Source organism: Agromyces allii (assembly GCF_009749385.1).
GTDB classification, from domain to species: domain Bacteria; phylum Actinomycetota; class Actinomycetes; order Actinomycetales; family Microbacteriaceae; genus Agromyces; species Agromyces allii.
The window spans coordinates 55,981-113,257 of the sequence record NZ_WBIN01000014.1 but is presented as its reverse complement, the minus strand read 5'-3'; the positions used below and the strand labels follow the sequence as shown (position 1 = coordinate 113,257).

The following is a 57,277-nucleotide window of genomic DNA, read 5'->3' as shown; positions in this document are numbered from 1 at the left end:
GAGTACCGCATGTCCCTCCTTCGCTGGATCCCCACGTTTCTCGCCTTCCCGCTCGGCGGCCTGCTCGCGATGCTCGTCGTCGGCCCGGTCTCGGATCCGCTGACGGCGATCGCAGCCGGCGCGATCGCCGGTGCGGTCCTCGGCGCCGCGCAGTGGCTCGCGCTCGGCCGTGCCGTCGACTGGCGCTGGCTCGTTGCGACCTCGGTCGCCTTCGGTGTCGGTTCCGCTGCAGCGGTCGCGCTGTTCGGGCCGCCCGTCACTCCCGTGGCGGCTGCGCTCACGGGTCTCGTGACCGGCCTCGTGGTGGGTGCTGCGCAGGCGGCGGTCGTCGGCGCGCGCCGTGGTGGCGACGCAGGTGTCCGTGCCGGCCGTCTTCGCGTCGGCCTGGTCTGGGCTGCCGTCGTCGCGCTCGCATGGGCCGCCGCGTGGATCATCACGTCGTTCGTCATCATCGATCTCGACCGCGGGCACGTCGTCTTCGGTTCGAGCGGTGCGGTCGTCGCGACCGTCGTCACCGGCCTGGTGCTGCGGAGGATCCTCGGGCCGCGACCGAAGCAGCGTGATGTGCAGCGGCGCGAGGCGCAGGAGCCGGCGGGCGCGGCGCAGGCGTCGCGGCCCTCGCCCTCGCCTTCGGTCGAGCCCGCGACGACGGAGGCCTGACCGCCATGCGCGTCACCACCGGCATCCTGCTGATCGTGCTCCCGATCGCGTTCAACGTCGCGTTCGCGGCCCTCGCCGCGCGGTTCTCGTACCCCGACATCCTGCGCAGGCCCACGCGCGAGGTGCTCGAGCGTTTCCGGGCGGGCGGGTCGTCGCTCGTGCTCCTGTGGTGGTTCTTCGCGATGACGGCCGTGCTGCTCGCCCCGGCGGCGGTGCTCGTCGCCGGCACGCTGGTCGGGGCCGATGCGACGCTCGTCGCGACGGGCCTCGTCGTCGGGGTGCTCGCGGCGGCCGTGCAGTTCCTGGGGCTCGTGCGCTGGCCGTTCCTCGTGCCCTTCCTGGCGAGGGAGAGCGCCGACCCCGAGGCGTCGCCCGCGCGCCGCGAGGCGATCGAGATCGTGTTCCAGTCGTTCAACCGCTACCTCGGCGTCGCCGTCGGCGAGCACCTCGGCTACCTCTTCAGCGGCGCGTGGACGATCCTCGTCGGCGTCGCGATCATGCAGTCCGGCGCGGTGCCGTGGTGGATCGGACTCGCCGGCATCCTCGTCGGCGCCGTGCTGGCCCTCTGCTCGCTCGAGTTCGTCGGCGGCTTCGAGGAGCACGGCTGGCGGCTCGCGGGCGCGGTCACGCCGTTCGCCTACATCGCCTGGTCGCTCTGGCTCGTCGGCACGGGCATCGCCCTACTGTTCCCGCTCTGAGCCCGGAGGCCGTTCACGCCCTGCGATCCTGGACCTCCTGGACCTCCTGGACCTCCTGGACCTCCTGGACCTCCTGGACCTCCTGGACCTCCTCGACCTCCTCGACCCCGTCTGAGACGGAATGCCAGTTCCGCCTCATCGATTGAGGCGGAACTGGCATTCCGATTTCGGATCAGGTGAGCGCGAAGGCGGGCACTTCCGGCGGGTTGGGCGGGTTGGGCGGGGGCGGGGGCTGAGCGGGCTGGGCGGGCGCCGCGTCCGAACCGCGAGTCTGGCGGGCCCGTTCGACCGGCCTCAGCCGATCAGGCTCGGCTGCAGGTCGCGCAGCGTGCGGAAGTGCGTCATGCGGGTGACGCCGATCGCGGCGAGCACGAGCGCGCCGACCATCCAGATGAGCAGCACGAGCCCGTCGGACGCCGCCCGGCCGAGGTCGCCGCCGTACATGAACTGGCGCATCATGTCGACCACGTAGCCCATGGGCAGCACGTGGTGCAGTGCGGCGAGCGGTGCGGGCAGGGTCTGCCATGGGAAGGTTCCGCCGGCGGTCACGAGCTGCAGCACCATGAGCACGAGCCCGAGGAACTGCCCGACCGAGCCGAGCCACACGTTCAGCGCGAGGATGATCGCCGCGTACGTCGCCGAGGCGAGCACCATGACGCCGAGCGTGCCGAGCGGATGCGTCATCGGGAACCCGAGCGTCACCGCGAGCACCGTGAACAGGCCGATCATCTGCACCGCGCCCAGGATGCCGGGGGTCAGCCAGCCGGCGAGGGTCACCCGGATCGGCGAGTGCAGCGCCGTGATCGCGCGTCGCGAGATGGGCTTCACGATGAGGAAGAGCGCGTAGATGCCGATCCACCCGGCGAGGGCCGCGAAGAACGGCGCGAGCCCGGCGCCGTAGTTGCCGGCCTCGGTGAGCGCGTCGGTCTCGAGCGAGACGGGGTCGGCGATGGTCTTCGCCTGCGCGTCGCGCGTGGCCTGGTCGGAGTCGGGGATCTCGGCGGCGCCGTCGGCGAGGCCGGAGCGCAGCGTCTCGGTGCCGTCGGCGAGCTCGCCGAGCCCGTCGCCGAGCGTGCCGATGCCGTCGCGGAGAGTGGCGGCTCCGGAGGCCGCGGCGGACGCTCCGGCGGCGGCGGACTGCGCACCGGCGGCCAGCGTCGACGACCCGCTCGCGACCTGGGCGCTGCCGGCGGCGAGGCTCGACGAGCCGGCCGCGACCTGGGCGCTGCCGGCGGCGAGCTGGTCGATCTGCCCGACGACCTCCTGCACGCGGTCGTTGCCGGCGGAGATGTCGTCGGCGAGGGGATCGAGTCTGGCCAGCACCTCGTCGATGGTCGCCTGGTCGACGCCCGCGGCCGCGAGCCGTGCCGCGATGTCGGCGCGGGCCTCGGGCACGGCGGCGGCCGCCTGGCCCACGGCCGAGCCGACCCGATCGGCCGAGGCTGCGAGCTGCGCGTTGCCGTCGGCGACCTGCTGGGCGCCGTCGGCGAGCGTCGCGCTGCCGTCGGCCACCTGCTGGGCGCCGTCGGCGAGCGTCGCGCTGCCCTCGGCGAGCTGTTGCGTACCGGTCGCGAGCGCCGCGTTGCCGTCGGCCAGGGCGGATGCCCCGTCGCCGAGCTTCGTCGTGCCGTCGATCGCGGTGCCGGTGCCGTCGACGAGCTGCTGGGCGCCGTCGGCGGCCTCGACGATCTTGCCGCGGATCGTCGAGATCGAGTCGAGCAGCAGGGAGGCGGCCTCGCGGCCCACCTGTTCGGCGACGGTCGTGCGGATCGTCTTCACCGCCTGCTCGCCGATCGTGCCGGCGAGGTAGCTGTTCGCATCGCTCGTCTCGAGGATGATCTCGGCCTGCCGCGGTTCGTCGGTCTGGATCGACGCGAGCGCGTCGCTGAAGTCGGCGGGAAGCGTGATGACGAAGTCGTACGTGGAGTCGGCGAGGCCGTCGGCGGCCTGCTCGGCGGTGACCTCGTGCCAGTCGAAGGCGCCGTCGGCGATGAGCTCGTCGGCGACCTCGTCGCCCACGTTGCGCGCGGGGGAGTCGTCGGTGGCGGGCGAGCCCTCGTCGGCGACGACGAGCGCGACCGGCACCTCGTTGAGCTTCGCGTACGGGTCTTGGTTGGCCCAGAGGTAGAGCCCGCCGTAGAGCACGGGCACGGCGACGAGCGCGATGAGGGCGATCACCGACATGCGCGTCGAGAACAGGCGCCGGAACTCGGCGGCGATCATCTGCGGAACCTTCACGCGAGGCCTCCCTCGGCGATGACGTCGTGTTCGACCGACTCGTCGGGCTCGTCGCCCTGCATGCGCGCGAGCATGGTGTTGGCCGCGAGCGCGGCGGCCGAGGCGTCGCCCGCGATGACGAGCACTGCGAATCCGCGATCGGCGAGCGAACGGGCGAGATCCCACCATTCGACGGGGTCGCCGCCGTGCCGGTCGGGCGAGACGAGCACGAGTCCCTCGATGCCGTCGCGGAGGATCGCGAGCTCGGTCAGCAGGTGCAGGCGATCGCGCGGGTCGACGTTCGAGATGGGGATGCGCGCGACATCCGAGAGCCCCAGGTCGTTCAGCCAGTTCGCCACCGCGATCGGGTGCGACGGGATGCCGGCGAACATGAGCTCCTCGGCGGTGACCCCCGCGACGGTGATGTCGGGCGCGGGGTCGCTGACGCTCGGCGCGTCGACGAGGGCGATGCGGCGGCGGATCGCCGCGGCATCCGTTCGGCCGTCGATGAGCACAGAGCCCGACTCGGGTCGCATGCGCCCAGCGGCGATGAGCCCGAGCACGGAGGGCCGCTGCTCGGTCTCGGCGCGCGCGAGCGTGACCCGGCCCGATTCGTACGAGACGGTCGTGGTCGGCAGCACATGGGCGCGACGGCCCTTGGCGACGGCCTGCAGGTCGATCCTCATGCGAGGGCCTCCATGGCGAGTTCGGGGGTGGAGTCGATGAGTGCGGCGGCTTCGCGCCAGCCGAGGCCGGCCGTGCCGAGCACCGAGACCATGACGAGGCGGTGCCCTTCGGCGTCGCTGAGTTCGGTGACGGATGCCTCGAGCAGCACGGCGATGGCCGAGCGCTCGATGAGCCTGGCGAGCGTCTCGGGTGCGATGTCGGGCCGGATGCCGCCTTCGACGACGCCGCGCGCGACGATCGCGTCGAGGCGTTCGCGCACGGGGGCGAGCGCGGCGGCGACCCGCTCGACATGCGGTTCGCGCACGGCCATCGCGGCGAGCAGGCGAACGTGGCCGAGCGCATGCCAGAGGCGGGCGCCGAGCATCGCGAGCGCGGTCGGGGCGTCGGCGTGGTCGGTCTGGGTCGCGACGAGGTTGAGCCGCGTCGCGCCCGAGTCGATGAGCGCGGCCACGAGTTCGTCGCGGCCGGTGAAGTGGCCGTAGAGCGCACGGCGCGTGAGGCCCGCGGCGCTCGCGATGGCCTCGAGCGGGGCGTCGGGGTTCTCGCCCAGGGCTTCGGCGGCGGCGGTCAGCAGGGCCTGGCGGTTCGCGGCGGCATCCCGACGGGGAGCACGGCGAACCTCGTCGGTGATGGTCGGCATCTCCTCATCGTACAACAAACGTGCACACGCATGTGCAACTTATTCGAGGTGGGTCTCGAGACGCTTCGCTCCTCGACCGGCGACCTCGCGCACACCCGCCGGTCGAGGAGCGACGAAGGAGCGTCTCGAGACCAGCGCCCCCGCACGAGCTCTACTGCAGCGCCGACGTGAGCCGCGCGACCCCGTCGAAGAACGTCCGCGACAACGGCTCGCGGTTCCACTCCTCGAGCGTGAGCTCGCGCCCGGCGTCGCGGTAGCCCTGCTCGACCTCGCGCATGTCGGCCACGAACGAGGCGCTCCGCACCATGAGCGACACCTCGTAGTTGAGGTTGAACGAGCGGATGTCCATGTTGCTCGACCCGATGACCGCGACGTCGTCGTCGATCGAGAGGTGCTTGGCGTGCAGGATGTACGGCGCCGGATACAGCCAGATGCGCACGCCCGCCCGCAGCAGCGCGCCGTAGTACGAGCGCTGCGCGTGCCACACCGAGCCCTGGTCGCCGAGCTCCGAGACGAACAGCTGCACGTCGAGTCCGCGCAGCTTCGCCGACGTGATCGCGTACATCATCGCCTCGTCGGGCACGAAGTAGGGGCTCGTGATGATCACGCGCTCCTGCGCCGACGCGACGAGCGAGAGGAACAGCCGCAGGTTGTTCTCGTCGTCGTAGGCCGGCCCGCTCGGCACCACCTGGCACACGAGCGGGGCGGATGCCGCGGGCGCGCCGCCGTCTGCGGGCGCCGTCGTCGAGACGGGCACCGGGGCTCCGCCTCCCGCGCCGACCGTGCCGACCGCGCCGGCGTCCGCGTCCGCGTCCGCGCCCGCGCCCGAGCCCGAGCCGCCGACGACCGCCGCCTCGTCGAGTAGCTCGTCGGTCTCGGCGTACCAGTCGGAGCGGAACACCGCGTCGACCGACCGCACGACGGGCCCGGTGAGGCGAACGACGAGCTCCTGCCACATGAGCCCGCGCTTCTGGTTCTTCGGCGAGTCGTAGTCGCGCGAGATGAGATTCTGCGATCCCGTGTACGCGACGCGCCCGTCGACCACGACGAGCTTGCGGTGGTTGCGCAGGTCGGGGCGCTCGTAGTTGCCCTTGAACGGCTGGAAGGGCAGCAGGAAGTGCCACTGCACGCCGATGCGGTCGAGCTCGGCGAAGGTGGCCTCGTGCACGCTCACGCGGCGCGACGCGACGTGGTCGAGCAGCAGGCGCACGGTCACGCCGCGCGCCACTGCACGCTCCATGGCCGCGAAGAAGTCCCTCGTCACGTCGTCGAACGCGACGATGTAGAACTCCACGTGCGCGTACCGCTCGGCGGTGTCGATGTCGGCGGTCATCGCCGCGATCGAGGCTGCGTAGTCGCCGATGAGCTCGGCCGACTCGCCGGCCACGGCGGGCAGGGCGCCCAGACGGCGGTTCTGCTCGACGGTCGTCGCGAACCAGGCCGGCCACGCGGCATCCGGTTCGGGGGCGAGCACGGACGCACGCTCGTCGAGCACGCGGTTGATCTCGGCCTGCTTCGCCCGCCGTCGCTTCGAGAGCTTCACGTTGCCGATGAGCAGGAACAGCACGATGCCGACGAACGGGATGAGGAAGATCGCGAGCAGCCACGCCATGGCGGCGGTCGGCTTGCGGTCGCGCGGCACGATGATGAGCGCCGCGATGCGGATGCCGAGGTCGAGCAGCACGAGGAGGACGCCGATGAGGGTCGCGAGCTCGGTGCTCATCAGGCGTTCTCCGTCGCGATCGAGGCGGGTGCGGTCATCGTGACTCCTCGGAGATCGGGCCGGGGCGCGGCTCGGAGCGGCGCTCGGCGGGCGATGCACCGAGTATGGCACCGCAGCACCCGACGAGGGGCGGATGCCGCGGCATCCGCCCCTCGTCGTGTCGCCCTTGCGACAGGCGAAACGTGCACGGGTCGGCCCTCCAATTGGGGGTGGGTGAGAGGTGCCGGATGCCGGCCGAGCCCTGTCTGCCTCGCTGCGAGAGGAGTTGGATGGGGCGCAGAACTGAGAGGAGTTCATCATGCAGGCATCGAAGCGCAGGATCACGGCGATCCTGGCGGCAGTCCCGTTCGTTGCTCTGAGCGTGTTGGGCGGCGCCGCTGCCGCCAACGCGACCCAGGATCCGCCCGGTGACGACCACAAGGTCGCCTTCTGCCACGCCACGCACAGCGAGAAGAACCCGTACGTGTACATCGAGACCGACAACATCGCGGTCGTGCGCGCGCACTTCAAGCACCAGGACCAGGAGGACGTCTGGCCCGCCTTCACGTACAGCTGGAAGGGCGAGGTCGTCTCCTACGCCGGATCGGGCAACGACGCCTTCATCGAGCGCGGCTGCCGGTCGGGCGGCATCGGCTGACCTGCGGAGTTCGTCGAACGAGCAGAGACGAGTGGGGCCCGTTCCGATCGGAACGGGCCCCACTCGTATGCCGGATCACCCGACAGGTGCGGTGACTCAGTCGGTGCCGAGGTCGAACGCCGAAGCCTCGTTCGCGGCATCCGTCGCGGCCTCGAGGTCGGTCTCGCCCGAGCCCGCGAGGATCTGCGCCGCATCGCCGACCGTGAGGTCGCCGACGAGGGCCGCGGTCGCGCCGCCCACGAGGTTGAGGCGGGCGTACTGCTCGAGACGCGCGCGCGAGTCGGCGATGTCGAGGTTGCGCATCGTGAGCTGGCCGATGCGGTCTTCGGGGCCGAAGGCCTGGTCGCCGACGCGCTCCATCGAGAGCTTCTCGGGCTGGTAGCTGAGCGAGGGGCCCGTCGTGTTCATGATCGTGTAGTCGTCGCCGCGGCGCAGGCGCACCGTGACCTCGCCCGTGACGGCCGAGGCGACCCAGCGCACGATCGACTCGCGCAGCATGAGCGACTGCGGGTCGAGCCAGCGGCCCTCGTACATGAGGCGGCCGAGGCGGCGACCCTCGTTGTGGTAGTTCGCGATCGTGTCCTCGTTGTGGATCGCGTTGACGAGGCGCTCGTAGGCGAGGTGCAGCAGCGCCATGCCCGGAGCCTCGTAGATGCCGCGCGACTTCGCCTCGATGATGCGGTTCTCGATCTGGTCGCTCATGCCGAGCCCGTGACGGCCGCCGATGGCGTTCGCCTCGAGCACGAGCTCGACCGCGTCGTCGAAGCGCACGCCGTTGAGCGCGACCGGACGGCCCTGCTCGAACGTGATCGTGACGTCTTCGGCCGGGATCTCGACGGACTCGTCCCAGAACTTGACGCCCATGATCGGCTCGACCGTGGTGATGCCCTCGCTGAGCTCTTCGAGCACCTTGGCCTCGTGCGTCGCGCCCCAGATGTTCGCGTCGGTCGAGTACGCCTTCTCGGCGGAGGCGCGGTACGGCAGGTCGCGCTGCTGCAGCCACTCGCTCATCTCGGCGCGGCCGCCCAGCTCGGTGACGAAGTCGGCGTCGAGCCACGGCTTGTAGATGCGCAGGCGCGGGTTGGCCATCAGGCCGTAGCGGTAGAACCGCTCGATGTCGTTGCCCTTGTAGGTCGACCCGTCGCCCCAGATGTCGACGCCGTCTTCGAGCATCGCGCGCACGAGCAGCGTGCCCGTGACCGCGCGGCCGAGCGGGGTCGTGTTGAAGTACGCCTTGCCGCCCGAACGGATGTGGAACGCACCGCACTGCAGGGCGACGAGGCCCTCTTCGACGAGCGCGGCACGGCAGTCGACGAGTCGCGACAGCTCGGCGCCGTACTCGATGGCGCGCCCGGGAACCGCCTCGACGTCGGGCTCGTCGGGCTGGCCGAGGTCTGCCGTGTACGTGCAGGGGATCGCGCCCTTCTCGCGCATCCACGCGACCGCGACGGAGGTGTCGAGGCCGCCCGAGAAGGCGATGCCGACGCGTTCGCCGACGGGAAGACTGGAGAGGACTTTCGACATGCCCTCCAGCCTACCGGCGCGGGCGATTCCGCTCTGCCGGGGCGGATGCCGGTGGCGGGCGCCGTGAACCCGCTCAGGCGGGTGCCGTGAAGCCGCGTTGCGGCCTCGCGGGCGTCTGTAACCCCTCGCGATAAGGTTGAGTGTGACTGCAGACGAAACAGCACCAGAGCGCGAGACGGGTCTCGTCGACGAACCCGAGGTTCGGGAGGCGCTCGCCACCGCCGATCGCGGGTCCCTCGCCGCGGTGGTCTCGGAGCATCCGTCCTCGCCGCTCGCGTGGGCCGAGCTCGCCGATCTCGCCGACTCCGAGGGCAACGCCATCGCGTCGTTCGCCTATGCGAGCGTCGCCGTCGATCTCGCAGAGGAGCAGCTCGCGGCATCCGGATGGGAGCCCGGCGCAGCCGTGCCCTGGTCCGACGAGCCGAACCGCGCCTACCTGCGCGCCCTCGACGCCAAGCGTCGCGCCGCCTCGCAGCTCGGCCTCGAGCAGCACGTCGTCACGCGTCTCGCCGACGAGCTCGCGAGCGCCGACGCCGAGGCCCCCGGCCGCATCGCGTCGGAGTTCACGCCCACCCAGGTCATCACCATCGTGACCCCCGACCTGCTCTTCGCGCAGGCCGAGGCCACGGCAACAACCGGCGACCAGGTCGCCGAACCCGTCGCGCTCGACGCGGCCGGAGAGGACTGAAATGCCCGCAGCCGTCCTGATCGGTGCACAGTGGGGCGACGAGGGGAAGGGCAAGGCGACCGACCTGCTCGGCTCCCGCCTCGACTACGTCGTCAAGTTCAACGGCGGCAACAACGCCGGGCACACCGTGGTCGTGGGTGACGAGAAGTACGCCCTGCACCTGCTGCCCTCCGGCATCCTCACGCCTGGCGTGACCCCGGTCATCGGCAACGGCGTGGTCGTCGACGTCGAGGTGCTCTTCGAGGAGCTCGAGGGCCTCGCCAGTCGTGGGGTGGATGTCTCGCGGCTGAAGATCTCGGCCAACGCGCACCTCATCACGCAGTATCACCGCACGCTCGACAAGGTCACCGAGCGCTTCCTCGGCAAGCGCCAGATCGGCACGACCGGTCGCGGCATCGGCCCGGCCTACGCCGACAAGATCAACCGGGTCGGCCTGCGCATGCAAGACCTGTTCGACGAGAACATCCTGCGCCAGAAGGTCGAGGGCGCCCTCGACCAGAAGAACCACCTGCTCGTCAAGGTCTACAACCGTCGCGCGATCGCCGTCGACGAGATCGTCGAGGAGCTGCTCGGCTACGTCGACCGCCTGCGCCCCATGGTCACCGACACCGCGCTGCTGCTGCACCAGGCGCTCGAGCGCAACGAGACCGTGCTCTTCGAGGGCGGTCAGGCGACCATGCTCGACGTCGACCACGGCACGTACCCCTTCGTCACGTCGTCGAACGCGACGAGCGGCGGCGCCGTCACCGGTTCGGGCATCGCGCCCAACAAGATCGACCGGGTCATCGCGGTCATCAAGGCCTACACGACACGCGTCGGCGCGGGCCCGTTCCCGACCGAGCTGTTCGACGAGTGGGGCGAGTTCCTCAGCGAGAAGGGGCACGAGTTCGGCACGACCACCGGTCGCCGTCGTCGCACCGGATGGTACGACGCGCCCATCGCCCGCTACACCTCGCGCATCAACGGCGTCACCGACTTCGTGCTCACCAAGCTCGACGTGCTCACGGGCATCGAGAAGATCCCCGTCGCGGTCGCCTACGACGTCGACGGCCAGCGCTTCGACGAGGTGCCGGTCTCGCAGTCCGACTTCCACCATGCGACGCCCGTCTACGAGGAGTTCCCCGGCTGGACCGAAGACATCACGGGCGCGCGCGAGTTCTCCGACCTGCCCGCGAACGCGCAGTCCTACGTCCGCGAGCTCGAGGCCCGGTCCGGGTCGCGCATCTCGGCGATCGGCGTCGGCCCCGGCCGCGACGAGATCATCCAGCTGCACGACCTGCTCGCCTGAACGACTGACCCCATGCCGGAGCCCGGCGTCGTGACCACGACGCCGGGCTCCGGCATCCGTCCGTCGGGAGAGGCCGGCGAAGCCGCTCCCAACGGCTAGTTGGACCCGCTGAGCCCGTGGAGCATCTTCGCGAGCTGCTCCTGCACCTGCGCGTCGTCGACCTCGAAGATGGCGTAGCTGATGCCCGCGGTCTGGATCGGCCGGTTCGGATACTGCTTATAGCTGGGGAGGACGCTGAGGAGGCGGGCGGCCATCTGCGGCAGCTGCCAGGTCTTCTCGGCATAGCTCGTCATGAAGATGTCGTAGCGCTCCTGCGGGTCCTGCCAGAGGTCGAAGAGCTTCGGCACGATCGCCGTGTACGAGCTCGGCCCGCGCCATCCGTCGCGGACGTTCCACACGGCCTTCCACTTGCCGAGCCGGATCGCGCCCGGGATCATCTCGGTCTCGGTCATGTAGAACCAGTGGTCGCGGGTCGACGGACCCTCTCCCCGGAGGAGCGCGCTCTGGTCGTAGCTGTCGAAGATGGTCGGCTCGCCGTCGCGGTCTTCGGTCGGGAGGTCGACCCCGGCGATGCTCGCGAACGTCGCCATGAGATCGAGCGAACCGACGATCTCGGAGTTGCGACGGCCGGCCTCGATGGTGCCGGGCCACCAGGCGATGGCCGGCACGCGGCTGCCGCCTTCGTAGTCGGTGCCCTTCGTGCCGCGGTACGGCGTGTAGCCGCAGTCGGGGTAGACGTCCTGCCACGCGCCGTTGTCGGTCGTCCAGACGATGAGCGTGTCCTCGGCGATGCCAAGCTCCCGCACCTTGTCGACCACCTGACCGACCCGATGGTCCAGCTCGACGAGCGAGTCGAGGTACTTCGACTTCGCGAGGGACGCACCCTCGAAGTCGGGGTGGGGCAGGTTCGGCTGGTGCAGCTTGGCGGTGTTCAGGTACAGGAAGAACGGGTTCTCGCCGTTCGCATGGTCGTCGAGGTACTTCAGGGCGATGTCCGTCGACTTCTCGTCGATGAACGGGATGTTGGAGGAATCGATCTTCTCGACCTCGTGCGCCTTCTCGCCGGCCTTGCCCTCGAGCGCGCCGATGACGTTGCCCCACATCTTCATGGTCGCCTCGTCGTCGAACGGGAAATCGGGGTTGTACGCCTTGTCGGTGTACGTGTACGCGTTGAGGTGGTACAGCGTCGTGTTGTACATCTCGTCGAAGCCGTGCGCGATCGGCATCGCGTAGTCCGCCTCGCCGACATGCCACTTGCCGATCTGGCAGGTGTCGTAGTCGGCCTTCTTGAGTACGCTCGCGAGGGTCCACTCGGCTGCGGGCAGGCCGCCGCCCTCTCCGGGAAATGCGACGGTGGTCATGCCGCTGCGGATCGGCAGACGGCCCGTGAGGGCCGCAGCGCGCCCGGGCGTGCAACTGGGCTGCCCGTAGAACGACATGAACTGCAGGCCCTCGGCCGCGAGCCGATCGAGGTTCGGTGTCGGGGCGCCGCGATTCTCCCCGCCGCCGTAACACCCGAGGTCACCCCAACCCACGTCATCCGACATGAACAGGATGATGTTCGGCTTACCAGTCATCTTCTGCGTCTCCCCCGCGTGACGAACAACCGTTCCGTTCGGACGCTATCAGGGCGAGGGCGACGAAGTCACCCCCCTTGGGGTTGCGTGGACGGAGACGGTGTCGCCGCCCGAACGGAGCACGGTGAGCGGGTACGCAACGGTTTCCCCCGATCGCCCGCTGAATCCGCGTATCCCCGCACGAGACGATCGTCCGGTGCGACCCTGCCTTCACCGGGCTCTTCCATCGCGCCGTCCCCCCTCGATAGGGTCGGAGCACGGGCGCTTCACCTACCGTGCGTCCGCGGCAGCTCTGGGGCTGTGGGGGCTGGGGGAAGTGATGTCGGTCGTTCGACGCGTGCTCGCCGGGGTCGGCGCGATCATCCTGACGGCGGCACTGGCGACGCCGGCGGCCCTGCCGGCCGTCGCGGCTCCGGATGATGCCGAGTTCACCACGTTCTCGAAGGTGGTCACACCGCCGAACAATTCGCCGTACGCAGCGGGCGAGCAGTTCAGCTACACCATCACGATGACCTGCAACAGCCCCATCGTCGACATCTGCGTCGCCGCGCACGTCTCCGACACGCTGCCGGCGCCGCTGGTGTTCGACCCGACCGTGCCGAATCCGGTCGTCGTCTCCGGGGCCGGAACCCCCGCGCCGACCGTCACGATCGGTGACGGCGACTTCGACGTCGCGTTCAACCAGAACGGCACCGCCGGCACCGGCCTCGTCACGGGCCAGCAGGTGAGCATCACGGTCTTCGTGCAGGTGCCCGATGACGCGAGCGCCGACTACGACGGCCCCATCACGAACACCGCTACGGCGGCGGCCGACAACGCCCTGCCGAAGGATGCCCCGGCGACGACCGACCTCGACATCCCCGAGGTGCTCGACTCCGACGTGACCAAGACGGTCGACGACCACGTGGCCGACGGGCAGTCCATCCCCGCCCTGCCCGATCAACCGGTCGACTACACGATCGGCGGCGGCAACGCCTCGAACCGGTCCGTCGACGAGATCGTCGTGCAGGACCCGGCCGACGGGGTCGCGAGCCCGTTCGACAGCTACCTCGACTTCACCGGCATCACCTCGATCACGCCGCCCGCCGGTGCCGACCAGGTGCAGATCGAGTACCTCGACGCCGACGGCAACTGGGTCACGACCTACCCCACCGGACCGATCCCGACCGACTTCACGAACATCCCGGATGTCCCGGACGACCAGGTGCACGGTCTCAGGTTCACGTTCTCGTCGTCGACCGGCCAGCTGCCTCCGACCCCGGACGACCAGCAGGCTGCGATCGGCATCTCGAGCGAGACGAACGACGAGGTGCTCGACATCCCGCTCGACCAGTCGGTGACGGTGCCGAACACGGCGTCGTCCAACGTCGTGGTCGACGACCGCACGAACACGCCGAAGACCGCCGACGGCACGGTCGACATCAGCAACACCGGCCCGACCGTCGACACCGAGAAGTCGTTCGCCGACCCGACGCTGCTCGGCGGCGCCACCACCACGGCGACGATCGAATCGACGAACGGCCCTCGGCCGGTCACGTCGATGACCATCGACGAGCCGTCCGCCGGGCAGCCGAACCTCGCCGACCAGGGCCTCGTCTTCGGCGGGTTCGCCGCCGGAGTCGAATGGCCGCCGAACGCCGACGCCGTCGCCGTCACCTACACCTACGCCGACGGCACGACCGAGACGCTCGACGGCACCACCCCGAACGAGATCCCCGACCCGACCGGTGACCCGGCCGACGTCGTCGGATTCTCGGTGACCTTCACCGGACCGATCCAACAGAACGCGATCGCCGAGATCCCGTTCGACGTCACCGCCGATCCGGTCGACGGGCAGCTCGATGTCGTGAGCACCAACCAGACGACGACCACGGTCACCGATGCGACCGGTCAGGACGGCGAGGACACGGATGCCGCGGACATCACGCGGCAGCCGGCGCGCGTCTCGACCAACGTGACCAAGCAGATCGTGCAGGACGAGGTCTGGGATATCCCGGGCAGCACGACCGACGTGACCCTGTTCGCGGACGTCAACGCGGACGGCGACAACGCTTCGACGGTCGGCGCCGACTCGCTCGTGATCAGCGACCCCGACGACCCGCAGCCGGGCGATCCGGTCTCCCCGTTCTGGAACACGTTCGACGCGAAGCAGCTGTCGGCCGGTGTGCCCGCGGACGCCAACCTGACCGTGCAGTACTGGGACGGGACCGAGTGGGTGACGTTCCCGGGAGCGGAGCTGATCGAGGGCCAGACCACCTGGAACTACTCGGTGCCCGCCGACCTCCAGGACGACGTGCAGGGCATTCGCTTCGTCTACACGCCGAAGCCCGGCCAGACGCTGCCGCCCGGGTTCCAGGTGACGCCGACGATCCAGGTCGCCACGCGCGCGGACTTCCGCGACGGCTCGGGCAGCGTGCACGACGCGGCCGAGGCCGCCGACCCGCTCAACGTGCCGAACACGGCCTCGTCGGATGTCACCAACCCCGACGACACCTCGCCCGACGACAACCACGCGACCGACGGCGACGACATCGACGTGAACCCGTGGCCGCCGGACGGCCCGGGCGTCGACCTGATCGACAAGGTGTGGCTCGAGGAGGACGTGCCGGCGTTCACCGACGAACAGCGCACCGCCCGCATCAGCTGGTCGACGCAGGGCGTGCCGTTCGACTCGGTGCAGATCACCGACGACCCGACCGCCGGTGCCGACTTCTCGAACATCGCGGCATCCGCCTACGACGCCTGGGACCTCGCCGCGATCGAGGCGATCGATGCGTCGCTCGACCCGTTGATCGTCTACGACCGCATCGAGACGGTCGAGCTGTACGACGACACGGCGGATGCCTGGGTCGACGTGACGGCGGCGGCGTGCGGCGCGGCCGACACCACGGGTACCGCCTGCGACGGGGGGTTCCCGCGCTTCGAGCTCTCGGAGGCGCAGCGCGCATCGACGCTCGGCGTGCGTCTCACCTATGTCGAGGGTTCGAACCGCGGAGCGGGTACCGGCCCGGCGCCCGGTTCGGGGGTGGCGTCTTCGACCGGGAACGGGCGGGGGCTCGACCTCACGTTCCAGCTTCGGCAGGAGAAGCGCTCCGACGGCGGACCGGTGGTCGGCACGCTCCACGATGAGACCTACAACTCCGGCCTGAACGGCGTCGTGACCAACACGGTCGGCATCGAGGGATTCGGGCCGGCTCCCGTCGACCCCCAGACCGATGTCGACGACATCACGATCACCGACACGACCGTGAACGTCTCGGTCTCGAAGACGTTCGACCAGGACACGATCCCGATCCCGCCCGCGAACGCGCCGCAGGGGGACTACCCGCTGGTGACCGCGACCGTCACGGCGCGCAACGAGACCGAGGCGAACATCGCCGAGCTCGTCGTGTCGGATCCCGCCACCCCGCCCGCGGCCGCGACAGACACCTACAACGTGTTCAACCTGTACGCGATCGGCACGATCAGCGTGCCCGCCGAGGCGACCGAGACGATCGTGACGCTGACCCGTGAGGGCGGCGGCACCGACGAGTACTCGATCGCGGAGGCGCAGGCGCTCACGCCCACCGACCTCCTCGACGTGATCGGTGTCAGCGTGCTGCACCACGACCCCGATCGCGTCGCCATTCTCACCACCGAGCAGACGAGCGTCGTGCTGACCTACCAGCTGCGCGAATTCCTCCGCGACGATCCCTCCGCACGACCCGAGCAAGGCGCAGTCGTCACGAACGTCGCGTCGGCCGACGCGACCCGCCCGGGCGGTGCAGCCACCGACGAAGCGCACGGCACCGACGATGACAACATCCAGTTCGTGCCGGCGACCTACGGGGTGCTCGCAGGCAAGAACATCTCGCCCGCGTCGCGCTACGAGGACGAGTCGCCCGACGGGTACACCATCAGGATCGGCGGGCAGCCCACGGGCAACGTGCGCACGACCGTGCTCACCATCACCGACGACCAACCGACGTTCTGGAACGCGTTCGAGTTCGCCTCGTTCCCGGTCGCGACCATGCCGGCCAACCTGGATCAGATCCGGGTCTCGGCCCTCGTCGGCGTCGACTACGCCGTCGACGGAGGAACGGGCGAGCTCGTGCAGACCTGTGGCGGCGACACCGACCTCACCGCGTGCTGGGTCGTGGGCACGTGGCAGGACGTCGCGGCGGACAACACGGTGACGCCGTCGCTGCCGACCGGCGTCGACGAAGCGTCCGTCCGTGGAATCCGATTCGACGTGCGCCAAGACGAAGACGAGACCAACTGGGAGAACCCGCGCAACCCGATCGTCGCCTTCTCGTTCACGGCCGACCGGCTCGAGAACCTGCACGCCGGCCCGAACGGCGAGGTCGACTCGTACCCCGTGCCATCGACCCTTCCCGGCCTCGAGACCGCGCCCGGTGAGACCGTGCAGGGCACGACGACCGACGTCGTCGACGTGCACGGCAGCGGTTCCTGGGACACGCCGGAGGGAGTGACCTGGGAAGCCGATGCCGACGCGCAGGACACCACGCAGCTGCTGCACCGGCCGAACGCGATCAGCGTGGCGAAGTCGCCGGGCAACGGGCAGGACGGTGCCGATTCGCAGCAGTTCCCCCCGGCGGCCGAGATCCCCTACGTGATGACGATCACGAACACGGGTGACTGGCAGATGACGGGGCTCGAGCTCACCGACACCATCGCCTCGGACGCGTCCGGCTCGTTCCTCGTGCCGGTGCCCGGGGCCGATCCCGTGTTCGAGTTCGCGCTGACCGACGCCGACGGCAACACGCTGCCGGCCGACGGCTTCAGCGGGTCGCTCGACACGTCGACGGGCGTCGTGACCATCACCGTGCCCGACGACTTCGTGTTCGCGCCGGGCGACGTGCTCGTCATCGCCGCGCACCTGCAGTTCCGTGACGGGCTCGCTCCCGGCACCCCCGTCTCGAACTCGATCACGGCGACGAGCGATCGCGACTTCGAGACCTGCGACTACACCCACCTCAACCAGCAGAGCCCCGAACCGCTCTCCGACACCCCGTCCTGCACCGCGGACACCACGGTCACCCCCCAGCCGGCGGCGCCGATCTCGCTGCGCAAGTCGGTCAAGGGCGTCGGCGCGGGCGTACCCGGCGCGGCCCCTGGTGACCCGAACTACGACGACCTCGGCGTGCTCGCGGTTAACGGCGACGCCGATTCCTGCGCCGAGCCGAACGCCGCCAACGGCTACTACGTCAACAACTGCGTGCCGATCACGCGGCCCGGAGGGGTCGAGGAATGGCAGATCGAGTTCACCAACCAAGGCAACGTGCCGGCGGATGCGATCGGCGGCATCGACGTGCTGCCTGCGGTCGGCGACACCGGCGTCGTCGTGGGGTCGCCCCGAGGGTCGCAGTGGGCGCCCGTCTACATCGGCAACATCGGGATCCGGTCTGCTCCGGGCGTCTTCGCCTACTACATGACCAGCGTGCCGAATCAGGCCTGCAATGCGGCGGACATCCAGTACAGCATCCTGAGTGCACCGATCCCCGATACCGATCCGTGTGCAGCCGACGTGAACTCGCGCGCGTGGATCCCCTACGACGCCTCGACGCCTCCTGAGGAGCTCGCGACCGCGCGCGCCACGAAGCTCGTGATCGACTACCCCGAGGGAGCGGCCCTGCAGCCCGGAGCGAGCGGGTCCATCACGTTCCAGACGCAGACCCCCGCATGGATCCCGGATGCCTACGACACCGATCTGCCGATCGCGTGGAACACCCTCGCCGCAGGCTCGCGGGCCACCTTCCAAGGCGCCGAGTACTACCAGGGACCGGTCGAGCCGGTGCGAGCGGGCGTCGCGTTCCCGGTGGGCGAGATCGACCTGCAGAAGTCGCAGGTGGCGCCCGAGTCGTTCCCGTTCCCGCTGCCGGACTCGTACGACTTCGACGTGCAGTGCAACTCGCTGGGCGAAGACGTGGACCTCGTCGACGACGCGGGCGCACCCGTCTCGCCGGTGGCGGTGCCCGCCGACGGCACGCTCGTCGAGGTGGGGTCCGGGACCACGCTTCCGCTCTATGCCGACTGCTCCGTCGCCGAGCTTCCTGCACAGGGCTCGACGGTGACCTACGACCCGACCGGGGTCAACGGCAGGTCCGGCCCCGTCGTCGCCCGAAGCGACTTCAGCGACCGCACCGACATCGACCACCCGTTCCCGGCCGAGCCGGTCGAGGACGCCACGGTCACGGTCACGAACACCTATGAGATTGGCGGCTTCACGATCTCGAAGGACGTCGTCGAGAGCGACGCGGTCGACCAGGACGGCGACCCGATCGCCGCCGACCCGGAGTTCGGCTTCACCGCGAGTTGCGAGTGGCTCGGCGTCGACGTGGTGCTGCCGGACGACCGCACGTTCACGCTGCACGACGGGGAGAGCAAGGAATTCGCGCCGCTCCCGGTGGGTGCGAACTGCACCGTCACCGAGACGGATGCCGCGGGCGCGACGAGCACGAGCATCGTGCTCACCGAGGACGGCGCCGACACAGATCTCGGCGAGACGGCGAGCGCCGACTTCACGATCCTCCCCGACGCGGAGGACGGCACCCACCTGACGGCGCTCGCCGTGACGAACGAGTACACGTCGGGGTCGCTGTCGATCGCGAAGGACGTGACCGGCACCGGCGCCGACGCGTGGGCGCCCGACGAGTTCACCGTGCACCTCGTCTGCACGTGGGACCAAGCGACCGAGAACCCGGTCTACGAGGACGACCTGGTCATCCCGGCGAACGATGCCGTGACGGTCGGCCCGCTCCCGACCGGTGCGGACTGCGTCGTGACCGAGCCCGATGACGGCGGAGCCACCGGTGCACCGACGATCGAGCCGGCATCCGTCACGATCGGGGTCGAGGGCGACGACGGCGACCCGGTCACCGTCACCGTGACGAACGACTTCCGCACCGGCGGGTTCGTGATCGAGAAGAGCATTGCGGGTTCGGGCCTCGAGTACAGCGAAGACGTCGAGTTCGACTTCGAGTACACGTGCACCTACGAGGGTGCACCCGTCGACGAGGGCACCCTCACGATCACGGGCGACGGCACGGCCGGTCCGCTGACCTCGCAACAGGTCACGGGCCTGCCGGTGGGCACGGACTGCACCGTCACCGAGACCGGCAACGGCGGGGCCGACTTCACGCCGCCGCCCGTGAACGTCACGATCCCCGACCAGACGACCGCGGGCGTGGAGACGATCGCGACCGCGCCGATCGAGAACCGGTTCACCGCGGCATCCGTCGCCGTGACGAAGGTCGTCACGGGAGACGCCGGCGAGATCCCCGAGATCGCGGGCGCGACGTACACGGTGCACGTGACGTGCTCGCTGACGGACGGCGGCACCCCGTCGTTCGACGGCGACGTGCAGGTCACGGGCGGCACGTCGACGACGATCACCGATCCGGCGACGGGCGACCCGCTGCTGCTGCCCGTCGGCACGCACTGCTGGGGCGATGAGACCGATGACGGCGGCGCGACGGATGCCTCGGTCGACTTCGATTCGTTCGACAACGCGGTCATCGTCGATGTCAACGACGGCGACGAGCCCGAGACGCTCGCGATCACGGCGACGAACACGTTCGACGTCGGTGAGATCACGGTGGCGAAGGACCTCGCCGGCAACCCCGACCACGCCGAGGGCTTCACCTTCGAGATACTCGTGACCTGTACATTCGACCGCGGCGACGGCAACGCACCGATCGTGGTCTACGACCAGGAGCCGGTCGAACTCGAGGGCGGCGAGTCCGTCACCCTCACCGACATCCCGATCGGCTCGGAGTGCTATGCCGAGGAGCCCGATCAGCAGGGTGCGACCGACGTGCAGATCAGCGCGACGATCGACGATCCGGTCGAAGTGGTCGCGGGTGCCGACATCGAGATCACGGTGACCAACGAGTACCTCGATGCCGGGTTCACGGTCGCGAAGTCGGTCGACGAGGGTGGGGCCATCGACCACGACGGCGTCCCGATCGCCTACGACTCCGTGTTCGCCTTCACCGCGGTCTGCACCTTCGAGGGCGGGACCGTGCTCGACGAGACGTTCGAGCTGTCCGACGGCGACGAGCGGACCTTCGGGACCTTGCCGGCCGGCGCAGAGTGCACCGTCACCGAGACCGATGCGGCCGGAGCGCCGTCGACCGCTATGACGTTGACCGTCGACGGCGTCGACACCGATCTCGGGGACACCACGAGCGCGACGTTCACGCTGTTCCCCGATGTCGAAGGCGAAGAGGTGATCTCGCTCGAGGTGACGAACGTCTACACGGTCGGCTCGCTCACCATCGCGAAGAACGTGACGGGCACCGGCGAGGAGGCGTGGGCTCCCGACGAGTTCACGGTGCACCTCGTCTGCACGCTCGCCGCCGCCGACCCCGACACGGTCTACGACGCCGACGTCGTCGTGCCCGCCGACGGATCCACGACGGTCGGCACGCTCCCGACCGGCGCGGACTGCGTCGTGACCGAGCCCGACGATGCGGGCGCCACGGGCGACCCGGTGATCGCCCCGGCATCCGTGACGATCGGCACCGAGGGTGATGCGGGCGACCCGGTCACGGTCACGGTCACGAACGACTACCGCACCGGCGGGTTCGTGGTCGAGAAGACCATCACGGGCTCGGGCATCGGATTCACCGAGGACGTCGAGTTCGACTTCGAGTACACCTGCGTCTACGAGGGGCAGACCGTCGACGAGGGCGACCTCACGATCTCGGGCGACGGTACCGCCGGACCGCTGGCGTCCGCCACGGTCACCGGTCTCCCGGTGGGCAGCGAGTGCGACATCACCGAGACGGGCGACGGAGGGGCGGATGCCGTTCCGGCTCCCGTGACCGTCACGATCGCCGACCAGCAGACGGCCGGCGTCGAGGAGGTCGCGACCGCGGCGTTCGAGAACCGCTTCACCGCGGGCACGATCGCCGTGACGAAGGACGTCACCGGAACCGGTGCCGGTCTGCCGGGCATCGCCGACGCCACGTTCACGGTGCACGTGACCTGTTCGCTCACCGACGGCGGAACCCCGCTGTTCGACGGCGACGTGCAGGTGACCGGCGGCGAGACGGTGACCGTGCTCGACCCCGCCACCGGCCAGCCGCTGCTGCTGCCGCTCGGCACGCACTGCTGGGGCGACGAGACCGACGACGCGGGCGCGACGGACGCCTCGGTCGACTTCGGCTCCTTCGACGACGCGGTGATCGTCGTGGCATCCGACTCGGACGAGCCCGAGGCGCTCGGACTGACCGCGACGAACCGGTACGACCTGGCCGAACTCTCGATCGAGAAGGACGTCACGGGCAACCCCGACCACGCCGAGGGCTTCACGTTCGAGATCCTCGTGACCTGCACCTTCGATCGTGGGCCGGGCAACCCTCCGCTCGTGATCTACGACCAGGAGCCGGTCGAACTGCAGGGCGGCGAGGTCGTGACCCTGTTCGAGATCCCGATCGGATCCGAATGCTACGCCGAGGAGCCCGACCAGCAGGGTGCGTGGGATGTCGACATCAGCGCGACCGAAGACGACCCGATCGTCGTCGGCACGCAGGAGGACATCACCGTCACCGTCACGAACGACTACCCCGACGCCGGATTCACGGTGAGCAAGACGGTCGCGACCGATGCGGTCGATCAAGACGGGAACCCGATCTCGACGCAGCTGCTCTTCGACTTCTCGGCGACCTGCACGTTCGAGGGCGAGACGGTGCTCGACGAGGACTTCGCACTCCGAACGGGCGAGGAGCAGTCGTTCAGCGAGCTCCCGGCCGGTGCGGAGTGCACGGTGTCCGAGACGGCGCGGCCCGGGGCCCAGACCTCACTGGTGCTGACGCAGGGCGATTCCGACGCAGGGACGACCGTGTCCGGAAACGACGTCGACTTCACCCTGCTGCCCGATGATGACGAGGGCGAGGCCGTGACGCTCGTCGCGTACACCAACACGTTCCCGGTCGGGTCGATCGAGATCACGAAGGCGGTCACCGGAACGGGGGCGGATGCCTGGGGCGGCACCTTCGGCGACTTCGAGGTGCGGTTGGTCTGCGTCAACCTCAACGCGGATCCGCGGGTCGTGTACCTCGACACGCACACCCTCACGAAGGACGCCCCCGGCAACGTCTGGACGGTTCCGAACATCCCGACGGGCACGGACTGCCGGGTCACGGAGCTCGACGACGGCGGGGCCACCGAGGCGACCGTCGATCCTGAAGAGGTCAGGATCCTGGACGACGAGACGGCCGAACCGGTGCAGGTCACGATCACGAACGACTTCCGAACCGGTGGCCTCGACGTGCTGAAGGCCATGATCGGCCCCGGCACCGAGGCCTTCTCGCCCGGGACGTACGTGTTCGGCGTCGAGTGCACCTACGAGGGGCAGACGGTCGTCGACGACGAGTTGACGGTCGAAGCCGACGGCACGCACGGGCCCTTCCGCAGCGACACGATCACCGGCATCCCGGTCGGCGCGGAGTGCGTCGTCACCGAGACGGATTCGGGATCCGCCGACGAGACGCCGCCCCCGACGACCGTCACGATCCCCGACCAGGAGACCGACGGCATCGAGTCGGTCGTGAACGCTGGTTTCGTGAACGGGTTCTCGCTCGGCACGGTCGAGGTCACGAAGGACGTCGACGGTGACGGTGCCGACGCGTCGTACGCGACCGACGCCGTCTACACCGTGCAGGTCACCTGCCAGGTGGAGGTCGCCGACGTGCTCGTCACGGTCTTCGACGGTCCGGTCGAGGTCACCTCCGGCACCACGACGGTGGTCGTCGACGCCGACGGCGAGCCCGTGAAGCTGCCGTTCGGTGCGCACTGCTACGGCGAGGAGACGGACGCCGCGGGCGCGACGCGCTCGAGCGTCGACTTCGACTCGTACGACAACGCCCAGGTCATCGAGTCGGCCGAGCGTGCGCAGGTGCTCACGATCACCGCGACGAACACCTTCGACACCGGAGTGCTCGAGCTGCAGAAGACGGTGAGCGGTGCGACCGACCAGGCGGACGGCAAGACCTTCACGGTCGCGCTGACCTGCACCTTCGATCAGGGTGACGTCAACGACGTCTACACGCTGTTCGATGCCGAGCCCGTGCTCATCACGGCGGGCGAGACGGTCTCGGTCGTCGACCTCCCGATCGGCACCGAGTGCTGGGCCGAGGAGACCGACGCCGGCGGTGCGGTCGAGGTGGTGATCAGCGCCACCGAGGCCGACCCGGCGATCGTCGGCGCCGACGGGCCCGTGACGCTCACGGTCGACAACCGCTTCGATCCGCCGCTGCCCTCGACGGGGGTCGACGGCGAGGCCATGACGATCGCCCTGCTGGCGGCGGTCGGCCTGCTCGGCGGCGGGCTCGGCATCCTCGCAGTGGTGATCGTGCGGCGACGCCGCCGGCTCGGCTGAGCCGCGACGGCCGCCGCCGCGGCCTGCATGACAGAGGGCGGGCGCCACGCGGCATCCGCCCTCGGTCGTGCGTGAGATCGCGGTCTACTGGTTGCCCACCGACTTGTCGATGTTGGCCTTGATGTCGTCGATCATGCCGTCGTGCTCGTCGGGCGCGACCTTCTTGACCGCCTCGCCGATTCCGTCGAGGACCTTGTCGCTGATGTCCTCGGCCTGTTCGCTCTTCAGAACCTCCTGGATCTTGTCCTTGTTCTGTTCGATGAATTCCCCGGCCTGCTTGGCGAGGTCGTCGAATCCGGCCATGCTGTTCCCCCATATCTGCGGCGTCGTCGCCGGTCGAGACCAGCCTACGTTCACGCCCCACGCGCGAGAAAGGGCTCTGGAACGCACCTGGAACGTTTCGACGCGTCGGGAAGGTGCGCGCTCAGATCCTCACGGGGAAGGTCAACAGGATAGCCAGGCCGACGACCGCCACGACGATCGCGAGTCCGAGCAGGGTGCGCACCACCCACGGCTGCAGCTCGCGCTGCGACATCGCGGTCAGGAAGAGCACGAGGGCGAACAGCACGGTCAGGATCGAGTAGTCGTCGCCGCGCTGGTTGTTCTCGAGCGCGGCGGCGAACTTCTCGTCGGCGCGATCGTTGAACTCGGCTGCTTCGGCGGTTCCCGGTGGGACGTAGGCGTCGAGCGCGAAGGGGCCCCGCGCTTCGCGCCCGCCGGCATCCCAGGCATCGAACGCGATGCGGAACTCGGGCGTGAATCGTTCCTCGATGTACGTCGCGAGCTGCGCGTCACCCTGTGCGGTCGCGAGCACCCACTGCACCCAGATCGATTGGTCGCTCGCCCTCGCATCGCGCGCCTCGCTCGAATAGTCGGTCGCCTGCACTCGCGCGCTCGAAGCCTGGCTGAACGCGATCGACATCTCGCCGCCCCACTTCGAGGACTGGAAGCCGCACCAGGCGGTCAGCACCGCGACGGCGGAGAGCAGGAACACCGCGACGGCGTCGATCACTCGCTTACGGACGACGTCGCTGCGACGGGCGGCCAACCCGGGCGCCGGTTCGAGCGGACCGGAACCGGGCTGGACGGGATCGCTGGGCGTCGGCTCGCTCATCTGCTGATTCTGCATCACCTCCCATGAGAAGCGTTCGAGCGCGCGGGCCTGTCGGCGGACGGGTTCACGGGTGCGGCCCGGCTCTGCACGGTGAGGCCGTCGCACACGCGGGAACCGTCGGAGCATGACGGCCATCGCCGGTGTGCGAGACTCGTGCGGTGACTGCCCGGATCCCCGCTGCCGAGCCGCTCGTCGGCCGATTCATCCGTCTCACGCCGTTCGTGCCCGACGACGTGCCCGAGCTCGCGAAGGCCCTGCGCAAGCCGGCGGTGTTCGCGGGCGGCTACGGGGGAGGCCCGGCCGGTCTCCCGGCCGACGACGCCGCGTTCGAGCGGTTCGCGCTCTCGTACTACGCGGGCGGCCCGCTCGCGCTGCCCTGGACGGTTCGACTGCAGGGCGGCGACCACGACGGCCGCGTCGTCGGCGCGACCAAGTTCGCCGACCTCGACCTGACGAACGAGTCCGCCCACATCGGCTGGACCGCGTACGACCCGCGCGTCTGGGCGGGCGGAGTGAACGTCGAGGCGAAGCTGCTGCTGCTCGGCATGGCGTTCGACCACGGCTTCGGCCGGGTGAAGCTGCAGGCCGACAGCCGCAACGAGCGTTCGCGCGCCGCGATCCTGCGGTTGGGTGCGACGTTCGAGGGCATCGCGCGTCGCCACAAGATCCGCGCCGACGGCAGCTGGCGCGACTCGGCGGTCTACTCGATCCTCGTCGACGAGTGGCCCGAGGTGCGGGCGGGGCTCGAGGCGCGGCTGGTGGCGCGCGGCGACGACCCGGTGCAGCTGGTCGGCGCGTAGCCGCGCTTCAGAACCAGAGCTCGATCGCGCCGTCGATCAGGGCCGCGGTGCCGCCGGCGTAGGCGATCGCGATCACGGCGATGCGCGCCGCATGGTGCGGGATGCGCCGGTGCAGCAGCTCTCCCGCGACGAGTCCGGCGAGCAGGGCGCCGATGACGATGGGCCACGAGCCCGGTGCCAGCTCGGGGATCGCCCAGCCGGTCTGCGCGAGCTTCAGCACGAGCGAGGCGGTGCCGATGACCACGAAGTAGGGCTGCAGGGTCGCGGCGAAGCGCGCCTGCGGCCACCTCGTCGCGACGGCGTAGACGCTGAGGGCCGGCCCGCCGACGCCGGCCGCGGCGTTCATGATGCCGGATGCCGCACCCGCCGCGAGTGCCGGTGGCAGGCCGTGCACGACGTGCTCGGCGCGCGTCACGAGCAGCGTGGCGGTGAGGGCGACGATGACGAGCGCGCCGATGATCACCTGCAGGGGAGCACCCGGAACGTGCGCTGCGATGACCGCGCCGACCGCCGTGCCCACGAGGGCCGGAACGACGAGCATCGCGAACCGGCGCCACTCCACGAACCGCCACACCCTCGGCAGGATGATGAGCGACGAGACGATGGCGCAGAGGTTCACGACGATCACGCCGTCGAACGGGCCGAGCAGGATGACGAGGGCGGGCGACGCGACGAGCGCGAAGCCCATGCCGGTGACGCGCTGTGCGAAGGCGCCCACGAGTACGGAGAGGGCGACGGCGACGAGCACCGCAGTATCCTACGTGCGCTGGTCGTGGCCGCCGGCCGCCGCCGTGACGAGCGCGGTCGCCAGGGCTGTACACCGCGTCTGCCCGCCCCACCTCGCCGGTCGAGGAGCGAAGCGTCTCGAGACCAGCGCCGCCCGCCCCCGTTCGCCTCAGCGCACCCGCTCTGGCGTATGCAGCCGCGCCAGGAACGCATCCGTCCCGCGCGGTCGCCGCCGTCGGTCGACCCGCGACACGAGCACCGTCACGAGCAGCGCGAGCGGCACGGTCCATGCGGCGGGCTGCTCCAGGAACGGGCGGATGCCGGGCGCCGCCGCCGCGATCGCCCCGCCGCCGAGGATCGCCGCCCCCGAGAGCACGGCGCCCGTGAGCATGCCCGAGACGGCGCCGCGCGGCGTGAGTCCCCGCCACCAGATGCCGAGCAGCAGCATCGGGCAGAGGGTCGAGGCGGTGAAGGCGAACACGAGTCCGACGCTGCCGGCGAGCCCGGTCGACTCGGTCGCGAGGGCGACGATGAGCGGCACGAACGACGACAACACGGCGGCGATGCGGAATCCGCGCACGCTGCCGCCGAGCAGGTCCTGGCTGATGACGCCCGCGAGCGACACGACGAGGCCCGACGAGGTCGAGAGGAACGCCGCGAACGCGCCCGCGATCACGAGGGCGGTGAGCACGTCGCCGCCCCATCCGGGGAGGAGCCGGTCGGGCAGCACGAGCACGAGTGCATCGGCGTCGCCCGAGGCGACGAGGTCGGGCGCGAACGCCCGGCCGAGCAGGCCGAAGATCGTCGGGAACAGGTAGAAGACCGAGAGCAGCACGAGCACGATGACGGTCGTGCGCCGCGCGGCGTCGCCGTCGGGGTTCGTGTAGAAGCGCACGAGCACGTGCGGCAGGCCGAGGGTTCCGAGCAGCAGCGCGACCATGAGCGAGACCGTGCGGTACGGGTCGAGGTCGCCCGGGCCGGCCGTCGGCGGGAACGCGTCCGCCGCCTCGAGCGAGGGCTCGACGCCGCCGACGAGGATGAGTAGCACGATCACGGGTACGGCGATCGCGGTGAGCTTCAGCCAGAACTGGAACGCCTGCACGAACGTGATCGAGCGCATGCCGCCGGCGGCGACGACCACGGCGACGATCACCGCGACGGCGAGCGAACCGGCCCACGAGGGGAGTCCGGTCGTGATGCGTACGGCGAGGGCCGCGCCCTGCAGCTGCGGCACGATGTAGAACCAGCCGATGACGATCACGAGCGTGCTCGTCACGAGCCTGGCGGTGCGCGACTCGAGCCGGGCCTCGGTGAAGTCGGGGATCGTGTAGGCGCCCGAGCGGCGGAGCGGTGCCGCGACGAACAGCAGCAGCATGAGGTATCCGGCCGTGTAGCCGATCGGGAACCAGAGCCCGCCCGCGCCCGACGTGAGGATGAGCCCGGCGATGCCGAGGAAGCTCGCGGCCGAGAGGTACTCCCCGCCGATGGCCGACGCGTTCCACCACGGGCGCACGGTGCGCGAGGCGACGTAGAAGTCGCTCGTCGTGCGCGAGACGCGTAGGCCGTAGAACCCGATGAGGGCCGAGGCGAGCGCGACGGCCGCGATCGCCGCATAGCTGATCGCGGCGTTCACTCGGCCTCCGTGAGCGCTCGGTACCGCTCCTCGTTGCGCGCGGCGGCGCGCGCGTAGAGCACCGCCACGGTGATCGCGAGCGGATACACGCCCACCGCGAGCAGCAGCCACGACAGCGGCACGCCGAACACGAACGACGCGTCGAGCACGGGCGAGAGCACGATCGCGAGCACGAACAGCGCCGTCGCGACCACGAAGCCGGCGGCGTACGTGATGCCGAGCCGCAGCTGCGAGCGGATCAGCGACCGCACGTAGACGCTCTCGGGCTCGCTGCCCTTGGCGGCGTCACCCGTGGTCGACGGTCGGGCGGATGCCGCGGCCGCACCGGTGCTCGGAGCCGTCACCCGCACCCGGGCGGGCGGCGTCGCCCCACTCGCCGGTCGAGGAGGGCGCGCCGCGCCCGTCTCGAGACCAGCGCGGGCGCGAGGTCCGCTGGTCTCGATGCGGTCCTTCGGCCCTCCTCGACCGGCGTCAGGTTCGCGCTCGTCGCTCATGGCCGCGGCCGCAGGGTCGCCGCCTCGAGCCGCTCGCGCAGCGCGGGCAGCAGGCGGCGGCTCACCGGCAGCTCGGCTCCGGCGATCGTGACGCTCGGGTGGTCGGTGCCGAGGCGGATCCGCGTGAGGTGCGCGAGCGAGACGAGGTACGACCGATGAACGCGCACGAAACCGGCATCCGCCCACTGCCGTTCGAGGTCGGCCATCGGCACGCGCACGAGATAGCTGGCCTCATCGGTGTGCAGGCGCGCGTAGTCGCCCTGCGCCTGCACGTAGCGCACCTCGTCGCGGCGGAGCATGCGCGTCGTGCCGCCGAGCGTCACGGCGATCATCTCTGGCGCGGTCACGGTCGGGATGCCGCCGGTCGGCGTCGTGGCTCCGGCCTTCAGCACCTCGACGATGCGCCCGATCGAGCGCTGCAGGCGCTCGGTGCGTACGGGCTTCAGCAGGTAGTCGACGGCCGCGAGGTCGAACGCCTCGAGCGCGCCCTCCTCGTCGGCCGTGACGAATACGAGTGCCGGCCGGTGCTCGAAGCGCTGCAGGGCGCGGGCGAGGTCGAACCCCGTGAGCCCGGGCATGTGGATGTCGAGGAACGCCGCGTCGACCGGCTCGCGCGTGAGCAGGCGGATCGCCTCCGACCCCGACGAGGCCTGGTGCACCGTGCCGATGCGGGGATCCTGCCTGAGCAGGAACGCGAGCTCGTCGATCGCGGGCTGTTCGTCGTCGGCGATGAGCACGGAGATCATCTGGCGGGGCTCCCGTCTCTCGAAGCGGTGATCGGTGGGTGCTGGTTGGGGCCGGCGGTCGAGTTCGGCTGCGACTTCGGCACCCGCATGCGCACGAGCGTTCCGGCGCCGAGGTTCGTCTCGACGACGAGCCCGTGCTCCTCGCCGTACACCTGCCGCAGCCGCGCGTCGACGTTGCGCAGTCCCACGTGCTCGCCGGGCGAGCCGCCCGCGAGCACCTCCTCGAGCACGACGGGATCGATGCCCACGCCGTCGTCCTCGACGCTGATCTCGGCGAACGCACCGGAGTCGGCCGCCGTGATCGTGATGCGCCCGCCGCCCTCCTTCGCCTCGAGGCCGTGCCGCACGGCATTCTCGACGAGCGGCTGGATCGAGAGGAACGGCACCACCGTCGAGAGCACCTCGGGCGCGACCTGCAGCGTGACCCGCAGGCGCTCGCCGAAGCGTGCGCGTTCGAGCTCGAGGTAGCTGTCGATCGATCGCAGCTCCTCGGCGACCGTCGTGAAGTCGCCGTGGCGGCGGAACGAGTACCGCGTGAAGTCGGCGAACTCGAGCACGAGCTCGCGCGCCTTCGCCGGGTCGGTGTTGATGAACGACGCGATCGCGTTCAGCGCGTTGTAGATGAAGTGCGGGCTGATCTGCGCACGCAGGGCGCGCACCTCGGCCTCGGCGAGCGCGGCCCGCGAGGCGTCGAGCTCTCCGAGCTCGACCTGCGAGGCCACCCAGCTCGCGACCTCGCCCGTGGCGCGCACGAGGCCCGCACGAACGGGCGAGGCGAAGGCCACGATCGCGCCGGCCGAACGGTCGCCGACGAGGATCGGCGCGGCCACGGCATCCGTCTCACGACCGTTGATCGCGATGCGCCGCTGCACGTGCGGTTTGCCCGACGACCGCGCGGCGAGGGCCAGCCCGGTCGCGACCTCGCGCAGCTCGTCGGCGCTGTCGCCATCGACGGTGACGAGACCCGCCGGATCGATGAGGGCGAGACTCTCGCAGCCGAGCATCGTGCGCAGGGAACGGCCGGCGCGCGCGGCATCCGCCCCGTCGAACCCGCCGCGAACGTGCGCGGCCGCCCGGCTCGCGAGGTGCAGCGTCTGGTACGTCGCCTGCTCGGCATCGGTGCCGAGCTCGCGCTGGGCCACCACCAGGCGGCGCAGCAGCAGCACCACGCCGACCGCCAGGGCGCCGGCGACGACACCGGCACTCGCGGCGAGCAGCATCGACTCGGGCATGCTCGAAAGCGTAGCCGTCGTTCATCGGCGCCTCCGAACCGTTCGTCGCACGAGCGGTGCCGTTCACCGACGACGAACGGCGAAGCGGCCACGCCCGCCCGGGCACGCGGCAGCATGGGGCCACTGCTCGCCTGCCACCGGCATCCGCCGACCAGATGTGCGCAGTGGGCGCGGACCTTCCCCCGTGCCGGACCCCCTCGAAGGAGAGACGCCATGGGCAACGACGCCCTGAGCGCGGAGACGACGCAACCCGACGTCGATTTCACCGCGGTGCAAGCATCACCCCGATTCCAGGAGCTGCGCGGTCGCCACCGCAGGTTCGTGTTCCCCGTGCTCGCCGCGTGCCTGGTCTGGTACCTGGCGTACGTGCTGCTGGCCGTCTACGCGCACGACTTCATGTCGACGCGCGTGTTCGGCAGCGTCAACCTCGCGATGGTGCTCGGCCTCGCCCAGGTCGTCACGACCTTCGCCGTGACCATGTGGTACGTCAGCTACGCCAACCGCCGCCTCGACCCGATCGCGGCCGAGATCCGCGACGAGATCGAGTCCGGCGCCGAGTTCGACACCCAGGCGGTGGCCCGATGAGCGCGCTCCTCGGTGCGGCCACGGGCCTCGACACCGCGCGCGTCGCCGCCGAGGCGGCCTCGACCTCGCCCGGCGACCCCTGGCTGAACATCGCCATCTTCGGCGCCTTCGTCGCGATCACGATGGTCATCGTGTTCCGCGCCAGCCGCAACAACAAGACGGCGGCCGACTACTACGCGGCCGGACGCTCGTTCACCGGCGGCCAGAACGGCTCGGCGATCGCGGGCGACTACCTCTCGGCGGCGTCGTTCCTCGGCATCGTCGGCGCGATCGCGATCACCGGCTACGACGGGTTCCTCTACTCGATCGGCTTCCTCGTCGCGTGGCTCGTCGCCCTGCTGCTCGTCGCCGAGCTGCTGCGCAACACCGGGCGCTACACGATGGCCGACGTGCTCTCGTTCCGCCTCAAGCAGCGGCCCGTGCGCATCGCCGCGGCGATCACGACGCTCGTGGTCTGCTTCTTCTACCTGCTCGCGCAGATGGCGGGAGCCGGCGGGCTGGTCTCGCTGCTGCTCGGCATCACCGACACGCTCGGCCAGTCGCTGGTCATCACCGTCGTCGGCGGCCTCATGATCCTCTACGTGCTCATCGGCGGCATGAAGGGCACCACCTGGGTGCAGATCATCAAGGCGGTGCTGCTCATCGCGGGCGCCGGTGTGATGACCGTGTGGGTGCTCGCGCTCAACGGCTTCAACTTCAGCACGCTGCTCGAGAACGCCGTCGAGGTCACCGGCAACCCCGCGATCCTCGACCCCGGACTCAAGTACGGCGTCTCCGACATCTCGAAGATCGACTTCGTCTCGCTCGGCCTGGCCCTCGTGCTCGGCACCGCGGCCCTGCCGCACGTGCTCATGCGCTTCTACACGGTGCCCACCGCGAAGGAGGCCCGCAAGTCGGTCGTCTGGGCGATCTGGCTCATCGGCATCTTCTACGTGTTCACGCTCGTGCTGGGCTACGGCGCTGCGGCGCTCGTCGGCCCCGAGACGATCGCGGCGGCACCCGGCGGCGCGAACTCGGCGGCCCCGCTGCTCGCCTTCGCCCTCGGCGGACCGTTCCTGCTCGGCCTCATCTCGGCGATCGCGTTCGCGACGATCCTCGCGGTGGTCGCCGGACTCACGATCACGGCCGCGGCGTCGTTCGCGCACGACATCTACGCGAGCGTCATCAAGAAGGGCAAGCCCGCCGCGGGCGCCGAGGTCAAGGTGGCCCGGCGCACGGTCATCGTCATCGGCGTCGTCGCCATCCTCGGCGGCATCGGCGCGAACGGGCAGAACGTGGCGTTCCTCGTCGCGCTGGCCTTCGCGGTGGCCGCCTCGGCGAACCTGCCGACGATCATCTACTCGCTGTTCTGGAAGCGCTTCACCACCAAGGGCGCCCTCTGGAGCATGTACGGCGGCCTCATCTCGGCCATCGTGCTCATCATCTTCTCGCCGGTGGTCTCGGGCTCCGAGACGTCGATGCTGAAGACGGCCGAGATCAACTTCGCGATCTTCCCGCTCTCGAACCCCGGCATCGTCTCGATCCCGCTGGCGTTCCTGCTCGGCTGGATCGTGACGATCCTCGACAAGACCAAGGAGGACCCGAAGAAGCAGTCCGAGATGGAGGTGCGTTCGCTGACCGGCGTCGGAGCCGAGAAGGCGACCCAGCACTAACGAACCGACCGGCGGTGGGGGCCGCCGGTCGATCAGGGTTCCGGTGGCGGGGCGGGGGAACGCACCGCCACTGGGGCGGAGCTTCGACGCGGCGGGAATGCCTGCCCAAGTCGCGTCGAACGAACAAGCGGGGCGGATGCCGCGGCCACACGGCCGTGACATCCGCCCCGCTTCTCGTGCCGGCGTTGCCGCACTCGCCGGTCGAGGAGCGCAGCGTCTCGAGACCAGCCGGGCCGCCGGCCCGCCGGCCGAACTCCGGAGTCCGACCCAGGCTGCACGCGTGTCGCGCCGGGCCGCACGGCGTGTCGCCGCTCGGCTCCGGAGTTGCGCCGGCGCTCGAACGCGGCGACGCCCTACGACTTGGAGCTGCGCCGCCGCCGCGCGACGCCCCAGCCGATCAGGGCGAGCCCGACGACCGCGACGATGGGCCCGACGATGGCCCAGAGCGTCTCGCCGCTCATGGCCGAGCCGCCCAAGATGCCGACGCCCTGGAGTGTCCAGACCGCGCCCGAGAGCGTCAGCAGGGCTCCGAGCACGATGAGTGCGAAGTTCATGGGATCCACCCTTCTCCGAGGCATCCGCCTCGCGTTCGGATTGGCACTACATGTTGATCATGTGCCCAGTGAGGCCGTGGAACGCCTCCTGCAGCGCCTCCGACAGGGTCGGGTGCGTGTGCACGTTGCGCGCGAGCTCGAGGGCGCCGAGGTCCCACTTCTGGGCGAGCGTGAGTTCGGGCATCAGCTCCGAGACATCCGGACCGACCATGTGGCCGCCGAGGAGCTCGAGGTATTTCGCGTCGGCGACGAGCTTGACGAAGCCCACGGGCTCGCCGAGGCCGTTCGCCTTGCCGTTGGCGCTGAACGGGAACTTCGAGACGACCACGTCGTAGCCCTCGTCGCGCGCCTGCTGCTCGGTCAGGCCGAACGAGGCGACCTGCGGCGAGCAGAAGGTGGCGCGCGGCATCATGCGGTAGTCGCCGAGTTCCATGGTCTCGGCGTCGCCGATGGTCTCGGCGGCCACGACGCCCTGCGCCTCGGCGACGTGCGCGAGCATGAGCTTCGCGGTGACGTCGCCGATGGCGTAGATGTGCGGCACGTTCGTGCGCATGCGCTCGTCGATCGCGATGGCGCCGCGCTCGGTCAGCTGCACTCCGGCGGCCTCGAGTCCGAAGCCCTCGACGTTCGGCGCGAAGCCGACCGAGATGAGCGCGCGGTCGACCTGCAGGCTGCCGGCGTCGCCGTTCGCGGCGGTGTACGAGACGGTGACCGATGCGCCGTCGTCGACGACCGACTCGACCTTCGTCGACGTCAGGATCGGCACGCCGAGGTTGCGGTACTGGCGCGTGATCTCCTTCGAGACCTCGATGTCTTCGTTGGGCAGCGCCCGGTCGAGGAACTCGATGACCGTGACGTCGACGCCGTAGTTCTTCAGCACGTAGGCGAACTCCATGCCGATCGCGCCCGCGCCGACGATCGCGATCGAGCGCGGCAGGTCGCGCGTCAGGATCTGCGACTCGTACGTGACGACGTTCTGCGAGAGCTGCACACCGGGCAGCAGGCGCACGCGCGAGCCGGTCGCGATGATCGCGTTCGCGAACGTGAGCTGCTCGGTCGTGCCGTCGGCCTTGGCGACGTCGATCGCGTTCGGTCCGGTGAACGACCCGCGCCCGTCGAACTCGGTGATGCCGTTCTTCTTCATGAGGAAGTGCACGCCCTTGACGTGCTTGTCGGACACCTGTCGGCTGCGGTCGAACGCGACGCCGAAGTCGAAGTGCGCGTCGCCCGAGATGCCGAACGTCGCCGCCTGGTCGTGGAAGATGTGCGCGAGCTCGGCGTTGCGCAGCAGCGCCTTCGAGGGGATGCAGCCCACGTTGAGGCACACGCCGCCCCAGTACTTCTCCTCGATCACGGCGACCTTCTGGCCGAGCTGCGCGGCACGGATGGCGGCCACGTAGCCGCCGGGGCCCGCGCCGAGGACGATGACGTCGAAGTGGTTGGTCATGCGACCAGCCTAGGCACTCGGATGCCGGGCCAGAAAGGCCCCGCTGCACGACCGTTGCTCAGGGCAGCAGCGCGATGACCTCGGCCGTGGTGCCCGTCTCGCCGACGCCCGGGAAGACCGTGTCGATGCTGTGGCGGTGCGCCGCGAGGTCGTCATCGGTCATCGCGTCGGTCGCGAAGGTCACGTGGTAGCCGTGCTCGAGGGCCGCGCGGCCCGTCGACTCGACGCCCTTCGTCGTGGCGATGCCCGCGAGCACGATCTGCGTGACGCCGGCCGCCTGCAGCTGCTCGTGCAGGTCGGTCCCGTGGAACGCGCCCCAGGTGCGCTTCGTGATGCGGATGCCGCTGCCCTCGAGTTCGGCCACGATCTCCATCGCCTCGGGCGGCAGGGTCGCGGATGCGGCGGGCGTCGTTCCCGATGCGGATGCCGCGGCCGACGCTGCGGCGGCCGCGGCTGCCCGTGCGGCGCCCTGCTCGGTGCGCCCGGGCGCCTGGCCGACGGCGCGTACGAGCACGACGGGGAGCCCGCGCTCGCGGAACGCGTCGGCCAGCTCGGCGGCCTTCGCGACGGCGGCGGCCGAGCCGTGCTCGGCGTAGCGGGCGACGATGAGGTGCTGCAGGTCGATGACGACGAGCGCGGTGGTGGGGTCGATGGTGCTGAGGGTCATGGGGTTCCTTCGAGAGGGGGCGGTTCGGGTCGAGGCGGCCGGGATTCAGGGGCGCAGAGGCGGATCGCGCGGGGTCAGGGCGCGAGCAGCCGGTCGAACAGCTGGGCGGCCTCGGCGAGGGTTCGCTGCTCGGCGGGGGAGAGTCGTTCGCGCATGGCGTTCAAGAACCAGCCGGTCTTGTTGGCACGGGCTCGCTGGATCGCGGACTGGGCCGCATCAGTGAGGAACACGAGTTGCGCGCGACCGTCGGTCGGGTCGGGGCGGCGGTCGACGATGCCGGCGTCGCGGAGCTCGGCGACGGTCGCACTCATCGACTGCGGGCGTACGTTCTCGAGTCGGGCGAGCTCGGCGATCGTCGCGCCGCCGCCGTCGGTCTCACTGAGCAGGCGCACGACCGCCGTCTGGCTCGGCGTGAACTCCTGCATGCCGCCCTCGTTGCGCACCCTGCGAGCGAGTCGCGCGATCGTCACGCGCAGCGCGTCGGCGGTGGCTTCGAGGTCTGGGGCGTTCGCGGGCATGCAACGACCGTAGCAGATACACAGGCAAACTGTGCAGTTCGTCTGTCTATATCCGATCGATGAGCGTTCCGGCGAGCAGCAGCACCGCGGCGGCCATCGCGAGCACCTGGGCGCGCCCGACCCGGTCGTGCACGCGAGCGACGGCGTACACGGTCAGCACGCCGTAGGCGACGGCGGCCAGCGAGGCGATCGCGGCGATCGGAAGGGGCCCGATCGCGCCGGCATGCCCGTGCGCACCGGACGGCACGTCGGCGGGCGGGGAGCCGGCGATGCTCGCGAACTCGAGCGCCGCCATGAGCAGCATGCCGAGCATCGCGTGCCTCGACACGAGGGCCGGCTCGCCCGTCAGCCGGCGAGGGCCCCGCCGTCGGCGGATGCCGGCCAGGGCCATGGCTCCCGCGAGCAGCAGCACCGCCCAGGCAAGTGGCGACAGCCCGCCGGGCATGGCCGTGTCGAGGAGGGCGGCGACAGCGAGCGCGAGCCCGGCGAGCTCGGGAACGCGGCGGGCGAGCCCGACCGGCCCAGAACCGCGCCCGGCTCCGGGGTCGCCCGCAGGGCCGCCCGCGGGTTCGCCCTCGTGCGGAGCGGGCTCGGCGCTCAGCGCGCCCCCTCGGCGACGGGGTCGACCGCATCGGGCGAGGCATCCGACCCGGCCTCGGGCGCGGGCCGTCGGCGCACGGCGATCGAGAGCACCGCGGCGATGATGCAGAGCGCGGCGCCGCCCCACCAGGCGTACGTGTACGTGCCGAAGGAGTCCCGGATGACGCCGGCGCCGAGGGCCGCGGCCGCAGCGCCCAGCTGGTGCGCGGCGAAGACCCAGCCGAAGACGATGGTTCCGCGGTCGCCGAAGATCTCGCGGCAGAGCGCGGCCGTCGGCGGAACGGTCGCGACCCAGTCGAGGCCGTAGATGACCACGAACAGCACCATGCTCGGGTGCACGACGTCCGAGAGCAACGACGGAAGGAGCACGAGCCCGACGCCGCGGAAGCCGTAGTACGCGACGAGCAGGATCCTCGGGTCGAACTTGTCGGTGAGCCAGCCGGATGCCACGGTCCCGACGATGTCGAAGATGCCCACCACCGCGAGCAGCGCTGCGGCGGTGGTCGTGGCCATCCCGTGGTCGTGCGCGGACGGGATGAAGTGGATGCCGATGAGCCCGTTCGTGGTCGCGCCGCAGATGGCGAAGGCGATCGCCAGGGCCCAGAACGATCGCCGCCGCGACGCGAAGGCGAGTCCGTCGATCGCGCGTCGGGCGGCGTTGCCGGTCGGGCGTGCGGGCGCGACGTAGGTCGCGGGGTCGGCGCCGTACGGCAGCACGCCGCGGTCCTCCGGCCGGTCGCGCAGCACGAGCCAGACGACGGGCACCGCCGCGAGGGCGACGGCCGCGACGAGGAGGGAGGCGGCGCGCCAGCCCGCCGACTCGGCGAGCTGGGCGACGGGTGGCAGGAAGATCAGCTGTCCGGTGGCGGATCCGGCGGTCAGGATGCCCATGACGAGCCCTCGGCGCCGCGCGAACCATCGGTTCGCGACGGTGGCGGCGAAGACCAGGGCCATCGAGCCCGTGCCGAGGCCGATGAGCACGCCCCAGAAGACGAGCAGCTGCCACGAGGCGGTCATGAGCACGCTTCCGCCGGCGCCGAGCGCGACGAGCGTGAGCGCGACCGCGACGACCTGGCGGATGCCGAAGCGATCCATGAGTGCGGCGGCGAACGGCGCCGTCAGTCCGTAGAGGAGCAGGTTGACGCTCACGGCGAGCGACATGACGGTCGTCGACCAGCCGAACTCCTCGTGCAGGGGCACCATGAGGGCTCCGGGCGCGGCGCGGAAGCCAGCCGCGGCGAGGAGTGCGAGGAAGGCGACCGCGGCGACCCACCACGCGGGGTGGATCCGAGGGGAGCGGCGGGGCCCGTTCGCGGCGAGCGGTTCGCGGCCTGAGGGCACGGTCATGCGCGTCGCGGGCTTGCGACGAGGGCGGGTACGGGTGCGGTGGTGCGCATGCGGAACCTTCTGATCGTGCGACACGGTCGCGATCGAGCTCGTACGACTTCTTTGAAGAAAGCTACTCTAGCGGGAGCACCATTGGCGCCGACGAGAGGACGAAGGATGCCGCTGCGATCCGACTGGTCGACCGAGCAGTGCCCGGTCCGACGCTCCCTCGACGTGCTCGGCGACCCGTGGGTGCTCCTGATCATCCGCGACGTGCTGCACGGCCGAGGCCGCTTCGACGCGCTGCGCGACAACCTGCGCATCTCCGAGGCGGTGCTCAGCCGACGGCTGTCGGCGATGGTCGAGGCCGACCTGCTTGTGCGCGTCGAGTATCGCGACGGCAACCGCCTGCGCCAGGGATACGCCGCCACCGAGGCCGCGGCCGAGCTGCTGCCGGTGCTCCAGCAGCTCGCGATCTGGGGCGAGCGTCACACCCCCGTGCCCGAGGGCGGCGGGCACATGGCGATGGTCCACGAGGCCTGCGGCATGGAGACAGTGCAGGGCGAGACCTGCAGCGCCTGCGGCGAGGTGCTCCGCCCCGAGCAGATGACCTGGGTGAAGCCGTGGAAGAACGCCCGCGACCGGCTGCAGCCCGCTGGAACCCTCGTGGCGTGAGCCGCATTCCCTCCTGGCGCGCTAGCGCAGCGACGGGCTCGCGAACAGGGCGTCGAGCGACGGGTGCAGGTGCCGCGTCGTGAGCACGGTCGCGGCGTGCCGCGCTCCGGCCTCGAGGGCCGCATCGAGCGAGGCGCCCGCCAGATGCGCGTCGAGCACGCCAGACATGAAGGCGTCGCCGGCCCCGTTCGTGTCGACGACGTCGACGGGCACGGCATCGACTCGATGGACCCGCAGGTCGGCGTCGACCGCGACGGCGCCCGACGCCCCGAGCGTGCACGCGACGACGGATGCCCCGCCGAGCACGCACGCCTGCATGAACGGCAGCGGGTCGTCGCCGATGCGGTCGGCGTTCATGAAGATCCAGTCGGCGGCCTCGATGAACGGGCGGTGGAACTCCGCGGTGCCGTCGTAGTCGTGGATGTCGGTCCAGATCGGCCGACCGGTCGCGCGTGCCGTGGCGATGAGCCCGCGCGAGCGCTCCGAGAGGTCGAGCACGATCGCCGCGGCATCCGTCATCGCCTGAACGAGGTCGGCCGACGCCGGCGTACCGGGGTCGGCCGGGGTCGAGAGGTAGAGCGACACGCGCTCGCCGGCGGCGGTCATGAGGTTGAGATGGCGCTCGGTCGCGTCGGCCGGCAGGTCGTCGACCTCGATTCCGGATGCCGCGAGCAGGCGCCGCACGCGCTCGCCGTCGGCGTCGTCGCCGATGAGGGTGTGCAGGCGCACCGCATGCCCGAGGCCCACGAGTCCGAGCGCCTTGCCCGCGGAGGTGCCGCCGATCGTCTCGTGCTCGCCGAGTGCGAACTGCATGTGCGGCACGGGCTCGGGCAGGCGGTCGAGCAGCACGATGCGGTTCCAGGAGGCGGCGCCGGAGATCACGATGGGAGCGGTCATGCGGGCCAGCCTAGAGGTGCAGGCCCACCAGAGTGCAAGCGTTTGCAGATTCTGGCGGCGAACCTCACTCGCCCGTCGCGGACCCGTCGATCGGGGCGTCCGGCCAGAACCGGGTCGCAGCACTGAGCACGTCGAGCGCCGACATGTGGAACACGAGCGCCTGGATGTCCTCGTGGCCCGTGATCGGCTCGCTCGGCTGCACCGCTCCCCACGCGAACGGGAGGTCGCCCGTCGCCTGGTCGCGCCGTGCCCACACCGAGGCGGCGTTCGCGCGGATGAAGGTGCCGAGCTCGCGTTGCGTCCAGTCCGGCCCGATGATGGCGCAGACGTCGGCGAGGTAGCGGATGCAGATTCCCTTGCCCGTGGAGTAGTCGACCGTGAACTGGTCGAACTCGCTGCGGAAGGCGAGGTCCTCCGTGAGGATGCCGTCGACGCTCAGGTCGTTCCGCACGGCGATCGCGATCGCCGCCGCCAACGAGTTCGTGTACGGCGGCCCCATCTCCTTCTCGAGCTGGCGAAGGCTGTCGAGGGCGATGGCGCCCTGGTCGCCCGACCAGGTCCACGCCGAGAAGGACGCATTGCCGGTCGGCCGTTCCAGCACCAGGCCGCGGGCATCGCGCATCGCCGGCTCTCCGGCCTCGCGCCGTGACTCCCACGCCTGGAACCACGTCGCATACGCCCAGGTCCTCGAGGCGTACTGCTGCTGTCTCGTGAGGAGTTCGAGCTCGAGCGAGAGGAGCCAGAAGCCCGCGTTCGTGACCGAGTTCCGGCCGGCGAGCACGGGGGCGTCGGATTCGTCGGGAGCCACGTTGAACGCGCCGCCCACCACGTCGGCGTCGGCGACGGCGTGGTCGATCGTCGCCGAGTAGGCGATGTCGCGCCAGTTGCCGTCGAGCTTCGTCCAGCACCAGATGGCCTGATCGAGCAGCTCGGCGAAGAGCGAGTCGTACAGCGGATCGGAATAGCCGAGCGCGGAGCGGTTGCGGATCGCGGTGCAGAACGCCCCGCCCCACCAGCCGAAGTCGTCGCGCCAGATGCCGTCGGTGCCCTTGGCGACGACGGCTTTGAACTTCTCGAGTCCGTACTGCAGCAGGCCCGTGCGGTCGCGCGACCCGCTGGCGATGAGGGTGCGCAGGCCGGCATGCAGCGCGTTGCCGAGGAACCAGAAGGTGCTGCCGTCGGCGCTCGCGGCCCGATACAACTCGTCTGCCCGTTGGAATGCCGCAATGGTCGCCGAACGGTTCGAGGTCATCTTCGTCTCCGATGCATCCTGATTCGGGTTGGAAAGAGGGTTCGGGGGCAAGGTGAACGTACCAAGGCCCCGGGGTCGGGCGCCAGGGCCCGCCCACTCGCGCCCGCGTTCGCGAGGCCCATGCGGCTGCCGACCTTGCGCGGATTCCGGACATCGAGGCGCCGACGGCTCGAAGCGCCTCCCCCACGCGCGTAGCCTCGGCAGAGTGAACTCCAGCACCACGCCGACGACGTCCGCACCGGCCGCGAACGGCGGCCCCGCGGCATCCGCCCCCCGTCAGCCGAAGCGCCTGTCGACCTGGCTGCAGTTCATCGCGATGGGGCTCGTGTGGGGCTCGAGCTTCCTGTTCATGAAGGTCGCGCTCGAGGGCGTCTCGTTCGGGCAGGTCGCGTGGTCGCGCACCGTGCTCGGGGCGCTGGCGCTCGGCATCATCGTGCTGATCATGCGCCCCCGGGTGCCCGCCGCCGACGGAACGCCGGGGCCCGTCCTCCCGCGCGAACGCATCGTCTGGCTGCACTTCCTCGTGGTGTCGGTCACGACGTGCGTCATTCCGTACCTCTGCTTCGCGTGGGCCGAGCAGTACGTGTCGTCGAGCCTCGCGTCGATCTACAACGCGACCACGCCGATCATGACCGCGCTCATGGCGACGCTCGTGTTCCGCGTCGAGCGGCTCGGGCTCGGGCGCTGGGCGGGCGTCGGCGTCGGCATCCTCGGCGTCATCGTCGTGATCGGGCCGTGGCAGTACTCGGCGCTCACCGGGTCGCTCGCCGGGCAGCTCGCCTGCCTCGTCGCGACCCTCTGCTACGGCTTCACCTTCGGCTACCAGCGCAAGTTCCTGAGCCAGCGGCCGATCGCCCCGGCGACCTTCGCGTTCCTCTCGATCGGCGTCTCGGCGGTCGTCATGCTCGCCCTCACGCCCTGGCTCGCGCTCGAGCCCGTCGACCTCGACCTCGCCGCCGGCGGTGACGGCTGGCTCATTCTCGGTGCGCTGCTCGCGCTCGGCGTGCTCGGCACGGGCCTCGCCTACATCTGGAACATCAACGTGCTGCGCGCGTGGGGCCCGACGGCCACCTCGACGGTGACCTACGTGACGCCCGTGGTGGGCGTCGCGCTCGGCGTGGCCCTGCTCGGCGAGCGGTTCTCCTGGCACGAGCCGATCGGCGCGGCGCTCGTGCTGCTCGGCATCCTGCTCACGCAGGGCAGGCTCCGGATGCCGCGACGCCGCGCCCGCGCGTAGGCGCCCGCCCGCGGCATCCGCACGCACGTCGGCACGCCGTTCGAGACAACCGTCTCGAAGGGGTTGACAGTCCCGCCCGCACGTGGTTGGTTAGTCAGTGAAGTAACGAACCAACCAACTAGCAGGGCGAGGCGGCATGGACGAATCGCGACCGATCTTCATCCAGATCACCGAACAGGTCGAGAACGACATCATCGAGGGCACGCTCGCCGAGGGCGCGCAGATCCCGTCGATCAACGAGTTCGCGACCTTCCACCGCATCAACCCGGCCACCGCGCTGCGGGGCGTCAACCGGCTCGTCGACGACGGGACCGTCGAGAAGCGAAGGGGCATCGGAATGTTCGTCACCATCGGCGCCAGGGAGCGCCTCATCGAACGGCGTCGAGCCGACTTCGCCGACACCTACATCAGACCGCTCATCGTCGAAGCCGAGAAGCTCGGGCTCGACGTCGACCAGCTCGCTGCGCTCATCCGCGCGGAAAGGATCGAATCATGACCACCGTCGTTCGCGCGCAGGGCCTGACCAAGCGCTACGGCTCGTTCACGGCCGTCGACGCCGTCGACTTCACGCTCGAAGAGGGCCGCATCTACGGCCTCCTCGGTCGCAACGGCGCCGGCAAGACCACCATCATGCAGCTGCTCACAGGCCAGCTGTTCCCGAACGGCGGGGAGCTCGAGGTCTTCGGCCGAACGCCCGCCGAGCACGCCGACGTGCTGCGCCGGCTCTGCTTCATCGCGGAGTCGCAGCGCTACCCCGAGGACTTCACGCCCGCGCACGTCTTCAAGTCCGCCCCGTGGTTCTTCGAGAACTGGGACGCCGCGTTCGCCGAGCGTCTCGTCGCCGACTTCCGCCTGCCGACGAAACGCCGCATCAAGAAGCTCTCGCGCGGCCAGCTCTCCGCGGTCGGCGTCATCGTCGGGCTCGCGAGCCGTGCACCCCTGACGTTCTTCGACGAGCCGTACCTCGGCCTCGACGCGGTCGCGCGCCACATCTTCTACGACCGGCTGCTCGAGGACTACGCCGAGCACCCCCGCACGATCGTGCTCTCGACGCACCTGATCGACGAGGTCGCGAACCTGCTCGAGCACGTGATCCTCATCGACCAGGGCCGCATCCTGCTCGACCGCGACGCCGAGGAGGTGCGCGGTTCGGCCACCACCATCGCCGGCGCGCGGGCCGCGGTCGACGCGTTCACCGCCGACCGGCCGGTCATCGGCCGCGAGGGCATCGGCGGACTCGCGTCCGTCACGATCGACGGGCGTCTCGACCAGGCCGAGCGCATCCGCGCCGCCGAGCTCGGCCTCGAGCTCGCGCCCGTCTCGCTCCAGCAGCTCATCGTCCACCTCACCGGCACCGACCTCGCCGGCACGGCCGAACAGGAGAAGGCAGCATGACCACCGCAACCGCGACCCCGCTCGTGCGCACCGAGAGCCGCGCCCGCCTCAACGAGATCTGGCGCATCGTGCGCCTGCACACCGTCAACCCGTCGATCTTCTTCGGCATCCCCTGGCTGATCCTCGGCGGTGCCTGGGCGGTCACCATGGTCCTCGCGCTCATCGTGGCGAGTGCCTCGGGTGCGCCGGCCGACGACATCCTCACCGGGTTCCGGTACAGCTGGGCGGTGCTCTCGCCGCAGTGGTACCTCGTGGCCGTCGGCGTGCAGGCCATCGCGTTCACGTTCTCGTTCGCGCTCGGCTTCGGCGCGACCCGCCGCGACTACTGGCTCGGCACGAGCGTCATGTTCGTGCTCGTCGCGGTCGAGATGGCCGCCGCCATCGCGACGCTCGTGCAGATCGAGAAGATCACGAACGGCTGGTGGATCGGCGCGGGCATGTTCGACGCCCTCTGGTACGGGCAGACCACGTGGCTGAACGACTTCTACACCTCGTTCGCCCTGCAGATGTTCGTGCTGTTCGTCGGAGCCGGCGCCACGGCCATCTACATGCGGTGGCGCATGAAGGGCATGCTCTCGCTCACGGCGGCGCTCATCGTGGTCGTCCTCGGCGGGCTCGCGCTGCTCACCGCCACGAACTCGTGGATCGGCCTCTGGACCTGGCTCGCGTCGATCGGCATCACGGGCGTCTTCACGCTCGTGCTCGGCCTCGCCGTCGTCTCCGCCGTCGGCGGGTACCTCGTGATCCGTCGGGCGACGCCCCGCTGATCGGCGCCCCGGGTGCGGGGCGTGCAGAGGCCGCGGCGCGGCATCCGGTGGGGGTCGGATGCCGCGCCGCACTGTCGCGTCCGGGCACCCGCGCTGCGACCCATGCGTAGGTGGAATTGCGGATGCCGCGACACCCGCCCGTGCGTAGCGTCCGGGTGTGCCGGGCAGGGCGAGCCCGCCGTGCCGTGCGCAGAGGCGGCGCCGCGCGCCGCGGAGAGGACGGACATGGAAGTCGCAACTCGACGCAGGAGGCCGACGGCGCTCGTCGCGGTCGCCGTCGCGACCGCACTCGCAACGCTCGGCGTCGCCGCCCCGGCGTTCGCCCACGGATGGATCGGCGGCTCTGCCTCCGAGCTCGTCGCCCGCCAGGTGATGCCCGGGAACACGGGGTTGGGTGCGGTGACGTACGAACCGCAGAGCCTCGAGGCCCCGGGCGGGTTCCCCGAGACGGGCCCCGCTGACGGGAAGATCGCGTCGGCGGGCATCGCCCAGTTCTCGGAGCTCGACGCGCAGACCTCGACGCGGTGGGTCAAGAACGAGATCACGCCGGGCCCGCACAGGTTCGGCTGGACCTATACGGCACCGCACAACACCGACCAGTGGCGGTACTACATCACGAAGAACGGCTGGAACCCGAACGAGCCGCTGAAGCGGTCGTCGTTCGAGCTGCTCCAGGTCGTGGCGCACGACCACTCGGCGGCGAACAGGAACCCGGTGCACACGATCACGATCCCGAGCGACCACTCGGGCTACCACGTGATCCTCGCGGTGTGGGAGGTCTGGGACACGCCGAACGCGTTCTACAACGTGGTCGACGTGAACATCTCGGGCACGCCGACGACGCCGACCGTTCCGCCCACCACGCCACCGACGACGACGCCGACCACCCCGCCGGTGTCGACCACGCCGACCGTGCCGACGGGCGTGCACAGCATGGGCACGACCTCGTCCAGCGTCGATCTCATGTGGGCGGCCTCGACCGACGACCGCGGCGTCACGGGCTACCGGGTCGAACGGGCGTCGGCGACCGGCGCGTTCGCTCTGGTCGCGCAGCCGACCGGCACGACCTGGTTCGACACGGGCCTCGCGGCCTCCACGACGTATCGGTACCGGGTCGCGGCGGTCGACGGCGACGGCAACGTCTCGGCGTTCAGCACGGTGTTCCAGGTCGCGACGGCCGCCGGGTCGGGAAGCACCGCGCCCGCCTGGAACCCCAGCGGCGCCTACACGAAGGGCGACCGCGTGAGCCACGGCGGCGTCGTCTACGAAGCCGTGCAGACGCACCAGGGCGTGGGCGATCCGAGCTGGATCACCGCGCGTTCGCTCTGGAACCCGGTGGGCTGAGCCGGCGGCGACCACCCCGTCCGACGCCGCGGCGCGGCATCCGCCTCCCCTCGGATGTCGCGCCGCGGTCGGGTGCGGCGTACATCTGGAGGCGGATGCCGCTGGCCGACGGATACGCCTGCAGCCCGACGCGCCACGCCGGCCGCCCGAGCAGGCTGGAGGCATGAGTTCGTTCGTGATCGAGGCAGCAGGCCTCACCAAGTCCTTCGGTTCCGCGCACGCGCTGGCTGGCGTGGACCTCCAGGTGCGCACCGGCGAGTCGCTCGCCATCATGGGCGCATCGGGGTCGGGCAAGACGACCCTGCTGCACTGCCTCGCGGGCATCACCCGCCCCGACTCCGGAACGGTCGGCTTCCGTTCCGGCATCGGGCTGGTGCCGGTCACCGAGCTCGGCGAGCGCGAACGTTCCCGACTGCGCCGGGAGGCGTTCGGGTTCGTCTTCCAGCAGGGGCTCCTGATTCCGGAGCTCACCGCGGTCGAGAACGTCGCGCTCGCACTCATGCTGAACGGGATGCCGCGGGCGACCGCCGAGCAGCACGCCCGCGGGTGGCTCGCCGCCCTGGGCCTCGCCGGGCTCGAGGAGCGTCGCATCGGGCAGCTCTCGGGCGGGCAGGCGCAGCGCGTCGCCATCGCCCGCGCGCAGGTCACGGGTGCGACCGTGGTCTTCGCCGACGAGCCGACCGGCGCCCTCGACTCGCAGACGAGCGCCGACGTGATGGGCGCACTGCTGCACTCGACCACGGGGCAGGGGCGCACGCTCGTCGTCGTCACGCACGATCCGGATGTCGCGGCCAGGTGCTCGCGCGTCGTCGTAATGCGCGACGGGCGCATCGTGGGCGAACGCCAGGGCGCACGCAGCGTGCACCCCGCCGCCGCGGCCCGAGTGGAGGCGCAGGCCGCTGCCGCCGCTGCCGGCTCCGCCGGTGCTGCGGGTACGCCCGAGGGGCCGCGCGCATGATCGCCCGGGTCGCGTGGCTGCTCGCACGACCGGGATCGGCCGGCGCCGCGGCATCCGTGCTCCCCGTCGTCGCCTTCGGCGTGGTCACCGCGCTGCTGCTCACGGTCGCGGGCGGCGCGCAGACGTTCTTCACCTGGACCGACGACACGTCGATGCTGTACCAGTCGCTCGCCGTCATCGCGCTCGTGCTGCTCGTCGTGCCGCTCGTCTCGTTGGGCGGGGCAGCGGCCCGGCTCTCGGCGCGGCGACGCGACGACCGGCTCGCCACCCTGCGGCTGCTCGGCGCGACGCCGGGCGTCGTGCGCGCGCTCGCCGTCATCGAGGCGGCCGCATTCGCGCTCGCCGGGGCGGTGCTCGGGGTGCTCGCGTACCTCGTCGCCGTGCCGTTGATCGGGCTCATCCCGTTCCGCGGCGAACCGCTCGGTGCGGCGGGCGTGCTGCTGCCCTGGTGGGTGCTCGTGGCGGCCCCGATCGCGGTGGCCGCGCTCGCCGCGATGAGCGCGGTGCTCGGGCTGCGGCAGGTCGTCATCTCGCCGCTCGGCGTGCGCACCCGCCAGGAGGCGCCCCGCCTGCACTGGATTCGCGTGGTCGCCGGGGTCGGCGTCGTCGCGTTCGCCTATGCGCTCATGAGCGTGATCGGCGTCGCGCAGGTCGCGCTCGTGCTCATCACGATGCTCGCCGTCGCGTTCGGCGGCACGCTCGCGGTGCTGAACCTCATCGGCCCGTGGGTGATCCGGCTGATCGCGAGCGCGCAGGTGCGCCGTGCGAAGACCCCGGCCCGACTGCTCGCCGCGCGTTCGGTGCTCGAGTCGCCGAAGGCCGCGTGGCGGCAGGTCGGCGGCGTCGCGATGACGAGCTTCATGGCCGTCTTCGCGGGGGTCGGCGTCGGCCTGCTCGGTGCGGCCGCCGCCGACGGGGGCAACGGCGACCCGGAGTCGGCCATGCTCCTCGCCGACGTGCGCACCGGCATCCTGATCACCGTCGTGGGTTCGTTCCTCATGGTCGCGTGCTCGGTCGGCGTCGGACAGGCCGCCGCGATCCTGGATCGTGCCGACCTCTACCGCAGCCTCGACATGCTCGGCATGCCGGTCGCCACGATGGAGGCCGCGAGGCGCCGCGCGGTCATGTCCCCACTGCGCGTCACGGCCGTCGGATCGGCCGTCATCGCGGCGATCGTGATGCTGCCGCTCACGGGCATCACGCTCATCGTCGCGCCGCTCTCGCTCGCCGTGATCGCGGGCGTGCTCGCCGCGGGCATCGGCATCGTCTGGCTCGGACTCGTCGTGACGCGACCCGTGCTCGACCGGGCGGCCGCCGGGTAGGGTCGAAGCATGACTGAGGGCCCTACCGACGAACGGGATGCCGCGATGACCGAGCTGCTCGGCATCCGCTCGAGCATCGACAACATCGACGCGGCCCTCATCCACCTGCTCGCCGAACGGTTCAAGTTCACGCAGAAGGTCGGGCGCCTCAAGGCCGAGCACGGCCTGCCGCCGAGCGACCCGGGCCGCGAGCAGCGCCAGATCGCGCGCCTGCGCGACCTCGCGGTCGACGCGCACCTCGACCCCGCGTTCGCCGAGAAGTGGTTCAACTTCGTCGTCGCCGAGGTGATCCAGCACCACGAGGAGATCGCCGGCGGGACACGCCCCGAATGAACTGGTACCCGCTTGCGCTCCCGCAGCAGGCGGGGCGCCGCTATCTCGTCACCGGCGCGAACCGGGGACTCGGGTTCTTCACCGCCGCACGGCTCGCCGCGGCGGGCGCGCACGTCGTGCTCGCCGGGCGCAGCGCCGAACGGCTCGACGCCGCACGGTCCGCGATCCGCGGCGCCAGGCCCGCGGCATCCGTCGAGGCGATCGTGCTCGACACCTCGTCGCAGGCCTCGGTGCTGCGCGCGACCGACGCGCTGCTCCAGGTCGAGCCGTTCGACGGCATCGTCGCCAATGCGGGCATGGTGCACACGCCGCGTACGCGCGAGCTCTCGGTCGACGGCGACGAACTCGTACTCGCCACGAACGTGCTCGGACACTTCACGCTGCTCGCCCGGCTCGTGCCGCATCTCACGCTCGGCGCGCGCGTGGTGCTGCTCGGTTCGCTGTCGAGCCGCCTCTCGACCTTCCGCCTGAGCGACCTGCAGCTCGAGCACGGCTACGACTCCTGGCGCGCCTACGCCCAGTCGAAGATCGCCTCGCAGATGCTCGGCTTCGAGCTCGACCGCCGTCTGCGTGCCGCGGGCGTGGCCGTCTCGAGCGTCGTCGCGCACCCCGGCTACTCGGTCAGCGGCCGCACGCCCACCGTGCCCGGCGTCAACGAGCCCAGCCGTCGCGACCGGTTCGGCGACGCACTGCAGTCCGCCTGGGCGCAGGGCAAGCATCGCGGCGCCGAGGTGCCACTGCACGCCCTGACGGCACCGGATGTCACGGGCGGGCAGTTCTGGGGCCCCGAGTACCTCACGCGGGGTGCGCCCGCACTGCAGAAGCCGACGCGAGTCTCGAGCGATCCCGCCCTGGGCGCCCGGTTCTGGACCTTCGCCGAAGAGACCACGGGCCGCGAGTTCACGGTCGGCGCATGAGCGAGGTCGAGCGGCGGCGCGAGCCCGGGCCGGGGTCCGGGTCGCGGCGCGAGCCGCAGCCCGAGCCGCAGGGCCTGCTCGCCCGCACCTTCGCCCGACCGTCGGTGCGCCGTGTGCTCTCGCGCATCGTCGTCGTGGTCGGCGTGCTGCTCATGCTCGCCGGCGTGCTCACGGCTCGGTACGGCTACCTCGTGGTCGGCGTCATCGTGCTCGGGCTCGGCGCAGCGCTCGGCCCTGGCCGCATCCGCCGCTGAGCGGCCGCGCAGCGCACCCTCGCCCGCCTTCGCCTGGTCCCGCGCGCGATCTGCACCCGACCTGCACACCCGCTGCGCACGCGCTGCGCACGATCTGCACGTGGTCTGCGCGGGAGCGCACGAACCCCAGCGGCCCCAGCTCATTCACCTGCCGGTAACCATGCCGACGGATGCCGTTGGCGGCGGCTGCCTACGGTGGGAATCCGGAACGCACAGCACGCGCTCGCACCGGGCGCTCGGCCCAGGAGAGCGAGGCGGGCAGCCGCGATGCACACTGTCGACCGCCGGAGCGAGCACGACGTGATCGTGAAGCCCTCGCCCGTCGCCATGGTCTGGAACGAGCCGGGGCGCCCGCAGGACGCCCTCGCCGTGCCCGGTGTGCACCTCTGCGACGGCGAGGCGCTCGTCGAGGTCGAGCTCGCCACGATCTGCGGATCCGACATCCACACCGTGCTCGGGCACCGTCCGGCCAGGTCGCCGCTCGTGCTCGGACACGAGCAGGTCGGCCGCGTCATCGCGCTCGGCGCCGGAGCCGTGCGCAGCGACGGGACGCCCCTCGAACTCGGCGACCGCGTGGTCTGGTCGGTCACCGTGAGCTGCGGCACCTGCGACCGGTGCCGCCGCGGACTCACGCAGAAGTGCCGCACGCTCGCCAAGTACGGCCATGAGCGCGTGCACCGAGGGTGGGAGCTCTCCGGCGGATTCGCCACGCACGTGCAGCTCCGCGCCGGCACGTCGATCGTGCGCATCTCCGAGGAGCTGCCCGCGGTGGTGGCGGCGCCCGCCTCGTGCGCGACGGCGACCGCGGTCGCGGCGCTGGCCGCGGCATCCGCCCGTGTGGATCTCGACGGCGCCCTCGTGCTCATCACCGGCGGCGGCATGATCGGGCTCACCGCCGCGGCCCTCGCGCTCGAGGCCGGCGCGACCGTGATCGTCTCCGAGCCGGATGCCTCGCGGCGGGCGTTCGCGCGTCGACTCGGCGCCCTGAGCGCCGACCCGCGCGCCCGGGCCGACGGATCGGAGCGGCTCGAGTCCGTGCTGGCCGCCGCGATCGGCACCGACACGCGTGAGGTGCTCGTCGCGATCGAAGCCTCGGGGGCCGCCGCCGGTGTCCGCACCGCGGTCGCCAAGGTGGGCGTCGGCGGCGTCGTCGTGCTCGTCGGCAGCGTCACGAGCGGCAGCGAACTCTGCATCGACCCCGAGTCGCTCGTGCGGCGGCTCGCGAGCATCACGGGTGTGCACAACTACGACGCCCGCCACCTCGAGCACGCGGTCGCCTTCCTCGAACGGGCCTGGCGCACGCTGCCGCTCGACGAGCTCGTCGGGTCGACCCACGCGCTCGCCAAGCTCGACCACGCGCTCGACGAGGCCGCGTCGGGTCGACACATCAGGGTCGGCGTCGCCCCCGGGCGGCGGGCCGCCCCCTAGCTGCTCCCGCCGGGGACCGGTTCGAGGGAACATTGGGGGATGACCCCGAACCCCGGACCCGGCGGGAGCCTCACCGATCGCAGGCCGGTTGCGTGACGCGGTGCCCGGTTCGGGGCACGATGGAGACATGATCAGCCGAGAGCTCGCCCTCGCCCTCCGCGAAGCCGGACTCGTGTGGCACCCGCTCTCGGGCGACCGGTTCCAGCTCGACCTGCCGAGCGATGTCGAGGCCGAGGCCGAGGCCGACGTCTTCACGGTGAGCGAGATGACGATCGAGGCGCGCCGGCATCCGACCGGCACGGTGCTCGCGTTCAACGGCACGACCGAGTGGGCGCTCGACTCCGTCGCGCTCGTCGACGCCGTGTGGCTGCCCCGCGAAGACCAGCTTCGCGAGCTGCTGCGCGCGACGTTCCGCTCGCTCACCCGCCTCGACGACGCGTTCGAGGTCGAGATCGAACTCGGCGGCGAACGACTGCGGTTCGAGCACCCAGAGGTGGCCGAGGCGTACGGACTGGCCGTCCGCGAGCTCGTCGGCAGGTCCCGATGACGGATGCCGCGGTCGCGCAGGCGCGCACGCTCGTGGCCGACGCCGCAGAGCTGCTGCGGACCGCCGGAGCGCGGCAGGAGACGCTCGCCGAACTCGTGCCCGAACGACGCGTGCTCGGCATCCCCCGCGCCGCGCGCATGACGCCCGTCGGGCGGGTCTGGCGGCTCGGCGTGCTGCTCGTCGATGAGCACGGCAACCTCTGGGACACCGGGCGCGTGGTGCGCGCCGAGCGTGCTGCCCGCAAGAGCATCACGTCGGAGTCGGTGGCCGAGCAGCGTGCGCTCCGCGCGGCCGCGGTGAAGGGCGGCATCCCGGAGGGCGAGACCGTCGCCTTCGATGCGAGCCCGGTCGACTTCGACGTGCTCGCCCGCGACGCGGCCTCCGGCCCGCTCGTCGTGCGCGACGACGAGGTGTTCGTGCGCTGGAACCCGACCTCGCCCGACGCCCTCGCGCCGCTCGCGCGGTACCTCGCCGAACGCGTCGAGCTGCTCGCGCACCCGCCTGCGGGCGCCTGACGCACCCCGCCAGTCCGCGAGTGGGCTGTCGGCGAACCTTGGCGTGCGGATGCCGCCAACTTCGCCCACTCGCGGAGAGGCCCGTGAAGCAGGGGAGCGTCAGTCGCGCTCGGGATCCCCGTCGGTGCGCGACGGACGCACCTCGCTGGCCTGGATCGACTCGATGACCGAGTCCTGCAGGCCCTTCTGGCCGGTGTGCAGCTCCTGGTGGATCTCGAGCGAGCCCATGAGCGGGCCGAAGGCCGCGCGCATGCGCTGACCCCGTTCGGCGCGTACCGCGCGCACGGTCATGCCGACGACGAGCGCGAGCACGAACAGCGCCGTGAGGCCGCCGATGATCATCTCCATGCCGCCCATCAGACGCCCCGCACCCATCGCCGCCAGTCGGACTGCTGGGTGTAGCCGAGCGAGGACCAGAGCGACTGCCCGAGGTCGTTGTACTCGAGCACCATGGCGTCGATCCGGCTCACGCCGAACGCCGCGAGGCGCGCCTCCGCGCGCCGCATGAGCTCGCGCGCGATGCCGCGTCGTCGGTGCGACGGCAGCACGGCGAGCCGGTACAGGTGCGCGCGCCAACCGTCGTAGCCGGCGATCACGGTGCCGACGATGCGTCCCTCGGCCCGCGCGACGATGAGTGCGTCGGGGTCGCGTTCGAGCTGGCGGGCCACGGCGTCGGGGGTGTCGATCGGGCGGCCGTCGTTCTCGCCGGCGACCTGCCAGAACGCGATCAGCCCGGGGATGTCGTCGCGGGTCGCGGTGCCGTAGGAGATGCCGTCGTGCGCGGCATCCGCTCGGATGCCGGCGACGGATCCCGCGTCGGATGCCGCGTCGCGGGCGCTGCCCGGGTCGAACCCGAATGCCGTGATCGGCGCGAGCGTTCCGTCGCGCAGTTGCTCGAGCACGAACCGCTCGTGGTGCACGACGCGCTCGGGCAGGTCGGCGAGGTCGAACCAGCGCAGGTCGGATGCGGTGGTCTCGAGCAGTCGGGGCTCGCCGCTCCACGAGCGGCAGGCGAAGAAGAAGTCGACGCGCTGCTCGACGGTCGCCGAGGTCGGGCCGGTGCGGTGCATGGTGGTGAGCGGCACGAGATCGGCGGGCTCGACGGCGACGCCGATCTCCTCGGCCGCCTCGCGAACCGTGCCGTGCACGACCGACTCGCCCGCATCGACGTGGCCGGCGGCCGAGGCGCCCCACCACCCGTCGTAGTAGCCGGTGCCCGAGCGCAGCTGCAGCAGCACGCGCGACCCGTCGAGCAGGAAGACGTACCCCGCCGGGATCAGGCTGAAACGGCCGTGGGCGGCCGCGTACTCGTCGGAGTACGCCTGCCGCCCACGGCCGGTGGTCATGCGCGTCGGCTCAGTATCCGACGATGGGGCCGAACGCGTCGGCGAGCGGGGCGCGGTTGACACCCCGCAGCTCGTCGATCGACACGGTGAAGGCGTCCTGCACCTCGAGGGCGCCCGACGCGGCGTCGGTCACGCCGATGCGGCGCACGGGGTAGCCCCGGCCGTCGCAGAGGCCGCGGAACTTCACGTCGTCTTCACGGGGCACCGTGACGATGACGCGGCCCGCCGACTCCGAGAAGAGCGCGGTCGCGAGGTCGATGCCGGCGTCGGCCGTGACCTCGCCGAGGAACACGCGAGCGCCGACGCCGAAGCGCGACACCGCCTCGGCGAGGGCGATCGCGAGGCCGCCGTCGCTGAGGTCGTGCGCCGAGTCGATGAGACCCTCGAGCGCCGCTGCGGCGAGCAGCTCGGCGAGCGTCTTCTCGCCCTCGAGCGACACGGCCGGCGGGCGTCCGCCGAGGTGGCCGTGCACGGTGCCGGCCCACGCGGAGCCGTCGAGCTCGAGCGCGGTGTCGCCGAGGAGGTAGATGTTGTGGCCGTCGTCCTGCCATCCGCTGGGGATGCGGCGCGCGACGTCGTCGATCACGCCGAGCACGGCGATGACCGGCGTCGGGTGGATCGGCACGTCACCGGTCTGGTTGTAGAACGAGACGTTGCCGCCGGTGACGGGAATGCCGAGCTCGAGGCATCCGTCGGAGAGGCCCTCGACGGTCTCGGAGAACTGCCACATGACCTCGGGGTTCTCGGGGGAGCCGAAGTTCAGGCAGTCGCTGACGCCCATGGGCTTGGCGCCCGTGACGGCGACGTTGCGGAACGCCTCGGCCAGCGCGAGCTTCGCGCCCTGACGCGGGTCGAGGTACGAGTAGCGGCCGTTGGCGTCGGTCGCGACCGAGACGCCGAGCCCCGACTCCTCGTCGACGCGGATCATGCCGGCGTCGTCGGGGGCGCCGAGCGCCGTGTTGCCGAGCACGTAGGAGTCGTACTGGTTCGTGACCCACGCGGCGTCGGCCTGGTTGGCCGAGCCGACGAGCTTCAGGAACTGCTCGCGGATCTCGTCGGGCGTCGCCGGACGGTCGAGCTTGGCGGCCGTGTCGGCCTGCAGCGCGTCGATCCAGGTGGGGTACGCGACGGGGCGCTCGTAGACCGGGCCGTCGACGGCGACGGTGCGCGGGTCGACGTTCACGATCTCCTGGCCGTGCCACATGATGCTGAGGCGGCCGGTGTCGGTGACCTCGCCGAGCACGCTGGTCTCGACGTCCCACTTCTTGACGACCTCGAGGAAGCCCTCGAGCTTCTCGGGCTTGACGATCGCCATCATGCGTTCCTGGCTCTCGCTCATCAGGATCTCTTCGGGCGTGAGCGTGGGGTCGCGCAGCAGCACGTCGTCGAGCACGATCGCCATGCCGCCGTCGCCGTTCGAGGCGAGCTCGGAGGTCGCGCACGAGATGCCGGCGGCGCCGAGGTCTTGGATGCCCTCGACGAGGTCGCCCTGGAAGAGCTCGAGGCAGCACTCGATGAGCACCTTCTCGGCGAACGGGTCGCCGACCTGCACCGCGGGGCGCTTGGTCGGGCCGCCCTCGGCGAACGTGTCGGACGCGAGGATCGAGGCGCCGCCGATGCCGTCGCCGCCCGTGCGGGCGCCGAAGAGCACGACCTTGTTGCCCGCGCCCTTGGCGTTGGCCAGGTGCAGGTCTTCGTGGCGCAGCACGCCCACGGCGAGGGCGTTCACGAGCGGGTTGGCCTGGTAGACCGAGTCGAACCAGGTCTCGCCGCCGATGTTCGGCAGGCCGAGGCAGTTGCCGTAGAAGCTGATGCCCGAGACGACGCCGTGCACGACGCGCGCGGTGTCGGGGTGGTCGATGGCGCCGAACCGCAGGGCGTCCATGACGGCCACCGGGCGGGCGCCCATCGAGATGATGTCGCGCACGATGCCGCCGACGCCGGTCGCGGCGCCCTGGAACGGCTCGATGTAGGAGGGGTGGTTGTGCGACTCGATCTTGAACGTGACGGCCCAGCCCTCGCCGATGTCGAGCACGCCGGCGTTCTCGCCCATGCCGACCATGAGGTGCTTCTTCATGTCGGGCGTGACCTTCTTGCCGAACTGGCGCAGGTACACCTTCGAGGACTTGTAGGAGCAGTGCTCGCTCCACATGACCGAGTACATCGCGAGCTCGGCGCTCGTCGGGCGCCGGCCGAGGATGTTGCGGATGCGCTCGTACTCGTCGGGCTTCAGGCCCAGCGCGGCGTACGGCTGCTCCTTCTCGGGAGTGGCGGCGGCGACGTCGACGGTGTCGAGCACCGCAGTCGTCGGGGCGGCGATGTTTGCTGGGGTGTTGATGGTCACGAGTGGCGAGCTCCAGAAGACGGCGGCGATGCGGATGCCGCGGGGCGAATGCCTGACCCGCTCAGTCTACTTGCCCGCGCATACCCCGAGAACGGCGAGCGGATGCCGCGTGCACGGCCCTCTCGGCCCGCCCTCGGCATCCGCTCGGTACACTGGTGGCGGTCGTCGGATCCCGTCGGCCCTGGGCGCGCACATCGGCGCGCACTCCTCGTGGCGGTTCGCGCACTTGCGGAGCCCCGCCCGCGCCCCCACGAGCGACGTTCGCTCAGGCACATCACATGACCTCTTCGATTCCTACGGTGCATCCCGCGCCGCCGTTCCCGTGGCTCGGGCTCATCGTGCTCGCCTCGGCCGTCTTCCTCTCGGTCACGATCGAGATGCTCCCCACGGGCCTGCTGCCCGACATGAGCCGCGAGCTCGACGTTCCGGAGCCGCTCATCGGCCTGCTCGTCACGGTGTTCGCCGCGACGGTCGTCGTGCTGACCGTGCCGCTCGCGGCGCTCACGAAGCGCGTCGGGCGCCGCCGGCTCATCGTGATCACGCTCGCCGTGCTCGCGCTCAGCTGCGTGCTGACCTCGATCGCTCCGAACTACCCGACGGTGCTCGTGACGCGCGTGATCGGCGGTGCGGCGCACGGCGTGTTCTGGTCGGTCGTCGGCGCGTACGCCGGCCACCTCGTGCCGAAGGAGCAGCTCGCCCGCGCCGTGTCGATCTCGGTCGCCGGCGGATCGGCTGCATTCGTGCTCGGCGTGCCGCTCGGCACCGCGCTGGGCCAGGCGCTCGGCTGGCGCGTCGCGTTCGCCGCGATGGGCGCGCTCACGCTGCTCGGCGCCCTGCTCGTGTGGCGGTTCCTGCCGGCCGTCCGGCACCACGCCGGTGAGGCGGATGCCGCGCCCGTTCGGGTGCGCAAGGACCCGACGTTCCTGCCGGTGATCGTCGTCTGCGTCATCACCGCGACCGCGATGATCGGCATGTACAGCTTCTACACGTACATCGCGCCGTACATGACGGATGTCATGGGCCTGCCGTCCAGCGCGATCAGCCCCATGCTGCTCGCCTACGGCATCGCCGGCGCGGTCGGCCTCGTGCTCGCGGGCGCGGTCCTCGGGCGGCGTCCGACCATCGGGCTCGTCGTCGCGATGGTCGCGACGGCCCTGGGCGCGGCCGGGCTCGCGGCGTTCCCCGAGGTGCCGGGCGTCTCGATCGCCGCGTTCCTGCTGTTCGGCACCGCGTTCGGCGCGCTGCCGACGATGCTCAACACGCGGCTGCTGCACTCTGCCTCGGCGAAGATCCGCGACGCTGCGGCATCCTTCTACACGACCGCGTTCAACACGGGCATCGGCGGTGGAGCCCTGCTCGGCGCGGCGCTCTACGGCATCATCGGCCTCGCCGCGCTGCCGTGGGTGCTCGTGGTGCTGTTCGCGTGCGCCACGACGGCGCTCGTCTGGACGGCGCTCGTCAACCGCGCCGGCCGGTAGCCGTTCCGCCGGTCGAGGAGGCGCTTCAGCGCCGTCTCGAGACCAGCGCCCCCCAACGCTCGTCACGCTGGTTTCGAGACGCTTCGCTCCTCGACCGGCGAGACGTCAGGCCGCGCCGCCCCCGGTCGGGCCGATCATCAGCAGCACGGTGAACGCCGCCGCGACGCCGATGACGCCCACGGCGATCGAGACGACCGGGCGTGCGAGCACGAGACGCAGCACGCGGTTCGGGAACGAGCCGTCGGCGGGGTGGTCGCCCGCCACCCGACGCCAGTCGCCCTCGAGGTGGCCTCGGCGCACGAGCCAGAGCTCGAACGGCACGGTCGCGTAGGGCACGATCGCCGTCAGCAGCGCGAAGGCGATGCGGCCGAGGTTCCAGCGCTGGTTGACGCCGACCACGACGGCGATCACGGCGTAGGCGAGGAACACGAACCCGTGGATGCCGCCGC

General features: G+C 71.0%; 49 protein-coding genes (1 of these 49 cut by a window edge). 24 read left to right on the top strand and 25 right to left on the bottom strand.

What is annotated here, in order from left to right:
* The first annotated feature begins 9 nt into the window (after positions 1–9).
* Together GQR16_RS17500 and GQR16_RS17495 are read left to right on the top strand one after the other, a co-directional pair.
* A complete protein-coding gene (locus GQR16_RS17500) occupies positions 10–660 on the top strand; it encodes a hypothetical protein (protein ID WP_157416446.1) in 651 nt (216 codons plus the stop codon).
* A gap of 5 nt (positions 661–665) precedes the next feature.
* Positions 666–1,358, top strand: coding sequence for a DUF4386 domain-containing protein (locus tag GQR16_RS17495; protein ID WP_157416445.1), 693 nt, complete (start codon positions 666–668; stop codon positions 1,356–1,358).
* Between the two features lie 294 nt (positions 1,359–1,652).
* Here GQR16_RS17495 and GQR16_RS17490 read toward each other — a convergent pair whose 3' ends face one another.
* The 4 genes from GQR16_RS17490 to GQR16_RS17475 form a co-directional block, all read right to left on the bottom strand.
* The gene (locus GQR16_RS17490; RefSeq protein WP_157416444.1) at positions 1,653–3,596 is read right to left on the bottom strand and encodes a YhgE/Pip domain-containing protein; all 1,944 of its coding nucleotides are present in this window, start codon (positions 3,594–3,596) and stop codon (positions 1,653–1,655) included.
* Positions 3,593–4,261 (bottom strand): hypothetical protein, encoded by a 669-nt coding sequence (locus GQR16_RS17485; RefSeq protein ID WP_211373567.1) that lies wholly within the window; start codon positions 4,259–4,261, stop codon positions 3,593–3,595. The genes GQR16_RS17490 and GQR16_RS17485 overlap by 4 nt, the downstream gene beginning before the upstream one ends.
* Entirely contained in the window at positions 4,258–4,902 is a 645-nt protein-coding gene (locus GQR16_RS17480; RefSeq protein WP_157416443.1) for a TetR/AcrR family transcriptional regulator, read from the bottom strand. Before GQR16_RS17480 ends, GQR16_RS17485 begins: the two co-directional genes overlap by 4 nt.
* A gap of 151 nt (positions 4,903–5,053) precedes the next feature.
* Positions 5,054–6,625 carry a phospholipase D-like domain-containing protein gene (locus GQR16_RS17475; protein WP_157416442.1) on the bottom strand — a complete coding sequence of 524 codons (1,572 nt, stop codon included), beginning with the start codon at positions 6,623–6,625 and terminating at the stop codon, positions 5,054–5,056.
* Between the two features lie 298 nt (positions 6,626–6,923).
* Between GQR16_RS17475 and GQR16_RS17470 the strand changes: the two genes are divergently transcribed.
* Positions 6,924–7,262: a hypothetical protein gene (locus GQR16_RS17470; RefSeq protein ID WP_157416441.1), complete on the top strand. Its 339-nt coding sequence runs from the start codon at positions 6,924–6,926 to the stop codon at positions 7,260–7,262.
* A 96-nt stretch (positions 7,263–7,358) separates the two neighbouring features.
* On the opposite strand, the gene argG is transcribed toward GQR16_RS17470, so the two are convergent.
* Positions 7,359–8,786 (bottom strand): argininosuccinate synthase, encoded by a 1,428-nt coding sequence (gene argG, locus GQR16_RS17465; protein WP_157416440.1) that lies wholly within the window; start codon positions 8,784–8,786, stop codon positions 7,359–7,361.
* 142 nt (positions 8,787–8,928) lie between these two features.
* Here argG and GQR16_RS17460 point away from each other — a divergent pair, with 142 nt between their 5' ends.
* Both GQR16_RS17460 and GQR16_RS17455 read left to right on the top strand, forming a co-directional pair.
* The gene (locus GQR16_RS17460; protein WP_170298551.1) at positions 8,929–9,474 is read left to right on the top strand and encodes a DUF3151 family protein; all 546 of its coding nucleotides are present in this window, start codon (positions 8,929–8,931) and stop codon (positions 9,472–9,474) included.
* A 1-nt stretch (position 9,475) separates the two neighbouring features.
* Positions 9,476–10,762: an adenylosuccinate synthase gene (locus tag GQR16_RS17455; protein ID WP_157416438.1), complete on the top strand. Its 1,287-nt coding sequence runs from the start codon at positions 9,476–9,478 to the stop codon at positions 10,760–10,762.
* 95 nt (positions 10,763–10,857) lie between these two features.
* Here the strand turns inward: GQR16_RS17455 and GQR16_RS17450 are convergent, their stop codons facing one another.
* Complete coding sequence (locus tag GQR16_RS17450; RefSeq protein ID WP_157416437.1) at positions 10,858–12,339, bottom strand: arylsulfatase; 1,482 nt, start codon at positions 12,337–12,339, stop codon at positions 10,858–10,860.
* Between the two features lie 319 nt (positions 12,340–12,658).
* On the opposite strand from GQR16_RS17450, the gene GQR16_RS17445 reads away from it, so the two are divergent.
* Positions 12,659–23,725, top strand: a complete 11,067-nt coding sequence (locus GQR16_RS17445; RefSeq protein ID WP_157416436.1) for a DUF5979 domain-containing protein — start codon at positions 12,659–12,661, stop codon at positions 23,723–23,725.
* Positions 23,726–23,809: 84 nt separating this feature from the next.
* On the opposite strand, the gene GQR16_RS17440 is transcribed toward GQR16_RS17445, so the two are convergent.
* A complete protein-coding gene (locus tag GQR16_RS17440) occupies positions 23,810–24,028 on the bottom strand; it encodes a hypothetical protein (protein ID WP_157416435.1) in 219 nt (72 codons plus the stop codon).
* 121 nt (positions 24,029–24,149) lie between these two features.
* Complete coding sequence (locus GQR16_RS17435; protein WP_246200914.1) at positions 24,150–24,839, bottom strand: hypothetical protein; 690 nt, start codon at positions 24,837–24,839, stop codon at positions 24,150–24,152.
* Between the two features lie 158 nt (positions 24,840–24,997).
* Between GQR16_RS17435 and GQR16_RS17430 the strand changes: the two genes are divergently transcribed.
* The gene (locus GQR16_RS17430; protein ID WP_157416434.1) at positions 24,998–25,639 is read left to right on the top strand and encodes a GNAT family N-acetyltransferase; all 642 of its coding nucleotides are present in this window, start codon (positions 24,998–25,000) and stop codon (positions 25,637–25,639) included.
* Between the two features lie 7 nt (positions 25,640–25,646).
* Here GQR16_RS17430 and GQR16_RS17425 read toward each other — a convergent pair whose 3' ends face one another.
* The 5 genes from GQR16_RS17425 to GQR16_RS17405 form a co-directional block, all read right to left on the bottom strand.
* Positions 25,647–26,387: a sulfite exporter TauE/SafE family protein gene (locus tag GQR16_RS17425; protein ID WP_157416433.1), complete on the bottom strand. Its 741-nt coding sequence runs from the start codon at positions 26,385–26,387 to the stop codon at positions 25,647–25,649.
* 147 nt (positions 26,388–26,534) lie between these two features.
* Positions 26,535–27,998 carry a sodium/solute symporter gene (locus GQR16_RS17420; protein ID WP_157416432.1) on the bottom strand — a complete coding sequence of 488 codons (1,464 nt, stop codon included), beginning with the start codon at positions 27,996–27,998 and terminating at the stop codon, positions 26,535–26,537.
* Positions 27,995–28,342, bottom strand: coding sequence for a DUF485 domain-containing protein (locus GQR16_RS17415; protein WP_246200913.1), 348 nt, complete (start codon positions 28,340–28,342; stop codon positions 27,995–27,997). Before GQR16_RS17415 ends, GQR16_RS17420 begins: the two co-directional genes overlap by 4 nt.
* A gap of 146 nt (positions 28,343–28,488) precedes the next feature.
* Positions 28,489–29,238, bottom strand: a complete 750-nt coding sequence (locus tag GQR16_RS17410; RefSeq protein WP_157416431.1) for a LytR/AlgR family response regulator transcription factor — start codon at positions 29,236–29,238, stop codon at positions 28,489–28,491.
* Positions 29,235–30,470: a sensor histidine kinase gene (locus tag GQR16_RS17405; RefSeq protein ID WP_157416430.1), complete on the bottom strand. Its 1,236-nt coding sequence runs from the start codon at positions 30,468–30,470 to the stop codon at positions 29,235–29,237. Before GQR16_RS17405 ends, GQR16_RS17410 begins: the two co-directional genes overlap by 4 nt.
* Positions 30,471–30,683: 213 nt before the next feature.
* Here GQR16_RS17405 and GQR16_RS17400 point away from each other — a divergent pair, with 213 nt between their 5' ends.
* Both GQR16_RS17400 and GQR16_RS17395 read left to right on the top strand, forming a co-directional pair.
* Positions 30,684–31,055: a DUF485 domain-containing protein gene (locus tag GQR16_RS17400; RefSeq protein ID WP_067880161.1), complete on the top strand. Its 372-nt coding sequence runs from the start codon at positions 30,684–30,686 to the stop codon at positions 31,053–31,055.
* Entirely contained in the window at positions 31,052–32,707 is a 1,656-nt protein-coding gene (locus GQR16_RS17395) for a solute symporter family protein (protein WP_157416429.1), read from the top strand. The genes GQR16_RS17400 and GQR16_RS17395 overlap by 4 nt, the downstream gene beginning before the upstream one ends.
* Positions 32,708–33,060: 353 nt before the next feature.
* Here GQR16_RS17395 and GQR16_RS17390 read toward each other — a convergent pair whose 3' ends face one another.
* From GQR16_RS17390 to GQR16_RS17365, 6 genes are all read right to left on the bottom strand, one after another.
* Positions 33,061–33,261: a hypothetical protein gene (locus GQR16_RS17390; RefSeq protein WP_157416428.1), complete on the bottom strand. Its 201-nt coding sequence runs from the start codon at positions 33,259–33,261 to the stop codon at positions 33,061–33,063.
* 46 nt (positions 33,262–33,307) lie between these two features.
* Positions 33,308–34,708, bottom strand: a complete 1,401-nt coding sequence (gene lpdA, locus GQR16_RS17385) for a dihydrolipoyl dehydrogenase (protein ID WP_157416427.1) — start codon at positions 34,706–34,708, stop codon at positions 33,308–33,310.
* Between the two features lie 58 nt (positions 34,709–34,766).
* Positions 34,767–35,375: an isochorismatase family protein gene (locus GQR16_RS17380; RefSeq protein ID WP_157416426.1), complete on the bottom strand. Its 609-nt coding sequence runs from the start codon at positions 35,373–35,375 to the stop codon at positions 34,767–34,769.
* A gap of 74 nt (positions 35,376–35,449) precedes the next feature.
* Positions 35,450–35,893, bottom strand: a complete 444-nt coding sequence (locus GQR16_RS17375; RefSeq protein ID WP_157416425.1) for a MarR family winged helix-turn-helix transcriptional regulator — start codon at positions 35,891–35,893, stop codon at positions 35,450–35,452.
* Between the two features lie 46 nt (positions 35,894–35,939).
* Positions 35,940–36,338: a hypothetical protein gene (locus GQR16_RS17370; protein ID WP_157416424.1), complete on the bottom strand. Its 399-nt coding sequence runs from the start codon at positions 36,336–36,338 to the stop codon at positions 35,940–35,942.
* A gap of 152 nt (positions 36,339–36,490) precedes the next feature.
* The gene (locus tag GQR16_RS17365; RefSeq protein WP_157416423.1) at positions 36,491–37,840 is read right to left on the bottom strand and encodes an MFS transporter; all 1,350 of its coding nucleotides are present in this window, start codon (positions 37,838–37,840) and stop codon (positions 36,491–36,493) included.
* 156 nt (positions 37,841–37,996) lie between these two features.
* Between GQR16_RS17365 and GQR16_RS17360 the strand changes: the two genes are divergently transcribed.
* The gene (locus tag GQR16_RS17360; RefSeq protein ID WP_157416422.1) at positions 37,997–38,494 is read left to right on the top strand and encodes a winged helix-turn-helix transcriptional regulator; all 498 of its coding nucleotides are present in this window, start codon (positions 37,997–37,999) and stop codon (positions 38,492–38,494) included.
* 21 nt (positions 38,495–38,515) lie between these two features.
* Here the strand turns inward: GQR16_RS17360 and GQR16_RS17355 are convergent, their stop codons facing one another.
* Both GQR16_RS17355 and GQR16_RS17350 read right to left on the bottom strand, forming a co-directional pair.
* Positions 38,516–39,391 carry a carbohydrate kinase family protein gene (locus GQR16_RS17355; RefSeq protein WP_157416421.1) on the bottom strand — a complete coding sequence of 292 codons (876 nt, stop codon included), beginning with the start codon at positions 39,389–39,391 and terminating at the stop codon, positions 38,516–38,518.
* A 64-nt stretch (positions 39,392–39,455) separates the two neighbouring features.
* Positions 39,456–40,643 (bottom strand): hypothetical protein, encoded by a 1,188-nt coding sequence (locus GQR16_RS17350; protein WP_157416420.1) that lies wholly within the window; start codon positions 40,641–40,643, stop codon positions 39,456–39,458.
* A 289-nt stretch (positions 40,644–40,932) separates the two neighbouring features.
* On the opposite strand from GQR16_RS17350, the gene GQR16_RS17345 reads away from it, so the two are divergent.
* From GQR16_RS17345 to GQR16_RS17285, 13 genes are all read left to right on the top strand, one after another.
* Positions 40,933–41,880, top strand: coding sequence for a DMT family transporter (locus tag GQR16_RS17345; RefSeq protein ID WP_157416470.1), 948 nt, complete (start codon positions 40,933–40,935; stop codon positions 41,878–41,880).
* A gap of 136 nt (positions 41,881–42,016) precedes the next feature.
* Positions 42,017–42,376, top strand: a complete 360-nt coding sequence (locus tag GQR16_RS17340) for a GntR family transcriptional regulator (RefSeq protein WP_157416419.1) — start codon at positions 42,017–42,019, stop codon at positions 42,374–42,376.
* Positions 42,373–43,275 carry an ABC transporter ATP-binding protein gene (locus GQR16_RS17335; RefSeq protein ID WP_157416418.1) on the top strand — a complete coding sequence of 301 codons (903 nt, stop codon included), beginning with the start codon at positions 42,373–42,375 and terminating at the stop codon, positions 43,273–43,275. The genes GQR16_RS17340 and GQR16_RS17335 overlap by 4 nt, the downstream gene beginning before the upstream one ends.
* The gene (locus GQR16_RS17330; protein WP_157416417.1) at positions 43,272–44,042 is read left to right on the top strand and encodes a hypothetical protein; all 771 of its coding nucleotides are present in this window, start codon (positions 43,272–43,274) and stop codon (positions 44,040–44,042) included. Before GQR16_RS17335 ends, GQR16_RS17330 begins: the two co-directional genes overlap by 4 nt.
* Positions 44,043–44,267: 225 nt before the next feature.
* On the top strand, positions 44,268–45,386 hold the full coding sequence (locus tag GQR16_RS17325) for a lytic polysaccharide monooxygenase (protein ID WP_157416416.1): 1,119 nt from the start codon (positions 44,268–44,270) through the stop codon (positions 45,384–45,386).
* A gap of 163 nt (positions 45,387–45,549) precedes the next feature.
* Positions 45,550–46,344, top strand: a complete 795-nt coding sequence (locus tag GQR16_RS17320; RefSeq protein ID WP_157416415.1) for an ABC transporter ATP-binding protein — start codon at positions 45,550–45,552, stop codon at positions 46,342–46,344.
* Positions 46,341–47,666, top strand: coding sequence for an FtsX-like permease family protein (locus GQR16_RS17315; protein WP_157416414.1), 1,326 nt, complete (start codon positions 46,341–46,343; stop codon positions 47,664–47,666). Before GQR16_RS17320 ends, GQR16_RS17315 begins: the two co-directional genes overlap by 4 nt.
* A gap of 9 nt (positions 47,667–47,675) precedes the next feature.
* On the top strand, positions 47,676–47,999 hold the full coding sequence (locus GQR16_RS17310; protein WP_157416413.1) for a chorismate mutase: 324 nt from the start codon (positions 47,676–47,678) through the stop codon (positions 47,997–47,999).
* Positions 47,996–48,916 (top strand): SDR family NAD(P)-dependent oxidoreductase, encoded by a 921-nt coding sequence (locus tag GQR16_RS17305; RefSeq protein ID WP_157416412.1) that lies wholly within the window; start codon positions 47,996–47,998, stop codon positions 48,914–48,916. The genes GQR16_RS17310 and GQR16_RS17305 overlap by 4 nt, the downstream gene beginning before the upstream one ends.
* On the top strand, positions 48,913–49,170 hold the full coding sequence (locus tag GQR16_RS17300; protein WP_157416411.1) for a hypothetical protein: 258 nt from the start codon (positions 48,913–48,915) through the stop codon (positions 49,168–49,170). The genes GQR16_RS17305 and GQR16_RS17300 overlap by 4 nt, the downstream gene beginning before the upstream one ends.
* 267 nt (positions 49,171–49,437) lie before the next feature.
* Positions 49,438–50,598, top strand: coding sequence for an alcohol dehydrogenase catalytic domain-containing protein (locus GQR16_RS17295; protein WP_157416410.1), 1,161 nt, complete (start codon positions 49,438–49,440; stop codon positions 50,596–50,598).
* A gap of 127 nt (positions 50,599–50,725) precedes the next feature.
* A complete protein-coding gene (locus GQR16_RS17290; RefSeq protein WP_157416409.1) occupies positions 50,726–51,145 on the top strand; it encodes a pilus assembly protein CpaE in 420 nt (139 codons plus the stop codon).
* A complete protein-coding gene (locus GQR16_RS17285) occupies positions 51,142–51,660 on the top strand; it encodes a hypothetical protein (protein WP_246200912.1) in 519 nt (172 codons plus the stop codon). Before GQR16_RS17290 ends, GQR16_RS17285 begins: the two co-directional genes overlap by 4 nt.
* A gap of 99 nt (positions 51,661–51,759) precedes the next feature.
* On the opposite strand, the gene GQR16_RS17280 is transcribed toward GQR16_RS17285, so the two are convergent.
* From GQR16_RS17280 to purL, 3 genes are read right to left on the bottom strand one after another with little or no spacing between them, the layout of a single operon-like run.
* Positions 51,760–52,008 carry a hypothetical protein gene (locus tag GQR16_RS17280; protein WP_157416408.1) on the bottom strand — a complete coding sequence of 83 codons (249 nt, stop codon included), beginning with the start codon at positions 52,006–52,008 and terminating at the stop codon, positions 51,760–51,762.
* Positions 52,009–52,016: 8 nt separating this feature from the next.
* Positions 52,017–53,006, bottom strand: a complete 990-nt coding sequence (locus tag GQR16_RS20140; protein ID WP_343032931.1) for a GNAT family N-acetyltransferase — start codon at positions 53,004–53,006, stop codon at positions 52,017–52,019.
* Positions 53,007–53,016: 10 nt separating this feature from the next.
* On the bottom strand, positions 53,017–55,350 hold the full coding sequence (purL, locus tag GQR16_RS17265; RefSeq protein ID WP_425482627.1) for a phosphoribosylformylglycinamidine synthase subunit PurL: 2,334 nt from the start codon (positions 55,348–55,350) through the stop codon (positions 53,017–53,019).
* Positions 55,351–55,628: 278 nt separating this feature from the next.
* Here purL and GQR16_RS17260 point away from each other — a divergent pair, with 278 nt between their 5' ends.
* On the top strand, positions 55,629–56,828 hold the full coding sequence (locus tag GQR16_RS17260) for an MFS transporter (protein WP_157416407.1): 1,200 nt from the start codon (positions 55,629–55,631) through the stop codon (positions 56,826–56,828).
* A 105-nt stretch (positions 56,829–56,933) separates the two neighbouring features.
* Here GQR16_RS17260 and GQR16_RS17255 read toward each other — a convergent pair whose 3' ends face one another.
* On the bottom strand, positions 56,934–57,277 hold the 3' portion of the coding sequence (locus GQR16_RS17255) for a DUF3817 domain-containing protein (protein WP_157416406.1). It continues 118 nt past the right edge of the window; 344 of the gene's 462 nt are visible here — the last part of the coding sequence; its start codon lies off the right edge, out of view; it ends in the stop codon at positions 56,934–56,936.

Excerpts from the sequence above, each read along its gene's own strand:
- GQR16_RS17500 (WP_157416446.1), top strand. The coding sequence starts at position 10 with ATGTCCCTCCTTCGCTGGATCCCCACGTTTCTCGCCTTCCCGCTCGGC.
- GQR16_RS17495 (WP_157416445.1), top strand. The coding sequence starts at position 666 with ATGCGCGTCACCACCGGCATCCTGCTGATCGTGCTCCCGATCGCGTTC.
- GQR16_RS17485 (WP_211373567.1), bottom strand. The coding sequence starts at position 4,261 with ATGAGGATCGACCTGCAGGCCGTCGCCAAGGGCCGTCGCGCCCATGTG.
- GQR16_RS17480 (WP_157416443.1), bottom strand. The coding sequence starts at position 4,902 with ATGCCGACCATCACCGACGAGGTTCGCCGTGCTCCCCGTCGGGATGCC.
- GQR16_RS17475 (WP_157416442.1), bottom strand. The coding sequence starts at position 6,625 with ATGAGCACCGAGCTCGCGACCCTCATCGGCGTCCTCCTCGTGCTGCTC.
- GQR16_RS17470 (WP_157416441.1), top strand. The coding sequence starts at position 6,924 with ATGCAGGCATCGAAGCGCAGGATCACGGCGATCCTGGCGGCAGTCCCG.
- argG (WP_157416440.1), bottom strand. The coding sequence starts at position 8,786 with ATGTCGAAAGTCCTCTCCAGTCTTCCCGTCGGCGAACGCGTCGGCATC.
- GQR16_RS17455 (WP_157416438.1), top strand. The coding sequence starts at position 9,476 with ATGCCCGCAGCCGTCCTGATCGGTGCACAGTGGGGCGACGAGGGGAAG.
- GQR16_RS17450 (WP_157416437.1), bottom strand. The coding sequence starts at position 12,339 with ATGACTGGTAAGCCGAACATCATCCTGTTCATGTCGGATGACGTGGGT.
- GQR16_RS17445 (WP_157416436.1), top strand. The coding sequence starts at position 12,659 with ATGTCGGTCGTTCGACGCGTGCTCGCCGGGGTCGGCGCGATCATCCTG.
- GQR16_RS17440 (WP_157416435.1), bottom strand. The coding sequence starts at position 24,028 with ATGGCCGGATTCGACGACCTCGCCAAGCAGGCCGGGGAATTCATCGAA.
- GQR16_RS17435 (WP_246200914.1), bottom strand. The coding sequence starts at position 24,839 with ATGAGCGAGCCGACGCCCAGCGATCCCGTCCAGCCCGGTTCCGGTCCG.
- GQR16_RS17410 (WP_157416431.1), bottom strand. The coding sequence starts at position 29,238 with ATGATCTCCGTGCTCATCGCCGACGACGAACAGCCCGCGATCGACGAG.
- GQR16_RS17405 (WP_157416430.1), bottom strand. The coding sequence starts at position 30,470 with ATGCCCGAGTCGATGCTGCTCGCCGCGAGTGCCGGTGTCGTCGCCGGC.
- GQR16_RS17400 (WP_067880161.1), top strand. The coding sequence starts at position 30,684 with ATGGGCAACGACGCCCTGAGCGCGGAGACGACGCAACCCGACGTCGAT.
- GQR16_RS17395 (WP_157416429.1), top strand. The coding sequence starts at position 31,052 with ATGAGCGCGCTCCTCGGTGCGGCCACGGGCCTCGACACCGCGCGCGTC.
- GQR16_RS17390 (WP_157416428.1), bottom strand. The coding sequence starts at position 33,261 with ATGAACTTCGCACTCATCGTGCTCGGAGCCCTGCTGACGCTCTCGGGC.
- lpdA (WP_157416427.1), bottom strand. The coding sequence starts at position 34,708 with ATGACCAACCACTTCGACGTCATCGTCCTCGGCGCGGGCCCCGGCGGC.
- GQR16_RS17380 (WP_157416426.1), bottom strand. The coding sequence starts at position 35,375 with ATGACCCTCAGCACCATCGACCCCACCACCGCGCTCGTCGTCATCGAC.
- GQR16_RS17375 (WP_157416425.1), bottom strand. The coding sequence starts at position 35,893 with ATGCCCGCGAACGCCCCAGACCTCGAAGCCACCGCCGACGCGCTGCGC.
- GQR16_RS17370 (WP_157416424.1), bottom strand. The coding sequence starts at position 36,338 with ATGCCCGGCGGGCTGTCGCCACTTGCCTGGGCGGTGCTGCTGCTCGCG.
- GQR16_RS17365 (WP_157416423.1), bottom strand. The coding sequence starts at position 37,840 with ATGACCGTGCCCTCAGGCCGCGAACCGCTCGCCGCGAACGGGCCCCGC.
- GQR16_RS17360 (WP_157416422.1), top strand. The coding sequence starts at position 37,997 with ATGCCGCTGCGATCCGACTGGTCGACCGAGCAGTGCCCGGTCCGACGC.
- GQR16_RS17355 (WP_157416421.1), bottom strand. The coding sequence starts at position 39,391 with ATGACCGCTCCCATCGTGATCTCCGGCGCCGCCTCCTGGAACCGCATC.
- GQR16_RS17350 (WP_157416420.1), bottom strand. The coding sequence starts at position 40,643 with ATGACCTCGAACCGTTCGGCGACCATTGCGGCATTCCAACGGGCAGAC.
- GQR16_RS17340 (WP_157416419.1), top strand. The coding sequence starts at position 42,017 with ATGGACGAATCGCGACCGATCTTCATCCAGATCACCGAACAGGTCGAG.
- GQR16_RS17335 (WP_157416418.1), top strand. The coding sequence starts at position 42,373 with ATGACCACCGTCGTTCGCGCGCAGGGCCTGACCAAGCGCTACGGCTCG.
- GQR16_RS17330 (WP_157416417.1), top strand. The coding sequence starts at position 43,272 with ATGACCACCGCAACCGCGACCCCGCTCGTGCGCACCGAGAGCCGCGCC.
- GQR16_RS17325 (WP_157416416.1), top strand. The coding sequence starts at position 44,268 with ATGGAAGTCGCAACTCGACGCAGGAGGCCGACGGCGCTCGTCGCGGTC.
- GQR16_RS17320 (WP_157416415.1), top strand. The coding sequence starts at position 45,550 with ATGAGTTCGTTCGTGATCGAGGCAGCAGGCCTCACCAAGTCCTTCGGT.
- GQR16_RS17315 (WP_157416414.1), top strand. The coding sequence starts at position 46,341 with ATGATCGCCCGGGTCGCGTGGCTGCTCGCACGACCGGGATCGGCCGGC.
- GQR16_RS17310 (WP_157416413.1), top strand. The coding sequence starts at position 47,676 with ATGACTGAGGGCCCTACCGACGAACGGGATGCCGCGATGACCGAGCTG.
- GQR16_RS17305 (WP_157416412.1), top strand. The coding sequence starts at position 47,996 with ATGAACTGGTACCCGCTTGCGCTCCCGCAGCAGGCGGGGCGCCGCTAT.
- GQR16_RS17300 (WP_157416411.1), top strand. The coding sequence starts at position 48,913 with ATGAGCGAGGTCGAGCGGCGGCGCGAGCCCGGGCCGGGGTCCGGGTCG.
- GQR16_RS17295 (WP_157416410.1), top strand. The coding sequence starts at position 49,438 with ATGCACACTGTCGACCGCCGGAGCGAGCACGACGTGATCGTGAAGCCC.
- GQR16_RS17290 (WP_157416409.1), top strand. The coding sequence starts at position 50,726 with ATGATCAGCCGAGAGCTCGCCCTCGCCCTCCGCGAAGCCGGACTCGTG.
- GQR16_RS17285 (WP_246200912.1), top strand. The coding sequence starts at position 51,142 with ATGACGGATGCCGCGGTCGCGCAGGCGCGCACGCTCGTGGCCGACGCC.
- GQR16_RS17280 (WP_157416408.1), bottom strand. The coding sequence starts at position 52,008 with ATGGAGATGATCATCGGCGGCCTCACGGCGCTGTTCGTGCTCGCGCTC.
- GQR16_RS20140 (WP_343032931.1), bottom strand. The coding sequence starts at position 53,006 with ATGACCACCGGCCGTGGGCGGCAGGCGTACTCCGACGAGTACGCGGCC.
- GQR16_RS17260 (WP_157416407.1), top strand. The coding sequence starts at position 55,629 with ATGACCTCTTCGATTCCTACGGTGCATCCCGCGCCGCCGTTCCCGTGG.